Origin of the sequence: Haloarcula rubra (genome assembly GCF_019599465.1) — an archaeon.
Lineage (GTDB): Archaea > Halobacteriota > Halobacteria > Halobacteriales > Haloarculaceae > Haloarcula > Haloarcula rubra.
In genome coordinates this window covers 172,587-230,257 of sequence record NZ_RKLR01000006.1, presented here as the reverse complement: position 1 = coordinate 230,257, position 57,671 = coordinate 172,587, and the positions used below count along the sequence as shown (strand labels likewise).

The following is a 57,671-nucleotide window of genomic DNA, read 5'->3' as shown; positions in this document are numbered from 1 at the left end:
CGGTGTCCGAACCTCCGTCGTGTGTTAGACTACCTCACCCCGAAGGAACGAGTGCAATATATTAAAACTTCGCCCATATACTACGGGTAGGAAGGTACTAATCCCCCCTGTGCCGGTTCAATCGAAGACTGTTCTCGTGTCCTCCTTCGGTTATCACGTGACAGCTCGTGATGCTTCTGGTAGCGGTCATCGATCGTTCTGTGGCCGATGTCGTCGACCAACGCGAATTAAGACAGTGAACCAACAACAACAACCAATAATGATGGAATTCCTGAAGGTCGTGTTTGCTCGGCTCAGGGCGGCCTTCGAGGCCGTCGTCAACCCACTAAAGGCCGACCCGGATTCGAAGAGTTTCCGGCTTTCCAGCCCAGAGACGCATACCACGACCATCGATGGCGACGTGGGGTGGGGGCATCGTCCTCCGGTGGTTCTGCGGTGTCCACGTTGCGGTGCAAATATCGACCAGCCCGGCCCGCGAGCAGACATCGACTGTCCTCGCTGTGTCGCCGAGTTTTCTCACGAAGACTTCCCCGAATTGGAGGTAGAGTACTTTGTCTGTCCGGTGTGTGGTAACCAGATGGAACACGGCCAGCGACATCCGCAGGCATTCGACGTCCCCGAGTGGGCGACGTGTCACAACTGCCGGTATCACTGGGAGTTCAAACACTCGTACTGAGGCGACGGTCTGTGCCGGGTGCCTTTATTTATCAGCCGACCGTCTCGTCTCCATGGCTAATCTGGTGGCGACCGCCGCGGCCGGCCTCGCCGTCTTGCTGATTGGGACGGCGTTGCTCGCGATGTCGAACGGTGACCTGCGGGTGGCGGGTTTCAGCTTCCTCTGTGCGAGTCTCGTTATCTATCTGCGGGAGACCAGACTCGTCGACACCTGAGTCTCGAAGAAAAAGCTACGACAGCACGACGTCTCGCCCGTGACACTACAGTTCGTCCATTTCCATCCGCTGTGTGATGACTGGGACTGTCGCGGTCCGCACCACTTTGTCTGTCGTCCCACCGAGTATGGTGCCTATTTTTCCGCGATACGCAGAGCCCATCACGATGACGTCGAGGCCTTCCTCGTCAGCATAGGCGACGATTTCTTCACTCGGAGTACCGGACCGGAGCGCTCGCTCACACTCGACGCCGTACTCGGCGGCGACTTCGGCTATCTCGTCCAGTGTCTCATCACCGTACTGCTCGTACTCTTCACGGATGGTCTCCTCGTCGTCCCGTATCGACATCGCCCGGGGGACGCCGGGGAGGTCCATGACGTAGAGGGCGTGAACGGTCGACCCGAGTTCGGCAGCGAGTTCGATACCGTGTGTCGCCCCCTTCTTCGATTCAGCACTTCCGTCGTACGGAATTAATATGTGTTCGTACATACCCTACGGTGCAATCGTACTTCCACGACTGCGCGGAAATAATTTCCCCCGAGAAGTATCAGTATTCGGTAAATACTATCGTCGAAAAGTCGGGCGAAATGCTCACTCACACCCCGTGGAACTGCGGAGGACTAAGACACCTGTCAGACAGTTCGAGCGATGTCTTCGACCAGGTATCCCGTTTCGCGGATGGCGTCGACGATAGCGGCGGCGTGTTCCTGTCCGCTGGTCTCGACGTTGAAGACGAGGTACGCCTCGCCGACGTCTAAGTCTTCGACGGAGCGCTCGTGGCGGACGTCGTGGATGTTCGCGCCTTGGTCCGCGATAGTCCCGGAGATGTCTTCCATGACACCGGGCCGGTCGTCGATTCGGACCCGGAGGCGCATGAGTTGGCGACGCTCGGTGAGCGCGTGGATGAGCACCGTCCGGAGCTGAGTCATGTCGAGGTTTCCGCCACAGAGCAGGGGCATCACCGTCTCGTCGGTGACGTCGAGGTCGTCGCTCAGGATGGCAGCGACTGAGGCGGCGGCCGCCCCCTCGACCACTTGCTTCGCGCGTTCCATCAACAGGAGGATGGCCTGCGCGATTTGGGTGTCGGTGACGGTCACCACGTCGTCGACGTTGCGCTCGATGATGCTCAGGGTCGTCTCGGAGATGCCGCCGGTCGCGATACCGTCGGCGATGGTGTCCACCTCGTCCAACGTCACTGGCATCCCCTTGTCCAGACTCTCGTGGACCGTCTCCGCGCCGGTCGCCTGCACGCCGACGACGCGCGTCTCCGGCGAGAGGTGCTTGATGGCCGTCGAGACGCCGCTGATGAGGCCGCCGCCACCGATAGGCACGACCACGGTGTCCACGTCGGGACAGTCGTGATACATCTCGGCGCCGAGGGTGCCTTGGCCGGCGATGATGTCTGTATCGTCGTACGCGTGGACGAACGCGGCGTCCGTCTCCTCGACGGCGGCCTGCGCGTGGGCCATCGTCTCCTGGAAGTCCTTGCCGACGAGTTCGACCGTCGCGCCGTACCCTCGTGTCGCGTCGACCTTCGCCTGCGGGGCGTTGACCGGCATGAAGATGGTCGAGTCCGCCCCGCACTTCGTCGCCGCGAGGGCGACGCCCTGTGCGTGGTTACCCGCGCTGGCGGCGACGAACTCGTCGACGCCCTGTTCGACGTCCTGTGAAATCTTGTTGTACGCGCCTCTGGTCTTGAACGACCCCGTCCACTGGAGGTGTTCCATCTTCAGGTACACCTCACCGCCGACGAACTCGTCGAGCGACGAACTCCGTTCGACCGGCGTCTTCTTGACGACGGTGTCGTCGTCGAGGCGTTCACGCGCCCGTTCGATGTCTGCGTAGGTGACGGGCAGTTCCGAGGATTCTGACGTTGTCATGAGTGGTTTGTCGGTGCCGGGAGTTACCCCCGGTCGGTCGTCGAGCGATGCCGGCGGCGGCTCATCGGAGTATCTTCTCCCGGCCGGGGTCGAACAGCGGTTCGTCCCGAACCGTCGCGTCGTAGGTCTCGCCCTCGCACTGAATCTGGACCGACGTGCCTGCCTCGGCGTACTCGCTCGGTACGTACGTGTAGGCGATGGACTCGCCGATACTGTAGCCGTAGTCGCCGGCCTGCACGTAACCGATGGCTTCGCCGTCCTTCAGGACGGGACGCCCCGAGAGCATGATGTCCGACGAGTCGTCGACGGTGAGCGGCGTGATGCGGTTGTCGATGCCGTCGGCTTTCGCCGATTCGAGTGCCTCCTTGCCGATGAAGTCGGTGTCCATGTCGACGGCGAAGGGGAGACCGGCCTCGAACGGGTTCGAGTCCGTGTCGATGTCGGTGCCCCAGAGTCTGAAGCCTTTCTCCAGTCGCATCGAACTGAGAGCGCCGCCGCCCATCGGGCGGACGTCGAGGTCCTGGCCGGCCTCCCAGAGCGTCTCCCAGAGGCGCTGGCCGTACTCCGTCGGCGTCCACAGTTCCCAGCCGAGTTCACCCACGTACGAGACGCGCATGGCGATGACCGGCACCTCGCCGACGTACATCTGCTTCGCGCGGAAGTACGGGAACCCGTCGTTCGTCACGTCGGCGTCGGTACACCGCTGGAGCAGGAGCCGCGACTTCGGCCCCCAGAGCCCGATGGTGGACTTCGCGCCCTCCTCGATGTGGACCGAGACGGTCTCTGGCGCGTGCTCTTCTAACCATCCGCCGTGGATGCCCGGCGAGTTGCCACCGCCGGTGGTGACCATGTACTCCTCGTCGTCGAGTCGGACGACGGTGATGTCCGCGAGGATGCCGCCGCCTTCGTTCAGCAGCAGCGAGTAGCGGACCTGCCCGACGTCGATATCCATGTCGTTGCTACACACTCGCTGGAGGAATGCCTCGCTCCCCTCACCCTCGACCATGATGGAACTGAACGAGGTCATGTCGAACATCGACACGTTCTCGCGGGTGTGGAGGTGTTCGGCGGCCTCGATTTGCGAGCGGTTGATGCCCTGCCAGCCGTCCTGTTCGGGAATCTGGTCTTCGTACTTGTCGACGAGGTCCTCATTCGACTCGTAGTACTGCGGCGACTCCCAGCCACCGCTCTGGTAGAATTCGGCGCCCAGTTCCTTCTCCTGATGGTAGAACGGGCTGGTGCGCAGACGGCGGTGGTCGTCGGGTTGCCAGCGCGGTTCGACGATGCTGTACACCTGCTCGTACCGCTTCGCGCCGCGATCCACGAAGTAGTCCTTCTCGCCCGCGTGGGGTTCGAACCGTCGGACGTGGATGCCGCCAGTGTCGACTGGCCCGGACGGGAGCCGCGGCGTGCCGTTCTCCATCCACTCGGCGAGGATGCGGCCGTAGCCGCCGGAGTGGGTCCACCAGATAGCCAGTGCCGTCCAGAGACCGTCGACTTGCGCCGTCTCGCCGACGGCGGGCATCCCGTCGGGCGTGAACACGAAGATGCCGTTCTCGGTCATCTCGTAGTCCACGTCCTGGGTGTCCGGGAGCAGTTCGTCGAAGGCCTGCTTCGCGGACTTGTCACGGCCGCGGTGGGTCGGCTTCGTCCAGTGTTCCTCGGTGAACCCGCGGACCGACGCCTGCCGCTCCTCGGAGTTCTTGCCCATCTCCTCGGGGTCCACGGACAGGGTCTCGTGGTTGTACGACCCCATCCCCAGCGAGTCGCCGTGAGTCCGGAAGTACAGCGAGTGGTCCTGGTCGCGGCCGACCGGTCGGTGCGGCCCCTCGCTCATGTACTCCGCGATGGAGCGTTCGCCGGGTACGTCCAGTCCCGTCGTGTTGTCCCCGACGGAGGAGTCGGCGTCGGCCAGTTCTTCCATCGGTTCGGTGACGACGTACTGGTGTTCGACGGGCGCGATGGGCAGGTCCAGTCCCGCCAACTGCCCGGTCTGGTAGCCCCAGTTGTTCGTGGCGATGACACAGCGGCCACACTCGATGCGACCCTGGTCGGTCTCGACGGCCTGTATCTCGCCGCCGGAGACGTCGAGGTCGGTGACCTCGGTGTTGCCGTAGAAGTCCGCAGAGGACTCGCCGATGTACCACTGGAGCGCCGCGATGCCGTCGACGCGGCCGTCTGTCGGGGAGTAGTACCCGCCCAGAATCTCGTCCTCGTCGACCATCGGGAGGTGGTCTGTAACCTCCTCCGGGGAGAGGAGCTGTGGCTCGGGCAGTCCGTAGGACGTCGCCCACTCCTTGCGGCGTCGGAGGAAGTCCATTCGGTCCTCGCTCCGAGCGAGTTCGATTCCGCCTACCTCGTCGTACACGCCAGCGTCCGAGAGTAACCGACTCGTGTAGTGAGCTGCCTTCGTCTGAATCTTCGACGGCGACGTCTGGAACATGATGCCGGGTGCGTGGACGGACGACCCGCCCGTTACCGGCAGCGGTCCTTGGTCGATGACCGTTACGTCCTCGGCACCGAGTTCTGTCAGGTGGTACGCGACACTACACCCGACGGCACCGGCACCGATGATGACGGTATCCGCCCGTGATGGGGGAGCCTCTGTGCTCATGTATCTCGTATCGAGGTCCTTCTGTCACTCTCTTAAATACACCGGCGGGCTCGACACGGCTCTATAGGAATACCTCTGGAGACCGTCTGAATACGTCGATATCGGGATATTCAGTTACTCCGCAACGACGGCGGACACAGGCCCGAGACGGCGTGTGTCTCTCGAACCACAGCGTGACAAGAACGCGATACGATTTGATGGGCTCGTACGACCTAGGAGACGAGCGGTTCCTCGCGGACCGTCGCCTCGTAGCGCTCGCCCTCGTAGAGAATCTCTACGTCGGTGCCGGGTTCGGCGTACTCCGGCGGGAGGTAGGTGTACGCGACGCAGGCCCCCTCCGTGTACCCGTACTCCGCGCTGTGGAGGTATCCTAACACTTCGTCACCGTCGAGCACGGGCCGGTCGTCCAGCACCACGGCCTCCGGGTCGTCCAACGTCAGGCACGCAACCTCGTGGTCGATGTTGTCCCCGTTCGCGGCCGCGGCGACGGCCTCCTTGCCGATGAAGTCGGTATCTAGGTCGACGGCCCACCCGAGACCAGCCTCGTACGGGTTGTGTTCGGTGTGGAGGTCCTCGCCCCACAGGCGGAAGCCTTTCTCGATGCGTAGGGCGTCGAGCGCGCCGTTCCCGTAGGGCCGGATGTCGTATTCTTCGCCGGCTTCCAGAATGTGTTCCCAGAGGCGTTCGCCGTACTCGGAGGGCGTGTACAGCTCCCAGCCGAGTTCGCCGGCGTAGGACACGCGGAGCGCAGTCACTGGGACGTTCTTCACGAAGAACTGCTGGCTGGTGAAGAACGGGAAGGCGTCGTCCGAGAGGTCGACGTCGGTGACCTTCGACAACACCTTCCGAGCGTCCGGTCCGGTACAGACCATCGCTGCGAGGTTCGAGGTGACGTCGTTGACGAGGACGTCTTCGGGCGACTGCTCGCGGACCCACGCGACGTGGTTGTTCCCGACTTCGCGGCCCGTGGTCAGGAGCAGGTAGCGGTCCTCGTCCGTGCGCGTGACCGTGATGTCGGCCCGGACACCGCCGGCCTCGTTGCACATGAGGGTGTACTTCACGTCGCCCACGTCGAGGTCCATGTCGTTCGTACAGAGGTACTGGACGAACTCGCCGGCGTCCTCGCCGACGACCTCCATCTTGTTGAAGGCGGTCATGTCGTGCAGACCGACCTTGTTCCGGACGTGTAGCGCTTCGGCGCCCTCGATGGGTGAGTAGTACTTCCCTTCCCAGCCTTCACGCTCGGGAATCTGGTCGCCGTACTCGGCTAACAGGTCCGCGTTGGCGTCGAACCACTGCGGGGCCTCCCATCCGGCCTCGGCCCACATCTCCGCGTCCCACTCCTCGTGGGAGTGGTACATCGGCGTCCGGCGGATGTCTCGCTGGTGGTCCGTCCACACCCACTTCGGGTGCATGATGTTGTAGACGATGCGGTACTCCTCGCCGCCGATGTCGCGGGCGAAGTCCCAACTGCCCTCGTGTTCGTCGAAGCGGTTGACGTCGCAGTGCGCGAGGTCGATGGGGCCTTCGGGGAGTCGCGGGACGCCGTTCTCCATCCATTCGGCCAGTGCCTTCCCGGCCCCACCGGCGTGGGTGACCCAGATGGCTGCCGCCGTCCAGAGACCGTCGTACTCCTGTACCGGCCCCATGACGGGGAGGCCGTTGGGCGACTCGGCGAACATCCCGTTGTACTTGTGTTCGAGTTTCTTGTCCTTCGTTGCCGGGATGAGTTCGTCGCTGGCCTGTCGCGGCGCCTTGTCCGGACGGTCCGGGTGGGTCGCCGTGTTCATGTGGTAGTCGGTGAACTCGTGGACAGAGCCCTGTTCACCGTCCGGGTCGTTCCCGCCCAGCTCCTGCGGGTCCGGAACGATTGGCTCGTGGTTGTACGAGCCGATACCGTAGGCGTCACCGTGGTTCCGGTAGTACATCGCGTTGTCTTGGTCCCGGAGGATTGGCCGGTCGGGGCCGACGAGCAGGCGCTTGGCCTTCTCGCCAGAGACGTTCTCGTAGTTCTCGAACAGCGGGTGGTCCGTGATGTCGACGGCGCTCTCCGAGAGTTCGTCGAGTGACTCCGTCATCGTGTACTGGTGTTCGACGGGCGTCACCGGGAGGTGGACGTCGAGTTTCTCGCCCAACTGTCGGGCCCAGATGTTCGTCGCGACGACGACTTCGTCACAGTCGATGGTGCCGTGTTCGGTGACGACACCCTCGATGGAGTCGCCCTCCGTCACGACGTCCTCAGTACGGGTGTGCGGGACGAACTTCGCGCCGTTGTCCATCGCTTCCCGAGCGAGTGCGTCACAGGCCACGACGCCCGACACCTGCCCGTCCGTCGGCGAGTAGTACCCGCCCAGTATCTGGTCGGAGTCGACGAGCGGTAGATGGTCGGTAACCTCCTCCGGAGAGAGGAGTTGTGGGTCGTCGATACCCCACGCTTTGGCGTGTTCGACCCTGCGCTGGAGGAAGTCCATCCGCTCCTCGCTCCGGGCGACTTCGATGCCGCCGACTTCGTTGTAGGCCTGTTGTCCGTCGGCGCCTTCGAGTTCGGAGTACAGCCGACGGCTGTAATCTGCGAACTGACTGAGTACCTTCGGCTCGGCCGTCTGGAACATGATGCCGGGCGCGTGGGTCGAGGACCCGCCTGTCGTCGGCATCGGCCCTTGGTCGACGACGACCACGTCGTCGCGTCCTAGTTCCGTGAGTTGATACGCCAGATTACAACCGACGATGCCGGCACCGACGATGACGGTACCAGCTTCGGTCGGCAGGCTGTCTGTCGTCTCCATGAATCCTGACTCGAAGGTGATTCTGGCGGTCAAATATAGTTATCCCCTGTCCCCCCGGTGGTTTTCAACCAATCACTTCGCTGTCTGGTAGAGGTTTCTCGCTTCACAGTGATAGTGATGTGAAACACACGTAACGGTGACTCGAGGCCGGTGACAGTGGTAGCCGACATCCACGAGTATACGGTCTCTAACAGCCCTCTACGTCACGAACTGCGCTCCATGCCTGAAATTCCAGTACGCAAGTGGTGACAACGTTTTTCCGCCTCTCGGGTGCGGTCTCACTTGCATGGTCGACTCCATCTCGCTGGAGACAGCGACAGAACTGATAGCTGCCGCCGAATCGAAAGCCGAGGAAATCGACAATCCGATGGTCATCACCGTGGCCAACAGCGAGGGAAACCTCGTCGCACAGCACCGCATGGACGGTGCCTGGCTGGCATCGGTGAGCATCTCCCGAAACAAGGCCTACACCTCGGCCGCTCTGGAGACTCCCACGCACGAACTCGCAGAGCCGTCGGAACCGGGTAACTCCCTCTACGGCCTCCAGACGACCGACGAGGGGCGAATCGTCATCTTCGGCGGCGGGTACCCGCTCGAACGCGACGGCGACATCGTCGGCACTATCGGCGTCTCTGGGGGCGCCGTCTCACAGGACCGAACAGTAGCAGAAGCGGGCGTCGAGCGCTGGAACGAACTCACGGAGTAACGCGTTCAGTCCTCTCTGGGACCTGGCTGACGCTCTTCGACGGCGTCTAACAGATCCGTGAGTGCGTCCGCGGCCGAAGTCAGCAGGTTCTCACCCAGTTCGGCGCTCCCATTGCGGGGGTCGCCGACCACTCCGTTCTCGGTAAACTCGTCGGAGTCGAAGGCGAGGTTGACACGGCCCTGCCAGTCACCCCAGCGGTCGCTCCCGTTCTCTGCGGCCGAATCGAGGCGGTCCTCGTGGACCGTCTCCGGGTTCGCGTGCTGGAGGAGGGCCGTTTCGAGGGGGCCGCCGTGGCCCATGTCGGAACTGTGGTCTCCCACCTCGTCGAACCAAGTGAACGACACCGCGTACGCGTCGTCGTGTCTCGAAATCCGACTCGCCACTTCCCGCAGTGCGGCGATGTTACCACCGTGGCCGTTGACGAGGACAACTCGGTCCCAGCCGTGGTGGGCCAGACTTCCCACGACGTCGCGGACGTAGTCCCGGAACGTCGACTCCGACACCCAGAGTGTTCCGGTAAACGCTCGGTGCTCCTCGGCGACGCTGACTGGAATCGCAGGTGCGACCACTACCTCACCGTCGTACTCTCCGGCGGCCCGTTCGGCCACCGCCTCCGCGTTGAGCGTGTCCGTTCCGAGTGGCGCGTGCGGCCCGTGTTGCTCCGTGCTTCCGACCGGAAGCAGGGCGAGGTTCGTCTCGACGTCGTCGAGGTCCGTCCACGTCTCGGCTTCGATGTGCATACTCGCACCGTCTGTGCGAACTCGAATAAAGCCCGTACTCCCGGTGCTTTTTACACTCGCGCCGCAGTGGCGAGGTATGGAATACGAGTCTGTCACTCACGCGAAGAGCGACCGTCGTCTCGGTCGCCTCCCGTCGGGCAGCGAAGTGTCGGTGACCCTCCACAGGTACGACGGTGGTCCCGGCCCGACCGTCTACGTACAGGGGGCCCAGCACGGCATCGAACTCAACGGCCCGGCGGCACTGCGGCGTCTCCACGACCGACTGGTCGATACAGCAATCGCGGGCAGCATCGTCGTCGTCCCGGTGGTGAACCCGCTGGCGTTCGACCACCGCTCGTACATGACACCGGCGGAGTACGACGTGATGAACCCGAACCTGAACCGCGTCTGGCCGGGCGACGAGGACGGGAGTCTCCAGGAACGACTGGCCGCACGGTTGTGGGACCTCGTGACCGATGCAGACGCCGCCATCGATCTCCACACGGGGACGGCTGACATGCTCGAACACGTCCGATATCAGGACGGGGAGACCGATGCCGAGTCGCTGGCGGAGTCGTTCGGGACGGAGTACCTCGTCGTCGACAGCGACGAGACGCCGGCGGACGACGAGTTCAGTGGGACGTTTCGGACGGCGGCCGCACGCGCAGGCATCCCAGCGATAACCGTCGAACTCGCGAACAGTAGGACAGTCACCCACTCGGCCATCGACACCGGCGTCGCTGGCGTAGAAAACGTGCTCCGCGAATTGGACGTACTGCCGGACGACCCGACCCGACCACCCGACCAGACGCGACTCCGTAACGACGGAGCCACCATCACGGCCGCCGAGTCGGGCCTATTCGAACTCCGACCAGACCTCTCTGTCGGCGACCACGTGAGCGCCGGCGAGACACTGGGGACCGTCTACTCGCCGTCGACGTTCGAGCGACTCCAGACGCCCACCGCCGAGGACGGCGGCGTCGCCTACTCTCTCGCCCGAGAGGCCGTGGTCGTGGCCGGTGAGCGAATCGCCGGTCTCGCGACACCCCTGTGATTCTGTTCGGGCCCACACGCTGAACGGGCCACGGGTAAGATATCCAGCGCTGTATTCCGGGTATTTAAATAGGTTGGTTATTACTCACACATCGTTATGCTCCATAACGTGTCATAGATAAGCAATAACATGGGTCTACAAACCTCGTTCGGTGTCCTCTCCGAAATCGTCGACCAGTACGAGTCGCGTGGCCGGACCGTCAGAGACGTCGAAGCGACTGCGACCGACAGCGACGATGGGTCGCTAAACGTCTCGATGGAGGTCCCAGTATCACTGTGTGCAGCGAGCGGTGACGACGTGCACTCTGACCTGACCCCGAAGACGGCGACCTTGACCGACGGCGGTGGGTTACAGGTCGAGTTCTCATCTTCCGCTCTCGCTTCGCTCCCGCCGACGACTGCGGCTTCTATCTCGGCGAGCGAAGAGGCAGTCCGCGTCGAAGACGGTGGTATCGTTCTGGGCGTCGAACTCACTATCGACCCAGCCGAGGAAACGACGGCCGACGCAGTCGCCGTGGAAGACGGCGTCCACGACTCAGGGAAAGTGGACCAATCGACGCCGGAACAGACAGCTCTCGACGGGGGCCGCGCCGACCCGTCCGCGCCGCGCTCCGACAGCGACGATGCACAGACTGAAGACGAACGAGACGAACTCGCGGCCGTCCGTGACGACGACGTGCCACCCTACGAGGACACGGCGTACCTCGAGCGTCTCTACGAGACCTGTGAGAACTTCACGGAGATGAGCGAGCGAATCGAAATGGACGTCTCCTCGGAGACGGTTCGGCGGTACATGATAGAGGCTGACGTCCACGACCCGACTTCCTACGACACCTCGACCGGCGTCGACACGACGGACGCGGACGCCAACCCAGTGAATCCGGCGACGGACGCGGACCAGGCCGTGACGGCGGCCCCGGAGGACCCGATGGAGACGATTCCAGACGAGCAACTCGTCACCGACGGACTCGGTCTCCCAGAGAACGTCCATCTGGAGGACATCGCCGACGCGGTCGTCGATTCGGTAACCGTCTACGAAGTGCAGCGACACCTCGACCTCGGACGCCAGCAAACGCAGGAACTACTGGAGGAACTGAACTTGCTGGACCTCGTCATGCGGCAGTTGTCGGACAACCCGGAACAGACTGTCTCGTACGAGCGAGTCGCCAGTCGTATCCGGGAATGTACCCCCCGTGCGGCTTGAGTTCCTCCGGACACAACTTAAACGGGTTCGGTGAAGCACCCACAAACAAAAGTATCCCCGATACCTCTCATCGGTAAGTAATGTCCTTGCGAAGTCCTACCATGACGCCGGAGGACGGGGTCGAGAACCTCCTCACGAACGCTCGCTTCGAGTTGATGCCGTTCGACAGTTTCGACGAGGAGATAACGCATCTCCCCGACGGCGCGACTATTGCCATCACGACCTCTCCGCAACTCGGCATCGAGGCGACGCTCGAGCGGACCGAGGACGCCGTCGAGCAGGGATTCGAAGTCGTCCCGCACATCGCCGCGCGCTACGTCCGTGACCGGGAACACCTCGAGGAGATAGCCCAGCGTCTCACAGAGGCAGGCATCACTGACATCTTCGTCCCGGGCGGCGACCGAGAGGAACCGGAGGGCGAGTTCGAGTCGGCGTACGACCTCCTCTCGACACTCGACGGCATGGAGTACTCGTTCGAGGAGGTCGGCATCACCGGCTACCCGGAGGGCCACGACTTCATCGACGACGAGACGCTGGCCGAAGCCATGGAGAAGAAGGCACCGTACGCGACGTACATCGTCACGCAACTCTGCTACGACCCCGATACCGTGCTGGAATGGATCGAGAAGATTCGCGCCCGGGGCGTCGACCTCCCCGTCGAAATCGGCATCCCCGGTGTCATGAAGTATCAGCGATTGCTCCAGATATCGCAGAAGGTCGGCGTCGGTGACTCCATCAAGTTCCTCAAGAAGACGACTGGTGTCCTCGGCTTCATCAAGCAACTCGTCGGGTCACGGGGGACGTACAAGCCCGACGACCTCATCGACGGTCTGGCCCCATACGTCGACGACGACGAGTACAACATCAAGGGCGTACACATATACACGTTCAACCAGACTCCCGATACGGAGTCGTGGCGGTACGAACGCCTCGAAAAGTAAGTCGGCCGACACGCCGCATTTTGATTCCCCGCTCACGAATCGCTGCCGACGGCCGTCGACACGTCGCATAAAGATACAGACACGTTCTGTCGAGAGCCAGTTTATTGCCGCTCTGGCTCCTGCTCTTTGCCATGACGTACGAAACTGTCAGAGCGACAGACCCAGCCGTAGCCGAGGCTCTCGAAGGCGAGCGTGCCCGCCAGAACGACACGCTGGCGATGATCGCGAGCGAGAACCACGTCTCCGAGGCCGTCATGGAGGCCCAGAGCTCCGAGTTGACAAACAACTACGCCGAGGGATATCCCGGCGAACGATACTACGGTGGCTGTGAGTACGCCGACGACGTCGAACAGTTGGCCATCGACCGCGCGACGGAACTGTGGGGTGCCGACCACGTCAACGTCCAACCACACTCCGGGTCGCAGGCGAACATGGGTGTCTACCTCGCCGCGCTCGAACCGGGCGACAAGATACTCTCGCTGGACCTGACCCACGGCGGCCACCTCTCGCACGGTCACCCGGCGAACTTCGCCGGGCAGGTCTACGAGGTCGAACAGTACGAAGTCGATGCCGAGACCGGCTACGTCGACTACGAGGGACTTCGCGAGACGGCCGAGTCGTTCGACCCGGACATCATCGTCTCGGGGTACTCGGCGTACCCGCGCGAAGTCGACTTCGAGCGGATTCAGGCGACGGCAGACGCCGTAGACGCCTACCACCTCGCGGACATCGCGCATATCACCGGCCTCGTGGCCGCTGGCGTCCACGAGTCGCCCGTGGGTATCGCCGACTTCGTCACCGGCAGCACGCACAAGACCATCCGCGCAGGTCGCGGTGGTATCATCATGTGCGACGAGGAGTACGCCAGTGACATCGACAGTGCGGTGTTCCCAGGTGCACAGGGCGGCCCGGCCATGCACAACGTCGCTGGCAAGGCCGTCGGGTTCGGCGAGGCCCTCGAACCCGAGTTCGAACGTTACGCGGAACAGACCGTCGCCAACGCGAAGGCGTTGGGCGACCGACTCCAGGAACACGGACTGGACCTCGTCTCCGGCGGCACGGACAACCACCTCGTGCTGGTCGACCTGCGGCCGTCGCATCCCGACACCACGGGTAAGGAGGTAGAGGAAAGCCTCGAGGAGGCCGGTATCGTCCTCAACGCCAACACCGTCCCCGGCGAAACGCGCTCCGCGTTCAACCCGTCGGGCATCCGCGCCGGCACGCCCTGTCTCACGACGCGTGGTTTCGGTGAGGAAGCGTGTCGCGAAGTCGCTGATCTCATCTACGACGTCGTCGACGCGCCCCACGACGACGACGTCGTCGCCGAGGTCAGCCAGCGCGTCGACGAACTCACCGACGAATACACCCTCTACGACTGAGCGACCGGAGCGGGGACCTCGGTCCCAGCCACTATTTGTAGGCTAGTCTATATTTGTGGCGAGGTGCCAGTTCCAGGTGGGATGTACAGGACGCTCATTCCGGTCGACGAGAACGAGAACCGCGCGCTCCACCAGGCGAAGTACGTGGCGAGACTGTCCGACGCCGAACCGGACATCGAGGCGACAGTGCTCCACGTCGTCCCACCTGACGACCTCGAACGGGCCGACAGCGTCTCGTTCGGCACGGTGGATGCTGCCGTCGCGGCCGCCGAGCATCTGGAGACGGCGGGCATAACCGTGGACCGACGCGTAGAGGAAGGTGACGTGGCTGCAGCGATTATCGACGCTGCGGATGCGCTGGACAGCCACGAACTCGTCATGGGCGGACGGAAGCGGTCGGGGGTGGCGAAAGTCCTACTCGGAAGCACCGTCCACGACGTGTTCGTCTCGGCGGAGCGGCCGGTCACGATTACCGGCACCGGAATGGTGTTCGGCGAGGGCGAGCGCCACGTACTGGTGCCGGTCGATCAGGGTCGCGAACGGGCACTCAATCAGGCGGAGTTCGTTGCCGGGCTACCCGGGGCCGCAGAGAACGTTCGAGCGACTGTTCTCTACGTGTTCCGGCATCAGGACTACGCGGGTGCCCCGCCCCACGAGTTCGAGGAAATCGGGGCAGCCGTCGCAGCAGCAGAGTACCTCGAGGAGCGAGACATCCCCGTCGAACGGACCGCAGTGGGCGGGGAGATTGCCCGAAAGATACTCGATACCGCGAGCGACGTCGACGCGAGCAGTATCGTGATGGGCGGCCGAAAGCGGACCGGCGTGCAGAAGGTCATCATGGGAAGCATCTCACAGGACGTCCTGCTGTCCTCGGAGCGACCAGTCACGATTACAGGGTAGGTTCTAAGACGGGACAGCCGCCTCTACACTGGGTCAAGGCAAAAAAAGAGCGGAGCGGGTGGTGTGGTATGAGCGACAGGGTGGCGCCGATTAGTCGTCGCTGGACTCTGCTTCGGCTTCCTTGCGCGCGTTGAGTTTCGCCTGTTCGCGAGCGCTCGGGTTGACGGACTCCTTGAACGGCACCTTCGCGACGGTAGCGAACACCGGTTCACCTTCCTCTTCGGCGTACTCGTCGGGCAGGTGGACCTGGAACTCGAGGTCCAGTTCTTCGTCGTAGATTTCGTCGTTGAGCGGCGTGTCGGTGACTTCCTGCAGTTTGTCGGCCGGCACGAAGCCCATGGCGATGTTCGTCTCGAGGTCCGGGTTCCACCACGGCGAGGTGACGTACCCGCATTCTTCGCCCGTGTCGGGGTCGGAGATGAGCCAGAAGTCCGGGGCGTAGTCCCGAATCGGCTCGCCGGCCAGCTTCAGGCCGATGAGTTTGTGCTCGAACGGGTACTCGCCGTTCTCGATGAGTTCCTTCTGGCGCTCGAGTTCTTCTTTACCGATGTAGTCGGCGTCCTTGTCGTCGGGGACCTGATAGCCGAGGTTGACCTGGAACGGGGACGTCTCGTGGTCGAGGTCCTGACCCCACGACATGATACCGGCGGCGATCCGACGGTGGTGGCCCGGCGCGATCTGACGACCGCCGTGGTCTTTGACGCTCGCCATAACAGGGTCCCAGACACGCTCGGCGTTTTCGTGGGCGTCTCGGACGTAAATCTCGAAGCCAGCCTCACCGGAGAAACCGGTCTGGCTGATGAGGACTTCGGCTCCGTTGATCTCGGCGTCCATCAGGCCGTAGTACGGGATGTCCTTGACCTCGTCACCGACGACGTCGACCATGACGTCCTCGGATTTGGGCCCCTGAATCTGCATCGGGGCCACGTCGATCTCGTCGATTTCGACGTCGAATTCGTTGTCGACGTTGACTCCCTGGAGCCACTGCATCAGGGTCGAGTCCGAAATAGAGAACCAGAACTCGTCTTCTTCGGGACGCAGCAGAACGGGGTCGTTCAGGACGCCACCGTCCTCGTTACAGAGGATGACGTACTTCCCGTCCATCGCGTCCATGCTCGTCACGTCGCGGGTGACGACGTAGTTCGTCAGCTCCTCGGCGTCGGGGCCCTTCACGCGAATCTGGCGCTCGACGGCGACGTCCCAGAGCGTGACATCGTTGGTCAGCGCATCGTACTCCTTCATCACGCCGCCATCTTCCTCTTCGATGAGACCGCGGGGGTGATAGAGTCGGTTGTAGACGGTAGCACGCCACGCACCCTCCTCGTTGAAGGACTTGTGGAAGAACGGTGACTTGCGGACACGAGTCGAGACGAGCATCTCGATGCCGGGGTCGCCGGTCTGCCGCAAGTTCCGTGGTACTGTCCGATCCGACTGGTCGACACTAGGGTGATTGGGATGACTTTCGTTCCCGGACATGCTTGTGGACAAAGACTGGTGTCTCTCATAAAAGATGACGCTGATTACCCCTACTTTTTATATACCGGTAGCAATCTGGCACTTCTCGACGGTGATTCTCACCTATATTCACTCGTCAGGCGGTTCGCCTGAGCGCGCGTACCAGACGATATCGAACGCTTCGTGTCGCTCGCGGTCTGTCTCGTGCCAGTGGTCCCACTCGACTGCCGGAAAGGCCGTGTCACCGTCGACCGCCTCGTGTATCTCGGTCAGAATCAGTTCGTCCGCGCGCGGGAGGAACTGCTCGTAAACGGCGCCACCGCCGACGACGTACGTCGTCGACACGTCGTCGGTTTCGGCCGCTCGAAGCGCCGCTGCCGTCGAATCCACGGGCACGACGCCGTCCGGGAGACTCTCCGGCCGGTGCGTCAGGACGATGTTCCGACGGTCCGGTAGCGGCGTGCCCAGCTCTCGATAGATGGTGTCGAAGGTCCGTCGTCCCATTATGACCGGATGCCCGACGGTGGTTTCCTTGAAGTGTTGCAGGTCTGTCGGGTAGTGCCACGGAATCCCTCCTTCAGACCCGATGACCCCGTTGGCCGCGACGGCGGCGACGAGTGCGATTCGCATCTCGTCCCACAGAGAGGACGTCTGGATACAAAACCTGACTCATCGGGACGCGGCCGGAACACGTTTCGGCGTCGGCCCTAGTGGTGGCCTCTGTCGCTGAGGCTGTCAGCGTGGACCAACTCAGACAGAGCTATAAATAAAATAGTATAGTAATAAATCTAATATATGTGCACACTCTGAAGACGTACAGTGTCGTTTCTCGGACTGACGAGAACTCTCGTATCGGTCTGATTACTATGTTAGGCGCGGTGGTCCAGACTGTGCGAGTATCGATTAGTGGACACAAGACGGTCTAATGTACCTTTCTCCCTAGATAGTTTCCGGTTATGTCCGGTGCTCTCTATTTCTGTGGGATATCTTATAGTATTCGTCTACGGTTCTATTAAGTGAAGAATGGCTCTTCACATAGAAATAGTATATTGATAGTTCGCCAACTTATAAGATAAATATATAATGTCGATCTGCGGCCGGATGGTGACAGGTGACACAACGACCCGTTCGAATGACACGCTGGGGAGCGGCGTCGCAGTTCCTGGTGGTCGTCACCACGTCTCGGGCGACACACGATACCCACCGTCCCGCGCGACTTATTGGATTGTAGCCGTTAAGGCCCACATGAATGCGATTCGGACCAAACCGGGTCCAGCCGCCGCCTACGCGTTTCGGCTCGGCATCGTCGCCGGTGCCATCGTCGGACTCGCAGCGGTCGCGTTACTGTACAGTTTCGGTACGATCACGCCCGTCGTCGCCGGGTACACACTCCTCGTCCTGTTCCCAGTCTATCTAGTGTTGGTAGCCACTGCTCTCAGCAAGTGGCTCGGATACGACAAAGACGTGACGTCGCTCAGGCCCGTTTATCGGTCCAAATAGTCAGAGTAGCGTCTACGGATACAGTGACGGGGTCGGCGGCGTCACTCCTCGGTGTCGTCGTCGACGAGCGTCGCCCCGACGAGGTTCCGCATCCCACGGCGCAGTCGGCCGCTCATAGCCGTCGACGAGAGTCCAATCTCGTCGGCCACCTCGTTGAGTGAGATGTCGCGCGGTTCTCCGAAGTATCCCTCATCGTAAGCTATCGTCAGCGCGGTGCGTTGCTCCTCGGTCAGGCCGTAGGACTGTTCGCCACCCGTCTCGCTGTTGCCGTATATCTCGATGATGTCGAGGGCGATGTCGTTCTCGTTGGCGTACTCCCAGATAGTGTTCAGCGCCGCACGGTCGGGGAGCAGGAGGCGAACCAACCATCCGTGGCGCTTCGTCTCGGTGTGGACGAGGAAACCGTTGACGTCCGTGACGACGGTACTGATGAGCTTCGTCTCCGGCGAGTGTTCGATATAGTAGATTCCGGTTCGGTCGGTCCAGTCGACGAGTTCGTAGCTATCGACCGTCGGGTCCTCGTCAAGCGTCGCCTCTAACTCGTCTCTGTCGTCGTACTCGATGAGAAACGGGAACACGGTCGAACCCGGGTCGGTGTTTCCCTGTGTGATGACTCGTATATTGATCCCTTCGAGGGTCTGAAGCGTCGGGACGAGTGCGAGTCGTTCGTGTTCGATGTGTACTTTAGCTGTAATCGACATGTAACGTGCAGGACGTGTTGTGGCACCACCAGCGAGCGGACCGGACCTCGGTCGTCGTGTGGTGGTGCGTTCGGTCGTACCCTGTTCAGTGAACGTACACAACCGGCATACAATAGTGTTTAGATGTGACCGACAGCGTCGGCCTAGCCTCACGGCAGCTTCACCGCTCAGGATGATCTGAGAGTTATCCGGAATCGAAAACAGTGGTAGCTGCCTATCGTCGATACTGCCGCAGTCCGAAAACGTAGAACAGTCCGACAGTAGATCTCGTCGGCATGTCGGCGTCAGCGCGACTATTTGTTGTAACTGTCGGGGATGAGGACCACACCGTGGAAATCGAAGACGTCGGATACCACGTCCTCGATGCGGTCGAGGTGCGGGGGAAGCGTGACAGCCGGCATGTAGAACTTCTCTGTCGTGGTCGACTTCTCGTCTTGGGTTTGGATTTTGTTCATCTCGAATCTAATTACTGGTTCCCCACAGATAGGGGTTGAGGGGTATAATTCCGGGCATTTATGTCGAGAAAATTGGGAATGTTTAATTAGGTAGGTTACTGCACCGGTGACTAGAGTGTGCTGATGACGACTAAAAGATGCGCACAGGCCCAGAAGGAGGCTCAAACCTACTCAGACAGTGGCCAGGCCCCGTTCGTCTTCGTCTAGTCGGACGGAGTCGATCGACTCAGCTCTCTCTGAGGAATATCTGCCCGGTGCTCTGGACGACGACGGTGTATCCGTAGTACGAAAACGTAACACACCCCGGTGTAGTGGTGCTCTCCGTCCCCGCTTCGAACAGACTGTCCAGTGCGTCTGTGTTGATGCTCTCGTCCATCGGCGGCAACGATTCTCGCGACACGGCGGCGTACCTCGCGACCGCGTTTAGTATCGTCTCACTCACACTGCTGTTACCGTCCCACTGGTGACTGAGGTGGTGAGTCGTTCCGTCGGGGCCGTCTGTTTGTGCTACGCCCATGTGACTTGATGACGCACCTGAATATGATGGGCGTTAATGTGGAATATGCAACGTCTTTTTAAACACAAAACGTACATAGGTCAGCGTACACAATTGCAGATACTGAATCCGATACGCGAGCCACGACGCTGTCGATACTGGTCGTCGATAGTACGTTCACGACTGAGACGTGTGCCGCCTGCCGAAGTCGACAACTAGACGGGGGACGCACTCGAACAGAGAGCAAGCGATGGCGACACAATATGCCCGTCTGCCGGCGGAGGTCACGTCGGTCTGGGTCCTCGTAGTCGACGACTAGCGTCATGACCTGCCAATACACTCACTGAGGGAAGATACGATGGATACGACGAACAACAACGAGACAGGTTCGCGCGCGGCAGACGATTACTTCGAACTCAGGGTGGAGAACATCGGCGGCATCGAGGACGCAGAGTTGACGATTACCGAGGGCGTTACACTCCTCTCAGGTCGGAACGCATCGAACAAGTCGTCTCTCTTGCGGTCACTTGCAGGCGTATTGGGTGGCCCGTTGCCACCGCTTAAGAGCGATGCCGAAGTGGGCCGGGTCAGCATGACGCTGCACGGTACGGAGTTCCACGTCGAACTCGGTCGCGAAGGGAGTGACACCGTCGTCCGAAGCGCCGACCTATTCTCCAGCGCGGACGACCTGTGTGAGTTGTTCGTCGCGCTGACCGAGACGAACCCGATTCGGCAGGCGGTCCTCGCCGACGAGGACCTCTACGAGTATTTGATGCGTCCCGTGGACACCGACGCCATCGAGTCGGAGATACGCCGCTTGACCGACGAGAAACAGGCGCTCGACGACCGCCTAGCGGAACTCGACTCGATGGAGAACCGACTGCCGGGCCTTCGAACGCGAGAGAACAGTCTTCGGGAAGAACTCGCCGACGTCGAGGCGGAGCTTCAGGAGAAACGCGACGCTATCGAAACGCTCGAAGCCGAAGCCGACGGCGGAGACGGCGAAACGGAAGCCTTGCGCGAGAAACGCTCCGAGAGAAACGACCTCCGACAGCGAATCTCCAGTCAGGAGGCCGCTATCGAGGAACTCCGGTCGGAGTTGGAAACGGTCACGGAGCAGTTGGAGGCGACGGAGGGTGACGACCCCGAGACGGATGTCGCAGACCTCGACGCCGAACTCGAAACCCTTCACCAACAGAAACAACGGCTCACGTCGACAATCAACGCCCTGAGCCCCATCGTGGAGATGAACTCACAGGTGCTGGACGAGTCCGCCGACATCCCGAGTGCGATGAGGTCCGACGACATCGTTTCGGAACTGGACCCGGCCTCTCAGACCATCACCTGCTGGACGTGCGGTAGCACCGTCGAACGCGCCGAGATAGCCGACCAGGTCGAAGCCGTCAAGAGTATCGTTCAGGAGAAACGCGCCGAACGCGATGCCGTCACCGACCGCATCCAGCGCCTCTCCGAACAGAAACGTGAACTGGAACAGCGACGGGAGAGCCGCGAGGAGTTGCGCGCCCGGCGCGAGGACATCCAAGACGAAATCGAGCGCCGGGAGACGACGCTCGAATCCCTCGAATCCGACCGGCGAGCGCTCGAAACAGAAATCGAGGCCCTGCAACGGAACATCGACGACGCATCAGCGGACGACGAACAGCTAGCTACTTACTACGACGCGGTGAGCGACCTCGAGTACGAACGTGGGCAACTGGCCAGCGACTTGGAGCGCATCGAGTCGGAGATAGCCGAGGTCGAGGCAGCACTCGCCGAGCGAGCGGATATCGAGGCGGACCGAGACGCGGTGGCGACCGAGCTACAGGCCCAGCGTGACCGCATCGACGAACTCGAACGGGACCTCGTGAGCACGTTCAACGAGACGATGCAACACGTCCTCGACACGCTCGAGTACGACTCGATAGAACGTATCTGGCTGGAACGTCGCTCCTCCGGTGACCGGATAACGTCCGAAACCGAGTTCGAGATACACGTAGTCCGAGCGACCGAGGACGGCACAGCATACGACGACACAGTGGACAGCCTCAGCAAGAGCGAACGGGAAGTCATCGGCCTCATCGTCGCCTTGGCAGGCTATCTGGTCCACGACGTCGCCGAGGAAGTCCCGTTCATCGTCGTCGACGCCGTCGAGATGTTCGACGCAGAGCGCATCCACGGCCTCATGCAACACTTCGGCGAGTCCGCCGACTACGTCGTCACGGCCGTCTTGCCGGAAGAACGGGCACAACTCGACGGGCGTTACGACACCATCTCTACGCAGTCGTTCGTCGCGGACTCCTAGGTCTCCGCCGCGTCCTCGGTGCCCTGACAGGAGCAACCCCCACGTTCGAGTAGCCCGGTGAACGTGTACTCGTCGCCACACTCACCGCAGGCGACGCGGAGGCTCAGCGTCACCGAGGGTGACGGAATCGTCAGCGATCCCTGTTCGGTGAGACGGGCGATAGTCTGGTTGGTCACGGATTCGGTGCGCGAGACGAGTTTGAGGACCGTGTTCCGGGCGCTGTCGACAGAGAGCGTGCTGTCCCGGGCCGTGGTCACGTCGAGGCAATCGTTGAGGTGAGTCCGGACGGTCTGGTAGCTCACGAAGTCGCTCGTGAGCGTCTCGGGGTCCAATCCGTTGCGCTGGAGTCTGGACTTGGCGTCGATGCGTTTGCCCGGCCCGACGTCGTCGTCGGTGAGGAGGCGATAGAGGTTAGCCGCCTCACCGTCGAGGGTGTCCATCCCCGCCGCCCGCATCGCCGACCGGAGTATCGCCTCGTTACAGTAGCGTTCGAGCTCGCGGAGGCTGTCGCCGTCAGCCCAGCGCTCCCGCATCTCGTCGTCCAGTTCGGCGAGTCCCCGCTTCTCGGCGACCCGGTCGACCTTACACGTCGTGCCCGACTCCGCTGACATCGTATATCGGATAGGCCGTCGCGGTTGATTAACGATGTGTTCTGTCCGGGACTCGGTGCGCGACCGGTGTCGGGCGATTCAGTTCCCGACGTCGGCGTCCGCGTCGATGTCCTCGGTCGCCGCCTCGATTTCGTCGACGGCTGACTCGTCTTCCATCGTCGAGACGTCGCCGAGGTCTTCGTCCAACATGATGTCCCGGATGGTCCGCCGCATTATTTTCCCGGACCGCGTCTTCGGCAGTTGGTCGACGAACTCCAGTTCCCCGACGATAGCGATTGGCCCGACGTCCTCTCGGACGGCCGTACGTAGTTCGTCGGCCAGCGCTTCGTCGCCGTCGTAACTGTCTCGGAGGACGACGAACGCGGCAGCGACTTCGGTCTTCTCCGGATCGGGTTTACCGACGACAGCGGCCTCAACGACGGCCTCGTGAGCGACGAGTGCGTCCTCGATGTCGGTCGGACCGATACGGTGGCCCGCGATGGTGATGACCTCGTCCGCGCGGCCGCTGAACCAGAGGTAACCGTCCTCGTCCATCGAGACGGCGTCGCCGACCCAGTACAGATCCTCGATTTGCTGCCAGTATTCGAGTTCGTACCGGTCGTGGCCTTCCCAGAGGGTCGGCGTCATGCCGGGGAACGGTTTCTCGACGACGAGCGCGCCTTCCTCGCCGGGTTCGAGCGGTTCGCCGTCGAAGTCCACGACGTCTACCTCGATGCCGGGGAGCGCGATACCCGCAGAGCCGGGCTTGATAGGGAGCGTGTTGATGCCGTAGGGGTTGCCGATGATGGGGCCGCCTGTCTCGGTCTGCCACATGTGGTCGATGACCGGCACCTCGTCGTCCAGCACCTCCTGCTGAAGCCACTCCCACGCCGGCGGGTTGAGTGGTTCGCCGGCCGAGAAGATCGCCTCCAACGAGGAGAGGTCCGCGCGCTCGTGGAACTCGTCGTCGTAGCCGGCCAGCGCCCGAATCGCCGTGGGCGCGGTGAAAATTTTGTCGACACCGTGCCGTTCGACGAGGTCCCACCAGATACCGGCGTCGGGATAGGTCGGAGTACCCTCGTACACCACTGTCGTCGACCCGGTCAGCAGCGGCGCGTAGACGATGTAGGAGTGGCCGACGATCCAGCCGATGTCGGAGGTGGCGAACCACGTGTCCGTCTCGTCTAAGTCGAACATCCACTTCGCCATGGCGTAGACGTGGGTCTGGTAGCCGCCATGCTGGTGGACGGTCCCCTTCGGTTTGCCGGTCGTCCCCGAGGTGGGAAGGATGAACGCTGGGTCTGTCGCGTCCATCTCCACGTGTGAGGTATCTTCGTCCGCTCCCGCCGCGAGAGCGTCGTCCCAGTCCGTCTCGTAGTCGCGTAGGGTGGTCTCCTCGTCGCCTCGTGAGAGCACGATAGTGTCGTCGACGATGTCGTGGACCGACTCGTGGTCGTCGAAACAGCGGTCGACGATGGACTTCAGGTCGACAGTCCCACCCTCGCGAAAGCCCACGTCGGCCGTGAGCAGGAGTTTCGGCTCCGCGAGTTCGATACGGTCGGCGAGCGCTCCGGCGCCGAAGCCACCGAACACGACCGAATGAATCGCTCCGATGCGCGTACACGCCAGCATCGAGACGACTGCCTCGGGACTCATCGGCATGTAGATGGTGACGCGGTCACCCTTTTCGACGCCGTAGGCTCTGAGCATCCCCGCGACTTGCTCCACCTCGTGACGTAGTTCGCTGTACGTGTACACTTCGTTACCGCCCCGTTCCCCCGTCTCGAACACCATCGCCGCACGGTTTCCGCCACCGTTCTCGACGTGGTAGTCGACGGCGTTGTAGCTCATGTTGGTCCGCCCACCGGAGAACCACGCGAAGTCGGCGACGCCGTCCTCCTCGTAGACGGCGTCCCACGGTTCGAACCAGTGCAGGTCGTCGGCGACCCTGGCCCAGAGCGTCTCGGGACTCTCCTCTCCCTCTCGCAAGAGCGCGCGCAACTGTGGTGTAACGAGGTCGACGGTAGAGTTGTCTGTCGTCATGTGGCCTGTAAGTGTACGTTCAAAACATCATTATTTATAAATATTGTTTTGGGACGACGTTTCCGGCGCTCGCCGTGGCCAGACCCATGTGGACGGGAGAGGAATTTGACCCTCTAAAGAGCGAAGAGTTCACATATATAGCTGAGAGATGGGGCAACGATGCACCGCCCGCAGGCCACGCAGACTGCCCTCGACGACGAACTCCCCTCCGGCGATGAACCCTCCAGATAACCCGATTACCGTCCTCTACGTGACCGCCGACTCGGCGGTCGAAACGGCAGTCAGCGCATCTCTGGCGGAAGGCAGCGACGGAATGGAAATCACAGCGGCAGACGATGTGAGTGAAGCCCGTGAGACGCTCGAGGAGACGACCGTTGACTGCTTGGTCGTCGAGGATGCCCGTCCCGAAACCGATTCTCACCAGTTCTTGCGGGCGGTTCGAGAGGACCACCCCAACCTCCCGGTTCTCCTCTTCGGCAGCGCGAGAGACGAGTCGGACGTCGCCAATGCGTTGGCGGCCGGTGCCACCGACTACGTCCAGCGAAACGGTGAGGACGCCCAGTACGCCGTCCTCGAACACCGGATACGCGACGCTGTCGACCGACATCGGGCACGACGGTCGGCCGAGTCGAACGAGCAGCTGTTGACCCAACTGGCCGAACGGACCGACGACATTCTGTTCGCGTTCGACGGGGAGTGGCGTGAACTCCTGTTCGTCAACTCGGCGTACGAGGACATATGGGACAGATCGATCGCCCGTCTGAAGCGTGAACCGAAGTCGTTCCTCGAGTTCGTCCATCCCGAGGACCGGTCGAAAGCACGGGCGTCTATGGAGCGACTCTCGAACGGGACGGCCGACGAAGTCGAGTACAGAGTCCGGACGGAGGACGGCGAACAGCGCTGGGTCCGGGGCGAGAGCAAACCGATTCTCGACGACGACGGCGACGTGATACGGATCGTCGGCTTCGTCCGCGACATCACCGAGCACCGGGAACGGGAGCGTGACCTCCAGCAACAGCGTGACCGGTTCCGGGCCGTCTTCGAGGAAGCGTTCGACGCGATGGTGATACTGGACGACGACCGGCGGTTCCTCGACGCGAACGAAAGCGCGATCGAGTTGTTCGGCCTCTCTCGGGAGGCGCTACTCGGCCGTCCGGTGGACGAGTTCATCGACGACGGGTTCGACGAGGCGAGCGCGTGGCAGGGGTTTATCGACGACGGGTCCCGACGTGGAACCTTCCCGCTCGTCCGGTCCGACGGCGAGGAACGCATCGTGGAGTACGCCGCGACGAGCGACGTCGTGCCCGGCCAGCACCTCTCCGTGATTCGGGACATGACCGACCAGCGGGAGTACGAACAGCGACTCGAACGGCGGGAACAGCGCTACCGCAACTTGGTCGAGGACTCGCCGGCCCCAATCAATCTGTTCGACGCGGACGGCGACACCGTCTGGTGTAACGACGCGACAGTCGAGTTGCTCGGGGTGGACAGTCGCGACGAACTCGTCGGTCGCTCGGTGTTCGATTTCATCCACCCCGACGACCACGGCATCGCGGAGGCCGAGATAGAGGCGGTGATACACGACCGGGACGTCGTCGGCCCGACAGAGTTCCGACTCGTCCGCGACGACGGCGACGTCCGCCACGTTCGCGTGAAGACCACGTCCGGGTGGTGGCAGGGTGAGCGCGTCGGGCAGGCAGTGGTCATCGACGTCACCGAGCAGCACCGGTACGAGGAGCGTCTGACCACGCTACACGACCGGATGCGAGAGATGACGCGTGCCGAGGAGCGAGCGGCTATCGCGGACGTCGCGACAGAGACGTTGACCGAACTCCTCGACTTCGACGCGGCGGTGTTCTACGAGTTCGACGGCAGCCAGTCGCTCACGCCGCTCGTGCAGGCGGACGGGGAGGGGTATCTCGACGAGAGCGCCGCGTCTCGGACGGACGGCGGCGTCCTGTGGACGGCGTTCGTTGAGGACGAGGTACGCGACTGGGACAGGGAGCAGACCGAGAGAAACGACACGACACCGCCCTTCGAGTCCGGACTGGTCGTACCAATCGGCAATCACGGCGTCCTCGTCGGTGGACTGACCACTGACCAATCCGTTGCCAGTTCCGAGCGCGAAATCACTCGTCTCGTCGGAGAGGGACTCGAAGCCACGCTCGACCGGGCGGGCAAGGCGTCGACGATACAGACGCGGGACCGACAGCTCCAACAGCAGAACCGGGTGCTCGAACAGGTGAACCGGCTCAACGAGATAATCCGCGAAATCGTGCAGACGCTCGTTCGATCGTCCACACGGGCGGAGATTAGAGCGGACGTCTGCGAACAGTTCGCCACGGCGAACCAGTACACTTTCGCGTGGTGGGGGGAAAGAGACGCAGATAGCGACGCCGTGACTCCCGAGGAGTGGCAGGGGGTCGACTCGGAGTTCGTCGACGAACTCCGGTCGGGTGGGTCTTATCCACAGATTGCAAGACTCGTCGAGGCCGCGTACCACGAGAACGAGATTCAGGTCGCCGGGAACATTCTCGACGACGACGAGTGGAAGGGGCATCGGAGTGTCGCGCTCAGTTACGGATATCAGTCGATAGCGGCGGTCCCGGTGGGAGACAGCGACTACGTCGACGCCGTCCTCGTCATCCACGCGGACGCCCCCGACACGTTCGACGAGAGAGAGAGGACCGTCCTGGACGAGTTGGGCGACACGATTGGCTACGCCCTCCACAACGTCCCGGGGCCCGAAGGGATGCAAGCGACCCAGCGGACGGAGGTGGAGCTACAGATAACCACCGACCGCCTGTTCACTAACCGTCTGACGGCCGAACTCCGGGCCGAGATGGCTGTCGTCGGTATGATACGCGATGACAGTGACACGGACAGGCTGTTCTGTCGCCTGCGCGGAACCCCGGCCGACGTCGCAGAGAAACTCACGTCCTTCGAGACCGTTCGCTCGGTGCAACCGCTCTCAGTCAAGGACGGAGACGGACTATATCAGTTGCGTATCTCGACGCCGCCGCTGGTGGCGGCTCTCAGAGCGAGCGACGCCACCCTGCGGACGCTCACGGCGGAGGGCGGGACGACGACGCTGGTGACCGTGTTGTCCGAATCGGACGGCGTCCGGTCGTTTATCGAGGAGGTTCGATCGCTGTATCCCGAGACGACTCTGCTGGCCCGACGCGAGAACCCCACCCCCGTCGAACCTCGGGAGATGTTCCACGAGGAGATACTCGACGAACTGACGGACCGGCAACTGGATGCCCTCAAAACGGCGCACTTCGGCGGGTTCTACGAGTGGCCGCGAGAGACGACGAGCAGTAAACTCGCCGAAACACGCGACATCGCCGCCTCGACATACCAGTACCACCTCCGAGCGGCCGAACGAAAGATAATCTCGGCCATACTCGACGCACCCTGACAGCCCTGTCTCTAGCCACCTAGAGTGTCGGCGAGTCACAGTACCACTAGAGTCTACACTACGATTATCCTGAGCGTACCACTATCGTACCATATGAATGGAGAGCGTACATCTATCGCCGAACACCGGTGTCGTCACGAGTGGGGTGGCGACACGGCTCTGACGACGACTATTCTTGACGGGATCAGCCACGTCGTCGGCGACAAAAATTACGCAACCGAACGTCCACTGTACGACGTCATCGACCCGGACGCCCTCAACAGCGTCTTCGAACCGGCCCCCGAGTCTGATCGGGCGGCCGGGGGAGTTAGGTTCCGATTCGCGGGGTGCGACGTTCGCGTCGCTGCCGGCGGCGAGGTACTGATAGAACAGTGCGGGTCGGAGCAATCGAACAGTCCGTCTCCGACGTCATGGTAGGCAACGAACCGGGCGTTCTGGTCGTCGACGACCCGAACGTCGCCGACCTATACGCGGGATGGCTCTCATCGTCGTATCGAGTCCGGGTCGCCCACGACGCCGAGATGGCGCTCGACAGGCTCGACGACGACATCTCGGTCGTTCTGCTTGACCCTGTACGCCCAGACCACACCGACGAGGGCATCCTCGATGCGATAGCAGACTCGGATTACGACTGTCAAGTTGCCGTTGTCACCGCGGTCGAATCTGACTTCGACATCGTCGACATGCCGGCACACGAGTACGTGCTGAAACCCGTCACTGTTGAGGAGCTCCGGGCGGTCGTCCAGTCACTCTGCCGTCGGAGCGACTACGGCTGGAAACTGTCCGAACTGTTTGCACTCGTCGCCAAGCGGGCGACGCTCATGGACCGAAAGACGGACGCCGAACTGAAAGAGAGTGCGGCGTATTCCCGCCTCGTGCGGCGTATCCAGACCGTCAGTGCCGAAACAGACGAAATCTCGCACGGACTGAGCGCCCGGGATACGACGGCGTTGTTTCACCAAATCGACAAGAATGAACCGAAACGGAGGGTCGTCAATGGCTGAGGACGACGAGAGGCGGTGTACCACCGGCATCGACGGCCTCGACACCGTGCTCCACGGCGGCCTCGTGCCCGGTCGAACGTACATGGTGACCGGACGTCCGGGGACGGGAAAAACCATCCTCGGGCAGCACTTTCTCACTAGCGGGCCGAGCGAGTCGTCGTCTCTGTTCGTCAACCTAGAGGAGTCCGAATCTGACGTCCGTGCCAACGCCGAGACGTTGGGATTCGACCTCGAAGGCGTCGAGTTTCTGGATATGAGCCCCGGGTCAGAGGCCTTCACCGACGGTCAGCAGTACGAAATCTTCGCGCCCAGCGAAGTCGAAGGCCCGGACGTCGTGAGCGCCATCGACGAACGTGTTCGAGAACTAGACCCCGACCGAGTGTTCATCGACCCACTCACACAACTTCGGAACCTCTCGCCGGACACGTACCAGTTCCGAAAGCAAATAAACGGGCTGATACAGTTCTTCAGACAGCGGGGCGCGACCGTTCTGTTCACCTCACAGGCCACGCCCGAGTCGCCGGACGACGACCTCCAGTACGTCAGCGACGGGACGTTCGAGTTGACCCGAACCGAGAACGGGAGAGCCATCTCCGTCCCGAAGTTCCGTGGGTCCGGTACCGAAGACGGCCACCACTCGGTCCGCATCACCGACGAAGGCATACAGGTCTATCCCGTCTTGCACCCCGAGGTACACAGTCAGGATTTCACGTCCGAAGTCGTCTCCTCCGGCGTTCCAGAGGTTGACCAACTCCTGAACGGCGGCGTCGAGCGGGGGACCGTGACGGTACTCAGCGGGCCGACAGGTGTGGGGAAGACGACCCTCGGCACCCAGTTCATGAAGGAGGCGGCCGGGCGCGGTGAGCGGTCCGCCATCTACATGTTCGAGGAGAACAGGGCGACGCTCCTCGCCCGCTGCGAATCGGTGAACGTCCCCGCCAAGACGATGGTCGAGCGCGGAACACTGACTATCAAAGACGTGACACCGCTCGATAAGTCACCGGCCGAGTTCGCCGCGATGGTCCGCGAAGAGGTCGAACAGCGTGACGCCCGAATCGTGATGATAGACGGCATCGACGGTTACCGCCTCTCGCTCCAAGGGGACGAAGCCGACCTCGAGCGGGAGCTAAACAGCCTCGGCCGATACCTCAAGAATATGGGCGTCACGGTGATTCTGGTCGACTGCGTCGACAACGTGACCGGCCAGTTCCAGCCGACCAAGAGCAAGGTCAGCTACCTCGCCGACAACATCGTCTTCCTCCGCTATCTGGAGATGAACGGCAGATTGCGGAAAGCCATCGGAATCTTGAAAAAGCGAACCAGCGATTTCGAGCGGACCCTCCGGGAGTTCGAAATCACGCAACACGGCATCACGGTCGGGAAACCGCTCACCGGACTCCGAGGCGTTCTCAGCGGGACGCCCGAGTTCACCGACGAGGGGTCAGCAGACGGCAGATGATCGGTGGGGACTCCGAGCGAGTGCGAACGGTGGACACCGAAATCACCGCCGACACACCGACCGTACTCGTCGGGGTTCGGGCCGCCCGGGACAGACGACTGCTCGTCGAGTGGCTCTCTGGGTCGCACGACGTCGTCGTCCTCGACGGCCACGATTCACTCGACGACCCCTTCGATGCGGCTATCGTGGACGGACAGACGTACCAGACGTATCGCGACAGTCTCGACCAAGCACGCGCCGGCGAGTATCTACCGTCTCTGTTGGTGAGTCGGCGGGACGTCTCCGACCTCCCACCGTCGGTCTGGCGGTGTGTCGACGACGTCATCGAGACGCCAATCAGACAGCAGGAGTTAGAAGCACGCATCGACGGGCTACTCGCACACCGGCGTCGATTCGTCGAACTCCGACGGCGCAACGAGACGATAGCGGCTCTGCACGACGCGACCCAGCGGATGAACGACACGGCCGACCCAGAGAGAGTGTGTGCCATCGCCGTCGATGCCGCAGTAACGGTTTTGAACCGCCCTATCGCCACAATCTGGACCCCAGACGAGTCGGGGACGAATCTGTCTCCGCTCGCACAGACCGGCCCCCGTCCGACGGCCACGGAGACGGCCTCTATTTCCGCCGACGAGGGGTGCCCTCGCTGGAACGCCTTCGTCGAGGGCGAGACCAGAGAACTCGACAACTCGAAGCCGATACCCTCGACCGGTCTCGACGGGGCCGACCGGCAGCGAGAACTCGTCGTCCCCCTCGACGAGTTCGGCCTCCTGACCGTCGGGTCGACGAGGGCGAGACCGTTCGACGACAACGAGGTGTACGGTGCCGAACTGCTCGCCGCGGCGTCTGCGAGTGCGCTCGACCGTGCGGAACGCGAGCAGATGCTGGCCAAGACCTCCTCTCAGATGGAGTTCTTCAACAGCATCATCAGACACGACGTCCTGAACGCCATGCTCGTCATTCAGGCGCGCGCTGAGACGCTCTCCGAGCAACTCGAAGACGACGAGTACCGTCAGTATGCAGAGACGATAGAGAAGTGGTCCGACGACGTCGTCGGCGTCGTCCAGCGGGTCAAATCGGTCGTCGATACGTTGACCGGCGACGGGACGGTAGACGTCGAACCTATCGACCTCGGTCCGATTCTCGAAGGCGAACTGGCGTCGGTCCGTTCGGCGTATCCAGTCGTCGATGTCGAGGCGTCCGCGCCGGCGGAGACGACTGTGCTGGCGAACGAGTTGCTGTCCGAGGTCTTCGCAAACATCCTCAGAAACACCGTCGTTCACAACGACCCCGACGGCCTCAGCATCACCGTCACCGTCGAGAAGCAGGGCGACTGCGCGACAGTTAGCATCGCCGACACCGGGACCGGCATCCCCGACGACGAGAAGGACACAATCTTCAGACGCGGAGAGACCGGTCACGCGAAGTCCACGGGGTCGGGGTTCGGCCTCTTCTTCGTCGACACGATGGTCGAAGCATACGGCGGGCGGGTCCGCGTCGAAGACAACGACCCGAGCGGTGCGGTGTTCGTCGTCCGACTCCCGCTTGCGAACGAGTAAGGCCACGGCCGCCCGTTCAGACCGGCCACGACGTGACTGCTAACTCCCCCTCGGAGTCCCTCACTCGGAAACGGCAGTCTCGAGGAGGGACGTGACGGCGACTCGATGACTCCGGACCCGCCTGAACAGGAACTCCGAGAGCGCGGTCGGGGCAACGTCTCTGTTGTGAATTGTTTCCCCGACTGGCGTGCCGACGGCCACTACGAGGCGAAGGGACGTCGCTGGAACCAGCGACCGGTCGAACTCGTTGAAGCCGGTCTATCGGTCGTCGACACGTCCGAGGCAACCCTCGGCATGGTCACGGCGATAGAGGCGACGCCGAACCACTATAAAGACGACACCGGTGCCTGAACCTCACGAAGCGGAATACCACGAACACACTCGGTGATACGTGCTTAGCACTGTCGAAATCGGTGTTCTCGGACCACGTCACGGTCGGACACGTTCGTCGGGGTCGGGTGAAGCGACCGACGCGACTGCGGCCCGTCTGCGACCCCAGCGGCGAGTGAACTGGCGACATTCGCAGGCGATTTGTTGGCAGGCATGGTCGGCGAGACGGCGCCCAGTGTGAGTGTCGTCGTCCTCGCGGACGCCCGTCCATCCTGGCGAAGGAAAACGGCGTCGCTGACGTTGACAGGCCCGTAGGAGTTTCAGCTACCCGGGGAGTGGTCGTGGCCGACGGCCGCACAGAGGACGTTCAAGAGAACGAGACCTGCCACGAGCAGCGGTGCCGTGGTGACGACACCGCTCACGAGCATCCCGAGGACGACCAGTGGCAACGGTATCGTCGCCCAGAAGGCCGTGGCTCTGACGGCGGTCAGACAGGACTTGGCGACGCGCGAGGCCAGCGCTCGGAGGGTCGGGACGACGGTGGGCAACCGTGGGAGGGAGGAGTCGACGGTGGACATTGGTGCTTCGCGTATCTTCACCATGCAGAGCTATCCGCATATAAACGACAGACCGTTGTCCTCGATTCAACACTGTTTACCAGAATTAGTCGATTTTAGCCAGTTTCACGACGCCGGTGCGAACTTCCAAAACGGTCTCGAATGTATTTAGACAGTTCATAATCGGCGCTGAATCACGTTCTCCGACCACGTCTGGTATCCTCAGTCGCACAGGTATCTACCTTAACCCCACCCGGTTCGACAGGATTGGTTATCTTAGCCGACAGAAAAGTGTTAGTCACGGGGTGGCACCGACCGTCGTCGCTCAGTCCCGGACTCGCTCAGGTCTGTTCGGCTCTAGCAGTGAGAACTCGCCGCGTTACGGAGATTCGAGGAAAACCCCGTGCTTCAGCGCGGGGAGTATGTCAAAGTCCACGGAACACGCGAATCGTGTCGCGTGCAGTCGGCTCACGGATGAGCTGGGCGAACCCCAACTCCGAGAACACCTCCTTCCAGTTGCGATGGTACAGCGGGAACTCGTCGTCGACGTAGCTCACCTCGGCGTCCGACCGACCTCGCTCGGGACTGTTGCCCTCGTTCTCGGCCGTCACCAGCAGGTCGCCACAGATTCGTGCAATCTCCTCGAACACCCACACGTCGTCTGGGTGGATATGCTGGAGCGTCTCGACGGTGTAGACGACGTCGAATGCGTCGTCCGGAAACTCCTCGACCACGTCCTCGATTGCGCCCGTCTGGAACGTTCCCGTCTCGGCGAGTCGTGGATAGTTCTCTGCCATCACGTCGAAGGAGTCGGCGTTGATGTCGACGCCGGTGAGGTCCTCGTAGCCGTCGTCCAGCAGGTGCGCGAGGTGACGCCCGGAGCCACACCCGATTTCGAGTATGGCGGCATCGTCCGACACGTAGTGGCTCAACACGTCGACGAGCGTCTCGCTCACCTCGTTCGGGCCGATATCTGCGTAGTACGTCGGCGAGTACTTGCCCGAACGCTCGGCCCAGTCTCGGCGGACGTCGTCCGGTTCCATACATGGCCCCATGCAGTCGAGTGGTAAATGGGCCTCGGACTCGTTTCGGCGGGGGAACGGCGAACCGGTGAAATTCCCTAGCGACATCGTCTAGACGGTGCAAAAATCCAAATAGTTAATCTACTCACAGTTCTTCTGTGCTAGTTAATGTCAAACGAAAGCGACGTTTCCCGGACGCTTTCGACGCCGACCCGACGTGATATACTCCGGACGTTAGGCATCGGCGCCACGGCGTCGGCAGCCGGCTGTAACGGATTGTTCGGTGACGGCGGCGGCGATACGCAACCCGGGGCGACAGAGATCGAGGGAGGCACCGACGAGACGGGTGTACGAAGACCGGCCGGTGAGTTCGCCGGCGTCGCCGGGTCCGACGCGAACTCGCTGAACTGGCTGTTCACCAACGACACTACGTCCGGAGCGTTCGTCGGTCTCACACTCGACGGCGCGTGGGCCGTCGACGAAGACCAGAACGTGTTCCCGCTCTGGGCCGAGCCATCGACGGAGGACGGACAGACCTATCGAATCACGCTCCGTGACAACCTTCGCTGGAGCGGCGGGTACGGGCAGATGACCGCCGAGGACTGGGTGTACATGATACGGAACGTCTTCCAAGGGGAGGACAACTGGGCGGGTTACACGAACGCCGGCGACTGGTTCCGACAGGGCGAACCGATTCCGGTCGAGCAGATAGACGACCTGACCTTCGAGATTCGGCTCCCTGAAGTCGACCCTTCCTTCCCACTCAAACCAGTCCTGTGGGGCCAGAGATGTCTGCCGAAGGGAATTCTGGAGAAGTACGTTCCCGACAAAGACACACAGGGTCTCCAGCAGGACGAGGAGATCAACCAACTCCAGTACACCGGTAACCTCGGGCCGTACACGTTCGAAGAGTGGGAACGTGAATCGCAGTACGTCACCACACGCAACGAGGAGTATTACATCCGCGAGGCGGACGACGTCGGCGAGGAGTGGCGCAACGTCCCGTACTTCGACTCGTACACGATACGGGTCATCGCGGAGGAGTCCTCACGACTGAACGCGTTGCGCGAGGGCGAAGTGACGAGCGCCGGTATCCCTCCACAGAACGCCCGGGAGTTCCAGGACCTCGAGACGGTCGACGTCTACGTCCAGCCACAACCGTTCGTGCAGGCGATAAAGTACAATATGCGTGCCAACGGCTGGCGACTGTTCCGGAAGATACCGGTCCGGCAGGCGTTCGTCTGTGCCGTCAACAAGCAGACGCTGGCAGACAATCTGTATCGCGGGTTCGCCGATCCAGCATTTACGATGCAGCCACGCTTCTCGAAGTGGTACGTCGAAGAGGGCATCGAGGAGTATCGCTTCGGGGTCGGTGACCTCTACGGACGCGCCCCTGCCAGAAGCCGAATGCGGCGCGCCATCGAAGACACAGACTACCGGTACGACGGGGAGACACTCATCGGCCCCGACGGGTCGGCTGTGACGCTCTCGCTGTACGCCAGTTCCGCGAGCAGGACGAACCAGACGCTGGCGGAACTCGTCGCTCAAGAGGTCGAAGCCAACCTCGGCATTCGCGTCGGAATCGAGACAGTCCCCGGCAACACGTTCCAGCAGAAGTACGCGGCGAACAGTCCGCCGAGTGGGAAGGAGGTCCCGTGGAGCGCCGGCGCGTTCAACGGCGGTCCACGTGGCGTATCCGTCAGTCAGGAACCGTGGGACATGTCCGTCGTCCTCGGGTTCAACACCTACCCGCGAACGCCCAGTTCGAGTGCCACGTTCTTCAGAACGAGGGGTAACGTCAACTACTACGGCTACGTCCCCGAGTCGAACATCCCCGAACTGTATGCAGAGGCGTCTAGCACCGTCGACGAGGAACAACGGCGCGAACTGTTCGCCGAGGTGTTCGAGCAACTCGCCCGGGAACAGCCGTTCGGGTTCCTGCTCATGCCGTCGAACATCGTCGGCGCACAGGACGAACTCGTCGGGCCGACGGAGACGTTCGCGAGCGGCTGGAACTCCCAGACGTACTACTTCGAGTCATGAGGTGGTACGTCGCCCGGCGGCTGCTCTGGGCCATCGTCGCGACGTTCGTCATCCTCTCGATTACGTGGGCACTGCTGTACGTCACAGAGCAACAGGCGCTCACCAGTATCCAGTTCCAGGCCGCTGTCTCCGGTGGCGACGCGGAGGCCGCCAGAGCGGCGTACGAACAACAGCGCGGCCTCGACCGGCCGCTCTGGCGACAGTACACCGACTACATGACCAACATGGCGACGTTCAACTGGGGGTATAGCACTTCGCGAGGCCAACCGGTGACTGCGGCCATCGCCGACGCCCTGCCGTACACGATGATGTACTCCGTGCCGTGGACGATTCTCACGGTGGCGCTCGGACTCTCTATCGGCCTGTACTCGGCGACGCACCAGTACTCCCGGTTCGACTACGCCGCGACGTTCGTCGCGTTCTTCGGGTACGCGATTCCGAACTTCTGGTTCGGCATCGTCCTACTGGTGGTGTTCGGCGTCCACCTCGATATGGTCCCAATCGTCTTCGATCCGGACGCGCCGGTCTTCAGTCTAGCCAACGCCAGACAACTGGTTCTGCCAGTTTTCGTCCTGACGACCGGTTCTATCGCGAGTTTGACGCGGTACACTCGGGCAGAAGCGCTGGAGTACGTCGAGGCGACGTTCACGAAGACGGCGAAGGCGAAGGGCGTCTCGGAGCGGCGAATACTGCTGTTGCACGTGCTTCGGCCCGCGGCAGTGCCGCTCTCGACGATTCTCGTGGCGGACCTGCTCGGACTGTTCATCGCGAGTTCCTACCTCGTCGAGGTGGTGTTCGGCATCCCCGGACTGGGACAGTTGAGTTTCAAGGCCATCCAGAATCAGGACACTCCACTGGTGTTGGCGACGACGCTCGTCGGCGTGTTCATCGCCGTCATCGGCAACCTGTTGCAGGACGTCGCCTACACCGTGCTGGACCCCCGCATCGACTACGGTGACCGCTGATGAGTACCGACACACCCCGTCGCCGTTTCGAGGATATCGACTGGGAGGCGAACCACGGTATCGCCGTGGGTCGACAGACAGCAGGGTTCCTGACGACGTTGGCAGCCCTCGCGGTCGTCTTCGCGTTCGACTACGTTCGGGAAGCCCCGCTGTTCTCGCCGAACCCCCTGTTCCGCGACGGCTGGGACCTGACCCAACTGGACTGGCTGTTCGTGGTGTCGCTGTCACTGTTCGTCTTCTACGTCCTCGTCCCACTGGCGACCCATCGGCGGATGACCGCCCACTACTGGCGAGAATTCCGGAAGAACCGGGCTGCCGTGGTCAGCCTCTGGTTTCTGATAGTCGTCTTCACGCTAGGACTGGTCGGGCCACTGATAGTCAGCAAACCACAGGTCGCGCTCACACAGAGCTATCAGCCGCCAGTCGGTCTCAGTGTCGACAGCACTGTCCCGCTCAGTTGCGTCGGTGACGTCGTCGGCGGCCGCTGTCACGGGAACTGGCAGTTCCCCCTCGGGACGACGGGCGACGGCAAGGACATCCTGTCGCTGGTCGTCCTCGGGATGCGCGTCTCGATTCGAATCGGCTTGATAACGTCGTTCCTCATCATCAGCATCGGGGCGACGGTCGGCACTGTCGCCGCGTACGTCGGCGGCCTCGTCGACGAGGTGTTGATGCGGTACGTCGACATCCAGCAGGTGTTCCCCTCGTTCCTGCTGTACCTCCTGCTCATCTACCTCTTCGGCGGGAGTCTATTGATGTTCATCCTCGTGTTCGGCCTCTTCAGTTGGGGCGGGACCGCCAGACTCGTGCGAAGCGCGGCCCTCCAGCGGTCCGAAGACGAGTACGTCGAGGTGGCGCGCTGTGCCGGCGCGGGCACTGCACACGTCATCAGGCGGCACATCCTGCCGAACGTCTCCGGAACAGTCATCACGAATCTGACGCTGTTGATTCCCGGCCTCATCCTGTTCGAGGCGGGGCTGGCCTTTCTCTCGCTGGGCGACCCGACGATACCCTCGTGGGGCCAGACCATTGCCGCCGGTCGCTCGGACCTCCGGACCGCGTGGTGGATTTCCACCGTCCCCGGCGTCTTTCTGTTCCTGACGATTCTGGCCTTCAACTTCGTGGGCGACGCACTCAGGGATGCGCTCGACCCGCGCTCGGAGGTGGAGTGATGGGCCAGCGACACGAGCAACGGACTGAGAGGCAACAGGGGACGCCGCTCCTGTCCGTTCGCGACCTCACCGTCGAGTTCGACACCGACAGAGGGCCACTTCGGGCCGTCGACGGCGTCGAATTCGACGTGGAACAGGGGGAGACGGTTTGTCTCGTCGGCGAGAGCGGTAGCGGGAAGACCGTCACCGCCGAGACGATTACGAAGTTGATTCGGATGCCGCCCGGTCGTGTCGTCCGCGGTGTGGCCGAACTCGACGGCCGTGACCTGCTCTCGCTCTCCGAACGGGAACTTCGCAGGGTTCGTGGCAACCGCATCGCGCACGTGTTTCAGGACCCGCAGCACGCACTCAACCACTGTTTCACCGTCGGCTGGCAGATTCGTGAGGCGATACAGGTCCACGAGGACGTGAGCGACGCCGCGGCCAGAGAGCGGACGCTCACGTTGCTGGATCAGGTCGGGATTCCGGACGCGACGACGCGGTACGACGACTACCCGCACGAGTTCTCCGGCGGGATGAAACAGCGTATCGTCGTCGCCATGGCACTCGCGGCCAACCCGGACCTCCTCATCGCCGACGAACCGACGACGGCGCTGGACGTCACGATTCAAGCGCAGGTACTGGACCTTCTCGAAGCGGTGCAGGCCGAGTACGACATGTCGATTCTTCTCATCACGCACGACCTCGGCGTCGTGGCCGAACTGGCCGACCGGGTCGTCGTGCTGTACGCTGGGAAAGTGATGGAACGAGGGAGCGTCTACGAGGTGTTCGACGCCCCAGCCCATCCGTACACGCAGGTGTTGTTCGATTGTCTGCCAGGTCGAGGCCGGCCACTACGGAGTATCGGGGGTCGGCTTCCGGACCTCCACGACCCTCCTCCCGGCTGTCGGTTCGCCGCCCGATGCGACTACGCTCGTGACGAGTGTCACACCGGCGACCAGCCACCGCTCTACGACGTCGAAGAGACGCAGACACAGACCGCCTCCTGCGTGTACCACGGCCCGAGCGGTGACCCGGCGGTGCTCAGGGACGGTCACAGTGCTGGTGAGTCCGATGGCTGACTCACCGCTGTTCGAGGTGGAGAACCTGACGAAGCACTTCCCCATTACCGAGGGTATCCTCAGGCGACAGGTCGGGACTGTGCGGGCCGTCGACGGCATCGACCTCTCGGTACATCGGGGTGAGACAGTCGGCCTCGTCGGCGAGTCCGGGTGTGGGAAATCGACTGCGGCCCGGACGATGCTCCGTCTCGAAGAGCCCACCGCGGGGTCGATACGCTTCGAGGGCGAGGACATTACAGACCTCTCTGGGCGCGAACTCAAGGCGTTCCGCCGGAAGGCCCAGATGATATTTCAGGACCCGAGCGCCAGTTTCGACCCGCGGATGACTATCGGCGAGTCCGTCGCCGAACCGCTCGTCGTCCACGGCGTAACCGACCGCGAACTCCGGCGAGAGGTGACCGCAGACCTCCTGGAGCGAGTCGGCCTATCGGCGGAGGACGCCGACCGGTATCCACACGAGTTCTCGGGCGGGCAGAAACAACGTGTCGCGCTGGCCAGAGCGCTCGTCCTCAACCCGGACCTTCTCATCGCCGACGAACCCACGAGTGCGCTCGACGTGTCCGTACAGTCGGCGATTCTCGGATTGTTGGAGGACCTTCAGCGGGAGTTCGGCCTCGGCATCGTCGTCATCACCCACGACATGGGTATCGTCCGGGAAATCTGTGACCGAGTCGCCGTGATGTACCTCGGCGAAATCGTCGAGTACGCCCCGACAACCCGCCTGTTCGACACGCCACAGCACCCGTACACGCAGGTGCTCGTCGCCTCGATACCGACGCTGGACCCGCGAAAACGCGGCAATCGGGTCGAGTTACGTGGAGATGTGCCGTCAGCGAGCGACCCGCCGAGTGGCTGTCGCTTCCACACCCGCTGTCCGAAGGTCATCCCGCCGCCGGGGTACGACATCAACCAGCAGGCCTGGCGGGCAGTCCTCGACTTCCGCCGTCGTCTCGCCACGGACGGCGTCGACCCAGACTCTGTCCGTGAGTTCGTCGCCGCCGAGTCCGGCAGGCCCGTCGAGACAGTGACCGACGGGCAAGTTCGGGGCGCCATCCGTGCGGAGTTCGGCATCCCTGACACGCTGGGTGACCGTGACGCAGAGGACGTTCTCGACGCGGCGCTGTCAGAGGTTCTCGGCGGCGACGTCGCCGGAGCGCACGAACACCTCGACGCCGCGTTCCCGACAGTCTGTGCTCAAGAAAACCCCGAAGAAGTGTGGGTGACAGATGAGCATCGGGCCGCCTGTCACCTCGTCGAACCCGACAACGTACGGTAGTCGTAGCGACGTCTCACGGGTTTCCAACCACACGTCGACCCTTCCCATCGCGACTCTCAGGTCCGGTCAGACACTCGGAGACGTACCGGGTCCGCTGGCTGGGTCGTCATCTGGGGCATCACCTCCATCCCGTCCGCGGCGTCTATGTGATACCGGCGGCCGACTTCGGCGATGACGGCCTTCGCTTCGAGGCGAGCGAAGTGTCGGCCGATACAGATGCGTGGCCCCGCTCCGAACGGGACGAACGCGTGCCCTCGGTCCCTCGGCGAGGTACCTGCCCACCGGTCGGGGTCGAACGTGAGCGGGTCGTCGTAGAATCGAGCATCGCGGTGGAGACACCAGACGCTGAGCAACACGGTCGCCCCTTCGGGGAGGGTGTAGTCTCCGACGTCGACCGACTCGGTCGTGACTCGTGGAATCGCGTGGACCGGGGGATAGAGGCGAAGCGTCTCGTCGACGACCCGTTCGAGGTAGTCCAACTCTTGCAACTGGTCGAACGTCGGTGTGCCGTCGATGACGTCGTCGATTTCGGCGTGTAACCGTTCGGCAACCGTTGGGTGTGTCGCGAGCTGGTGCAATGCGTACGTCATCGCGAGTGCCGTCGTCTCGTGGCCAGCGAACAGCATCCCGACCACTTGGTCGAGCACCTCCGCCTCGTCGTACCCCGAATCGGGGTCGTCACGCAACTCGGCAAGTGTGGCGAGCAGGCTATCCTCTCGGGGCCTCTCGCCCGTCTCGGCCAACAGGGTCCCCGCTCGGTCACGCAACTCCGTACTGGCGCGCTCGAACTTGTGACGCGACGGCGTCGGCACCCACTCGGGGAGGGCCCACGACGTCGGCTTGAACCACAGGTTGAGGTCGCGGGCGGCAGTGGATAACTCGTCGATTTCCCCATCCGAGACTGACTGTCCGAGTACGACTTCGAACAGGTTCTCCAGAGCGACCGCCTTCATCTCCTCGTCGACACGGACAGACGTGTCGGCGGCCCACCCACCGATTCGCGACTCGGCGACCTCCGCCATCGTTTCGGCGTGGTCGGCGATACGTCGCGGACTGAAGAACGGCTCCATCGAGTGGCGCTGACGCCGCCACTGGTCACCCTCCACGGCGAGGAGGGCATCCCCGAACGCTACTTCGAAATCGTCGGGCTTAGCGAACCTCTCCGGATTAGACAACGCCGTGCCGACGTAGTCCGGGTGTGCCAGCACGTACACGTCCTTGCCGAGTAACTGCATACGGAACGCGTCGCCAGTCGAGTCGACCGACTGTCTGATGAAGCCGAAGGGGTCGCGCACGAAGGCCGCTGTATGCCCGACCATCGGCTTGCCGGGTGGCGTCGGTGGCCGGGAGCTCGTCGGGGTCATCTACTTCTGTCGAGGTCCGGGTCGGGGAAAGATGTTTTTCTCCGGTCACACTAGCGGACCGCCAACACACACTTTCGTACGGGCACCGTTCGTCGAGCCTGCCGACGGCGGCCGCCATGGAGATCCGGCCGAACGATACTTAGGGGCAGTTGCGTCTCCCAAACTGAGTCGGTTACTCCCACAGATGCAGTCCCAAGAGATACGTGCAATCGATTGGTATCGGCTGCTATGACTCGCTACGAGACGCTCCTCGAGGTGGAACTGGACGAGTGGGAGGATGGCACCGGGGTCCTGCAAGTCGTCAAGCCGGACGACGCCGACGAGGCAGAACTCCGGTTCTGTTACTACAACGACGACGGTCGGTTCACGAACCGGCCGCTGAGTCTCGTCCCCGACGAGGACGTGGTCGAACGGACCACGGAGATGGTCGAGAACCTCGGCTATGTCGCCCGTACCTTCGATCCAGAGGAGATTCGACAACTAGTCGACACTCTGGGTGAGGAACGCGTCGTCGAACTCGCGCAACTGGTCGACACACTGGGCGAGGCACGGTTATCCGAGATTCTGGCGAACTGAAAGAACTGGAACTGTCCCACACATTGCTCTCGTTACCCTGCGTTCGTCTCAGTCGTCTGCCTCGGCTTTCGACGCTCTCGGCACCGTAACATCTGTGAGACCGGCTTCTATCTGCTCACGCTGGCCTTCGAACTTCCCGGGGAGGACGAGACGCTCGCCGAGCTCGGAGAGTGGTTCGTCGTCGGTGTAGCCGGGGCCGCTGGTCGCCAGTTCGAACAACACTCCGCCGAACTCCCGGAAGTACACCGACCGGAACCAGTGGCGGTCTATCTGCTGAGTCGGTCGGAGCCCCGCGGACTGGACGGCTTCGCGCATCGTTTGCTGGTCCTCGTCGGTCGGCGTCTGGAAGGCGACGTGGTGGACTGTCCCGTGGCCTTGCCGGCCCCCTTCGATGGTCGGGAGGACGTCGACGTACTTGCCGACGGGCCCTGACGCGGCGAATCGCGTTCGCTCGTCGCCCGGCGTGTCACCTTGTGCCTGTTCTGTACCGACTTCTTCCAGTCCCATCGTCCGAAGCAGGTCTTCGGTCGGTTCCGGGTCGGCCAGCCACAGCGTCACCGAGTGGAACCCGCGGATGGCGTACTCCACCGGGACGAACTCGGACCACGGGACGGTCGGGTCGTCGTCGGGAATCTCGACTTCGACGAGTTCGACCGGCAGGCCGTCCGGGTCACGGAACGGGAGAACCGTCTCTCCGAACCGTTCGACGCGGTCGTCGTAGTCGACGTCGTACTCCTCGAACCGGTCCTCCCAGTAGTCCAGACTACCCTCTGGGACGCGGAACGCGGTCCGGGAGACCTGTCCAGAGCCGACCTTTCCCTGTGTAAGGTCTTCCCACGGGAAGAAGGTCATGCTCGTCCCCGGCGTCCCCTCGGCGTCCGCGAAGAAGAAGTGGTATGTGCCGGGGTCGTCCTGATTGATGGATCGCTTCACGAGTCGCAGGCCGAGCGTCTCGACCCAGAAGTCCATGTTCCGCTGTGGGTCGCCAGCGATGCACGTCACGTGGTGGATGCCCGGTGTGGGGGTTGGGTCTGCCATTAAACATTGTAGGCGGCGAAGCTACTTCAATACGTGCTGACGTGAGTGTTACCGGGTTGTAGCGATGGTACTGCCCGCTGTCGCCATCTGTCACTTGCGGTGCGGGCCCGAGAGTCGATCGTTTGGGAGGAAGCCACAACCGTATGACATGCTGGTACGGCGCTTAGGACCGGCACGTCGGCCCCGTCTCACCGAGCGGTTCAGAACCACAACGGACGGAAATTGACGAATGCGAAAGATTGCTTTGGCGGATAGCAATATTTTATTTCCGGAGTAGACAATTTTATCAGGCGAAGGCGGCAATGCCCCGTTGATGAAAGGTTCCAACAAGGACTGGTGGCCGAATCAGTTGAGCTTGGACATTCTCGACCAGAACGCCCGTCAGACTGGGCCGATGGACGAGGAGTTCGACTACGCGACAGAGTTTCAGGAACTCGATCTCGAGGAAGTGAAGGAGGACATCGAAGAGGTGATGACCACCTCGCAGGACTGGTGGCCGGCCGACTACGGTCACTACGGTCCGCTCTTTATTCGGATGGCGTGGCACAGCGCCGGAACGTACCGCACGAGCGACGGTCGAGGCGGCGCCGACGGCGCTCGGCAGCGCTTCGCGCCACTCAACAGTTGGCCCGACAACGCGAACCTCGACAAGGCTCGGCGACTGCTCTGGCCTGTCAAGCAGAAGTACGGCCGTAAACTCTCGTGGGCCGATCTGATCGTGCTGGCCGGGAACGTCGCGATAGAGTCGATGGGCGGCAAGACGTTCGGCTTCGCCGGCGGACGTGAGGACGCGTTCGAGCCAGACGACGCCGTCGACTGGGGCCCCGAAAACGAGATGGAGACCAACGAGCGGTTCGACGAAGCCGGAGAGATTCAGGAGGGTCTCGGTGCTTCCGTCATGGGACTCATCTACGTGAATCCCGAGGGCCCAGACGGTCAGCCCGATCCAGAGGCGTCGGCGAAGAACATCCGACAGACGTTCAGCCGGATGGCCATGAACGACGAGGAGACGGCTGCGCTCATCGCCGGCGGCCACACCTTCGGGAAGGTCCACGGCGCCGACGACCCCGAGAACCTTGGTCCAGAGCCCGAGGCCGCACCTATCGAACAACAAGGCCTCGGCTGGGAGAACGACTACGAATCTGGCAAGGGTGCCGACACCATCACCAGCGGTATCGAGGGTCCGTGGACGCAGTCGCCCATCGAGTGGGACATGGGCTACATCAACAACCTGCTCGACTACGAGTGGGAGCCAGAGAAAGGACCCGGCGGCGCGTGGCAGTGGACGCCCAAAGACGGCGAGCTAGAGGACACCGTCCCGGACGCCCACGACCCGTCGGAGCAGCGGACGCCGATGATGCTGACCACGGACATCGCTCTAAAGAAGGACCCGGACTACCGGGAGATTATCGAGCGGTTCCAGGACAATCCGATGGAGTTCGGCATCAACTTCGCCAAAGCCTGGTACAAGCTGACCCACCGCGACATGGGCCCGCCGACGCGGTTCCTCGGTCCCGAGGTTCCCGATCAGGAGATGCTGTGGCAGGACCCGATACCGGATGCAGATTACGGTCTGGTCGGCGAAGAAGCGATTGCGGACCTCAAGGCAGAGGTTCTCGAGTCCGACCTGTCCGTCTCCGAACTGGTCAAGACCGCATGGGCGTCGGCGTCGACGTACCGGGACAGCGACAAGCGCGGTGGTGCGAACGGGGCCCGGATTCGGCTCGAACCGCAGAAAAACTGGGAGGTCAACGAACCCGAGAAGCTGGCGACCGTGCTGGAGACGCTGGAGGACATTCGAGAGGAGTTCAATGCCTCGCGCTCCGACGGAACGAAAGTCTCGCTGGCCGACCTCATCGTGCTGGGCGGCAACGCGGCCGTCGAGCAGGCCGCACAGGAAGCGGGCTACGACGTCGAGATTCCGTTCGAGCCGGGTCGCACGGACGCCTCGCAGGAGCAGACCGACGTCGAATCGTTCCAGGCGCTCAAGCCGGACGCCGACGGGTTCCGTAACTACCGCAGTGAGGAGGCCGACCAACCGGCCGAAGAGTTGCTGGTGGACAAGGCCGACCTGCTGAATCTGACGCCGTCCGAGATGACGGTGCTGGTCGGCGGGATGCGAACGCTGGACGCGACATACGGAGAGGCCGACCACGGTGTCTTCACAGACCAGCCGGAGACGTTGACCAACGACTTCTTCATGAACCTGCTCGGGATGGACTCGGAGTGGGAACGAGTCGGGGACAACCGCTACGAGGTGCGCGACCGTGACACGGGCGAAGTCGAATGGACGGCGACCCGCGCCGACCTCATCTTCGGTTCGCACTCCCGCCTGCGAGCCATCGCAGAAGTGTACGGGAGCGACGACGCCGAGGAGCAGTTCGTGCAGGACTTCGTCGACACGTGGCACAAAGTGATGACCCTCGACCGCTTCGACCTCGAGTAAGCGGGCGAAAGACACGACCGTCGGGAGTGCCAACCGGTCACTGATGACCCATCAGGCCGGTCGGGAGTCCCCGACGGCGTTCGTCCGACGTTACACCAAGACGTGGATTCACGCGCTCGCTACGGCAGCGTTGACTGCGTTCGGGACGTTGACGTTCATCGATACCCGTTTCGCCGCCGTCGCCATCGCGGCGTACACCCTGCCGCCACTCGTACTGTACTTTCGTGGGACTGCCGACACGGAGGCGTCGTCGACGTCGGCGACAGCGTCGGAACGAGACACCGATTCGAAGCCGTCGACGCGGTGGTCACTCGAAACAGGTCCGACTGAGAGCCACCTCAACGACGCCACCATTGCTGGTACCACTGCCTACGCAGTCGGTGAGGGCGGCGTCGTGCTGACCAGCGACGATGCGGGCTGGTCGTCGCTGCTGTCGGACGGGCCCAGGGCACAGTCTACCTCGCTCCGAGCGGTGGATAGTGCGGGGGACGACAGTGTCTGGACGGCCGGTGCGAGCGGGACAGTGGCCCGTATCGACGTTGAGACTGGACAACACACCGACTACTCCGAACCCGCGAGTGATACGTCGAATCTCGTCGACATCGCCGCGGCCACTGGATCGGGTGGTGAAACCGTGTTTCTCGCAGACGGGTCGGGACGCATCCGTCGGGGGATGTATCACGACGGCGAGATGGCTTGGGACGACCCGGTCGTTCCCGGAAGTGGGTCGAGTATCGCCGGCCTCACCATGGTGGACGATTCGGTCGGGTGGGTCTGTGACACGAGTCAACAGGTGTTTCGCACCACTGACGGTGGCCGGACGTTCGAGCAGGTCCCTGTGGATGCTGTGTCGGGGACCATGACCGACGTGACTGCGACGGCCGAGGCAACGTGGGTAACCACCGACGACGGGCTCGTGTACCACCACGATGGCGATACGTGGACGCCTCGGAGCGTGGCCGACGGTGGACTACAGTCGATAGCAGGGTGGGACCGACGCTCGCTGTCCGGTGGCGACGACGGGACGCTCTACGAGCGCGATGCCGGTCAGGAGTGGGAGCGAGCACTCACCCCGACCAGCAGCTCGATCGACGGGGTCGCCGTGGCTGAAACGTCTGCCGTCGCCGTCGGAGCCGGTGGGACCGTCCTCGAACGACAATACTAACGGAGCCATCCGGTTCCCCCGGAGAACGGTGGGCCGAAACCTCGACCGTCATCCGATGTAGCGAGCCCAGACGACGACCACGCTCGGTGTGACGACCATCGCGGTGAGGTAGGAGTAGAAGATAGACAGGGCCGTGAGTACGCCGAACTGGCCGAGTATGGGCGTAATTGCCAACACGAGGACGCCGATACCACTGACAGTCGTGACCATGCTGCCGGTGAGTGCACCACCAGTGCCGGTGACAGTAGCCGTAAGCGCCGGGAACACAGGATTCGCCGGCGGCGTGCCGTCGGCGACACTGACAGACTCGACGCGCGCCTCGTACTCGTCGGCGAATCGGTGGACGAAGTGCGCCGAGTAGTCTATACCGAGGCCGAGCGAGATGGAGAGTATCGTCGCTGTGAGTGCGTTGAACGGGAGACCGAAGAACCGCATCGACCCAGCGAGGAGCGTAATCGTCACCAGGATGGGGGCGAGGTTGACAAGACCGAGCGACGCCCGGCCGACGAGGGCGCGATAGATGGCGAGCAGGAAGACGGCGGTCAGAGTGAGCGCGATGAGGAGACTCTGGACCGCAGAGGCGAGTATCGCGTCGGCCACGTCCTGAAAGACGACGACTCCACCGGTCGCAGTAGCTTCGAATCGGTACCGGTCCGCGACGGTCCGGGCATCCCCGACGACCGCTCCTTGTTCGGCGTCAGCCTCGGTCGTGTAGACAACCCGCGCACTGCGGAGGTCTTCGGTGATGAACTGGAGCGCCCGGTCGCGTGCCGAAGACGAGAGGAGCGCGTCGTATATCGCTTCGAGGTTATCGTCGGGAACCCCGTCGTCGTCGACGTCACTCCGGTCCACGAGACGGGCGAACGAAGCTGACTGGTCGGCATGTGACCGGACGACGCCGATGATGCTCTCGAAGTCCGCTGTGCGGTCCGTAGCGACGAACGTATCGGGTGGGTTCTGACCCGCTCGCTGGATGGACTCCAAGGCGTCGTCCTGTCGCATCGGTCCCTGAACGTAGATGACGACGGTGTCGCCCTGTGCTGTCTCGAAATTCTCTTCGAGGAAGTTCGTTCGCTCCGTGACAGTGTACTCGCCCGGTCGGAAGGGCTCGGGCAACGCTTCGAGGTAGGCGGGAGTCTCCTCCGGCGGGAGGAAATCGTCCTGTGAGAACGTCGTGTCGACGCCGGTGCCGTAGTACCCCGCCCCGAGCGATCCCAGAAGGACGAGGACGACGAAGGCGGTCGGTGCCCGTCGAGCGATTTCGACCCCCAGCGGAAGGACGCTTCCCAGCAGTGTCTCCTCCCGGCCGAGCGGCCGCTGGAACGGCATCGTGAGCCCCAGCGAGTCGACCAGTTCGTCGACGGCCACCTTCGCCGCCGGGAGGAAGATGCCGAAGATGAGGAAGGTAAAGAGGATACCGAAGGCGGCGACGATACCGAACTCGCGAATCGGTCCGAGGTCGCTGACCGTGTTGGCGCTGAAGCCGATGACAGTGGTCGTAGTGACGATAAAGAAGGCGACGAGCAACTGTCGATTCGCCAGCGCCATCGCCGGGCGGATGGCGGCCCCAGTCGCACGCTCCTCACGGTAGCGATTGATAGCGTGCAGACCGAAATCGATGCCTACGGCGAGCAACAGCGGCGGTACCGCGATGAGCAGTTGCGTGAACGGGATGCCTGCCAATCCGAGAAAACCCATCGTCCAGACGAGGGTCATAACCAGCGAAAGCAGTCCGAGCCCGAGGTCAACCGGGTTCCGGTACGCGTACAGGAGGAAGACGAAGATGAGTACGACGGCGGCCGGCACGACGATGAACAACGAGTCGAAGATGACCGAGGAGAACTCGTCGGCAACGAGTCCCGACCCGAACACGACGATATCACCACCCACGGTCTGCACCACACGTTGGCTCTGGCGCTGGATGGAGACGAGTGGACTTTCACCACCCATCCCGGCAGCCTCGTCGACGCCACCGGGGATACGGTGTTGCACGACGGCTATCGTCGCCGAGGCGGTTGCCGACTGCCGGTTGAAGTCGTCGCTCAACTGATTCCGGAAGCCCGGCTGGTCTGCTGCCGTCCGTATCGCGCGGTCGATTTCACCCGGCGAGGCGGATTCGAGCGTCCGAATCTGTGCGTCGAGCGTGGTCGCCGACGGGTCGAGCGTGATTGCCACTGTACCCGCCGCACTGCTGGTCGACGAGACGCGTAGTTCGTCGCGAGAATCCAATCGCTCGAGCGCTTCGAGCATCCGGAGTAGTTCAGGCTTCGCGAGCACGTTCCGTCCGCGATGAATCAATTGCGTACTGCCACCCGACGAGGCGAACGTCGGCCCGAAGTCCTCGTTCACTCGTTCGAGTGCGATCTGGGCCGGGCTCTCCTGTGTGAACTGTTCCGTCCCCGCCTCGGTCGAGACGGTCGCGAGACCAGGGACGAACAGCACCGTCACGAGGAGGAACGTGATGACGACAGCTCTGGGGCGGCCGACGACCAGGTCGTTTGTGCGCCGTAGCAACCTATCCTGCGGGGCCACGGCTCAGCCCCCCGTCGTCTCTATGTCGTCGTCGACCGACTGGTCCGACTGTTCCGATTCGCCACTCTCAGTCCCCTCGACATCCGCTCTGCTCTGCCGACGGCGGTAGAAGAGTACTGCGGCGGCAATGACGACCAGTATCACGAGGAGTCCGAGCAACAGGAGCCACGGAATCCCGTCACCGGCCGGCTCCTGAACCGTGACGGGGACGCGGTACGTGTCGGAGAGTTTCGTCTCCTCGTCCGGTTCCTGATACTGGAAGTCGATGGATAGCGGATAGTCTTTCGTCGTCGCACCCCCGGCCGCGCTCATCGCGAACTCTAACTCGACCGTCTCGTTTGGTTCGAGACGTCCGACGAAGGCTTGGTCGTCGTCGGTACTCAGCGGGTCGTTGACGAACACTTTCGCGTCGACCTCTGTGAGCGTGATATCGAGGTTGTTCGTGACGACCAGCGTGACGATGTCGCTCCCGCCGACGTCGAGAGTCGCGTTCCCGGCCCGAACGAGGAACGCCGGTCGCCGCGTGTCGACGGGGATAAACCCGGGCAGGGAGTCGCTCTCACGCGTCTCATCCTCGGTGTTCTGGTACTCGACGACGAACGAGACGCGCCGTTCGCCGGGTTCAGTCCCGTCGAGGACTTCGACAGGGAACGTGACCGTCGCTGTCTCCCCCGCTCCGAAGCGGCCGATAGGTGCCTCGCTCTCCTGAACCTTCAGGTTCTCGCTGCCGACGTCGAGTCTGACGAACGCGCCCGTTACGGCTCCGGGGCCGCGGTTTCGGATTCTCGCCCTGACTGTTCCTTCGTCGCCGACGCGCAGCGTCCCGGTGACGTTCCGGACCGCGAAGGCCTGTTCCCGGGCGGTCCGCACCCCGAGTAACGTCGTCTCTGCGGGTTGGCTGTGGCCGGTCCGGTCCTCGTAGTCCACGCTGAGGCGGAGCGGAAAGCGCTGACCTCCCGTGTTCTCGGGTGCACTGACTCGGAACGAGATTGTCCGTCGCTCGTCGGGTCGTAACTCGTCGACGAACCGCGACGCGTTCGCGGCGTCCCCCACGACGAGTTCGCCGCTCCGGGAGCGCAACGAGACGAGGACCTGCTGGACGCGCCTGTTACCCGCGTTTTCGAGGGTAAGCGTGACATTGCCGTCGTCGCCGGCCCGTACCGACTGCCTGACGCGCACGACTCGGAATGTGTCCCGCTCTCTGTCTACCGGCAGTCGCGACGAGAGGCGCTTGCTCTCGCGACGGTCCCCGTCGACGTCGGTGTACCGGACGACGAACTGGACCTGTCGAGGGATGGCCTCGGCGTCGGCCGGAATCCTAACCGGGAGTCTGAACTGCGCAGACTCCTCGGCCGATAGATTTCCCAACGCGTACTCCGTCTCCTGTGGCATCAGCGACTCGGTCGTGGACGTGATTTCGACGACAACGTCCTCGACTGCGGTCGGGCCGTCGTTGACGACCTGTCCAGTGAGGTCACGTTCGGCGCCGACTTCGAGGTTCCCGCGGACGTCGCTGACCGAAAACGCCTGTTCCGGGTCCGGAGTAAGTGCGATGGGAATAGAGTCCGACCGCTGTTGGTCGCCGTCCTCGTCCTCGTAGACGACCCGAACGTCGAAGGGGTAGTCTTGTGGGGCCGCGTTGGCGGGCGTAACCACCTGAAACCGTACTGTCTCTCGGTCGCCCGCGTCCCACGTTCCTACGGCGCGACTCCCGTTACGCCTACCCGCCGCACCCACCGTGAGGTCGCCGCTCACCGACTCCAACCGGACCACGGCGTCCGTCAGGTCTTCCCCACCGACGTTGCGCAGTGTGAGCGCTACCGTTCCGTCCTCCCCGACCTGGACGTCGCTGTCCACGTCGACGATTCGGAACTGGCCCCGCTCGGCGACGACGGCGTACCGTGCGGGGAGGCGCTTGCTCTCTACGACGTCGCCGTCCTGATTGCGGTACTCGACTACGAACTCGAACTGCTTGCGACCCGGCCGTGCGCTGTCGAGGACCCGAACAGGGAACTGGAAGGACGCGCGGTCTCCGCTGTCGAAGTTCCCGAGAACGTACTCCGATTCGAGCGCGACGATGTCATCGTTCGGGGGGATGACACGCAGGACCGCCGAGTCGGCGTCCTGCGGACCGTCGTTGAGCACGACGCCTTCGAGACTGCCGTCTCGGCCGACACGGAGGGGCGACGACCGCGACTCGACGTCGAACTGCTGTTCGGCCGCCGGCGTGACCCCGAACTGGACGTCGTCTGCGACCTGTTCGTCACCGTCCTCGTCGGAGTACCTCGTCGTGACCAGTATCGGATACTCGTCTGTCGCGGCATCGGTGTTGACCCGTGTCGGAAGTTCGAACGTCTGCTCCTCGCCTGCACTCCACTCGCCGACGAAGCGCGTCGTGTTCGCCGCAGTGCCGAACCTGAGCCCACGGTCCGGCGACGAGAACGTCACGCGGGCGTCCGTCAGGTCTTCTTCGCCGTCGTTGACGAGCGTGACCGTCACGGTACCGCTATCGTCAATCTGAGCGTCCGAGTCGACATCGACTACTTCGACTACGTCGACCTCTTCACGAATCGACGCCGTCGCAAACAGCGGATCGCTCGTCCGTCGCTCGCCCTCCGCGTTCGTGTAGCGCACCGCGAACTCGAACTGACGGTCCGTCGGTTCGACGGACTCCGCGACGCGATACGGGAACTCGAAGTCCTCCGACTCGCCGTCCTCGAAGTCGCCCAGAGGTACCTGCGTCTTCAGTGGGGTCACGCCCTCCTCCGGTGCCTGAACCACCAGCACCGCGTCCTCGACGTCTCTGGGGCCGTCGTTCTCGACGGTCCCCCGAAGCGTTCCGTCGTCGCCCACCCGCAGGTCGCCCTCGACGTCGTCGACCTCGAACGACTGCTCGTCGTCGGGTTCGACGCCGAACTGCACGTCGTCGGCGATTTGCTCGTCACCGTCCTCGTCGGTGTATCTCGTCGTGACCGACACTGGATACTCGTCGGTCACCGTGTCGTTCGAGAACCGTGCTTTCAGTTCGAAGGTCTGTTCCTCGCCAGCGTCCCACTCGGCGACGAACCGCGAGGTGTTCCGAGCCGTCCCGAACCGAAACCCGGCGTCCAGCGAAGAGAACGTCACGCGGGCGTCGGTCAACTCGTCGTCACCCTCGTTCTCGAGTGTCACCTCGACCGTCCCAAGTGAACCGACCTGCGCGTCAGAATCGACGTCCTCGACGGCGACGACGTCCTGCCGGTCGCGAATCTTGACGTCGGCGAACAGCGGGCCGCTCTCGCGACGGTTGCCCTCCTCCGTGGTGTACAACACCGCGAACTCGAACTGTCGCTTCGTCGGTTTCGCCGAACGCGCCACCCGGAACGGGAGTTCTACGGTCTCGTCCTCGTCGTCGTCGAACTCGCCGAGCGCGACTTCGGACTTGAGGGCGGTGACGCCCTCCGCCGTCTCCCGGACGACCAGCACCGCGTCGTCGACGTCTCTGGGCCCGTCGTTCTCGACGGTGACCTCGATGTCGCCGTCGTCGCCGGCCCGCAGTGACCCGTCCACGTCGTCTATCGAGAACCGCTGTGCTCGGTCGGGCGTGATGCCGAAGGACAGCGGGGCCGACTGCGTGGTGTTGCCCTCGGGGTCGGTGTATCGCACCCGCACTGTGAGCGGATACCGCTGTGACCGTGCCGCCTCCGTCGCCGACACCGCGAACTCGACCCGTTTCTGCTCCCCCTCGTCCCAGTCGCCGACGAACCGGCTCCCGTTCAGGCCAGTCCCGACGCGAATCTCCGGGTTCGAGGACTGCAGGACCACGGTCGCGTCCGTGAGGTCGCCGAGGTCCTCGTTCTCCAGTTTCACCGACACCGTGCCGTCCTCGCCGACCTGTAGGTCCCTGTCGACGTCGACCAGTCGGAAGCCCGAGGGCTCGGTCGTCTCTTCGCTGCCATCGTCGGTATCGTCGCCGTCGTCGCTGTCTCCGTCATCGTCGCTTTCACCGTTGCTGTAACCGTCACCTCCGTTGTCGTCGTCGTGGCACTCGTCGTCGTCACCGCACATTCCGGCCGATACCGTCGTCGACGTCGTGGAGGCCGTCGCCAGTGCCACTGGCGCCGACACCAACAGCAGGGTGAGTGCGATAGTGAGGAGTCGCCTCATCGTCTCTGGGATGTACCCTCAGCCGCGCTCCGTCTCGAAAACGGACTGTAGCGACGTCGATATGTGGAGGCCATCGACTGAGATGACCAATCGCCACTGCGCACTTTGTATTACGTTCTTTATTTGACCAGACTGTCCGTAAGCCCCGCCGTCGAACCGTGAGCTCGCCGGTAAGGCAGAATTACCGGTCCGTACGTCGAGTCCCGAACCGAGCCAGAGTACCGTTGCGACGGGGACGGAAAGCGACCATGGGGAGGCAGCAGTCGACAAGTGGTGAAGCGGCCCGTCTCGTTCGCCGGGGAAATTTCGTGTTACTCACACTGGACGCTCGGCAGTTTGGTGTCGACGACAGAGAGAAAGTTTAGCAGTGCGTGGTGTCAGCGAGTAGAGTCTGTCACGGAGACCCAAGCCGGCGATACTGTACAGGTGGGTGTGCGGTGAGACGGGGCGGTCCGAACGGGCGACGTATCATCTGCCGGGACTGCCCGGCCCGTGAGAAAACACTACGGGTACGGTCACCGTCTGTTCGATTATGCCTTCGGTGAACACGTCGACCGCCGACGACGGAGTACGGGAGTGGTGGAAGGAAGCCGTCGTCTATCAAGTCTACCCACGGAGTTTCTACGACAGCGACGGCGACGGCGTCGGTGACCTCCCGGGCATCACGGCGAAGGTCGACTACCTCGACGACCTCGGCGTCGACGTCGTCTGGTTGTGCCCGGTGTACGAGTCGCCGAACGCCGACAACGGCTACGACATCAGCGACTACCGTGCTATCATGGACGAGTTCGGGACGATGGCCGACTGGCGAGCGTTGCTCGACGCCCTCCACGAGCGAGACATGCGTTTGCTCATGGACCTCGTGGTCAACCACACCTCGGACGAGCACGAGTGGTTTCAGAAGTCTCGGCGGCGTGAGGAGGGGTACGAGGAGTACTACTACTGGCGGAACGGCGACCCGGACGAGCCGCCGAACAACTGGGGGTCGTTCATGGGTGGGTCGGCGTGGTCCTACGACGAAACCCGGGGGCAGTGGTACCTCCACCTCTTCGACGAGAAGCAACCCGACCTGAACTGGCGCAACCCCGACGTTCGTGCCGACGTCGCCTCGCTCGTCGAGTGGTGGCTGGAGAAAGGCATCGACGGGTTCCGCCTCGACGCCATCAACTACATCTCGAAGCCAGAGGGACTGCCGGACGGCGACCCCGGACGGTCCCCAGTCGGCGTCGAGCAGTTCAGTCACGGACCTCACATTCACGAGTACCTGCGGGAGTTGTACGAGCGAACGTTCGCGGACTACGACGTGATGACCGTCGCCGAGATGAACGACACGAGCGTCGAACTGGCCCGCGAGTACCTCGGCGAGAGCGGCGACGGGCTAGACATGATTTGCCACTTCGAACACATGGGTGTCGACACCGGACCCGGCGGACGGTGGGACCCCGAAGGATGGGGGGACTGGAGCCTTCCCGAGTTCAAGGAAATCGTGTCGCGGTGGCAGCGTGACCTCGGCGAAGACGGTTGGAACGCCCAGTATCTGGGCAATCACGACCAGCCTCGAATCGTCTCCCGATTCGGCGACGACCAGGAGTACCACGCGGAGAGCGCCAAACTCCTCGCGACGTTCCTCCTGACCTCCCGTGGAACCCCGTTCGTCTATCAGGGCGAGGAAATCGGGATGTCCAACGCCGAGTTCGACAGTCTGGCCGATCTCGACGACCCACAGACGATCGGCGCTATCGAGGACCTCCTCGACGCCGGTGCCATCGACGGCTACGAGGACGTCCGCGAGTTCGTGAACTACGTGAGTCGCGACCACGCCCGGACGCCGATGCAGTGGGACGACACCGAACACGCCGGTTTCACCGACGGCGACCCGTGGTTCGCAGTCAACGACGACTACACCGAGGTCAACGTCGCGGACGCAACCGCCGACGAGGACTCTATCTGGCACCACTATCGTCGCCTCGTCGCTCTCAGGCACGACCGAGACGTACTCGTCTACGGTGTCTACGAGTTACTGTGTCCCGACCACGAGCAACTGTTCGCCTACACCCGGACGCTGGACGAATCGAGGGTGCTCGTGGTTCTCAACTGGTCCGACGAGAGTACTTCGTTCGAGTCGGACGACGTCGACGTCGTCGACCCGAGTGTGCTGATTTCGAACTACGAGGATGCCTCGACTCGTGACGTGCGACGCACCTACCGTCCGTACGAGGCCGTCGTCGTCGACCTGTAGGTGCCTGGTCCCCACGGTCAGAGAGATTTTACGGGCGGTCGATGGTCCCGATGGTGGGGTTCGCTGAACGCGCCGGCTTAATAACAGGAGGGGAGCTCTGACACGGGTCGGTGACCGCCTGTTCGCCGTGACTGACTCCGGCGCCTGTAGGTCCACTCCTGAGTCGACCACTCGAACATGCCGCCCTCGGTGTTTGCAGAGGCGATATTGTTCGCTGAAGTCGACGTATCGGTACGCCGCTCTTACCGTCATCTCGGTTCCCTATGTGGCTACTGTTGACGTGGTTGGAGTCCAACGTACAATGGCGTTCTGTGTCGTGCAGTCGGTGTCGTCGGCGGCGTCGGAAGGACGCGAATCCTATGCCAACGTACATCACACTCTGGGATTACACCCAGCACGGCATCGAGAACATCGAGGATAGCCCGGAGCGCCTCGACAGCGCCATCGAACTCATCGACTCCGTAGGGGGCGAACTCCAGGCGTTCTACCTCACGATGGGAGCACACGACATCGTCACCGTCGCGGAGTTCCCGGACGACGACGCCGCGGCCAAGGCGCTCCTCCGAATCGGGCAGTCCGGTGCGGTCAGTTCAGAGACGATGAAGGCCTGGCCGGAAGACGACTACCGCGACCTTCTGGCGAACCTGCCCTGAATCCCACGGTTCGGTCCCCGTCTATCCAGTCTACCGACCCTTACCCGGCTCGAGATTTCGATACCCTGTGAATACCTAACACGGTGGCTACCGACGTTAGAGACGGACGTTCTGCACTGTCGAGAGACGTTGGTCGTGGACGGGTGAACGTCCACGGGGAAAGACAATGCCAGAGGTAACAGCAGAAGTCGAGAACGTGATTCGCGACTACGAGAGCCTGTGGAACGAGGGCAACTACGCGGAGATTCCGGCGCTCGTCGCCGACTCGTTCGTGCTCCAGGATCCGAGCTATCCTGAAACTGTCCGTGGCCGAGACTCCTTCGAGACGTACCTCCGGGAGCTACGCGAGGGATTCCCCGACTTCCACGTGGAGATAGAGGACATGGCCACGAGCGGCGGAAAGGTCATGGCCAAGTGGACGATGACGGGCACCCACGAGGGCGAGTTCGCCGAGATACCACCGACCGGGAACAGCGTCGAACTCGAAGGCATGGATACAGTCGAGATAGCGGACGGAACCGTGCAGGAACACCAGATCTACTACGACACGCAATCGCTGTTCGAACAGGTTGGCCTCACCGACGCGTGAGGCCGTACCCGTTTCAGATGTCGCTCTGCTTCGGTCTGTGAATTCGACGATCGTCGGCCTTCCGTCCGGTTCAACGAGACTGCCGGCGCGCTGCGAGCAGTACGGTAGCGACCAGTGCGAACACGGTGAGCGGCACAGTGAAGGCCGGTCCACTACCGTCTGTCGACGAGCTGGCGGGCGTCGACCGGTCTGTCGCTCCAGTCCTTGCCGACTGACCCGTTCGTTCCGAGGCTCCACTCGGTGAGAGCGGTGCGACCGTGGTTCTGGTCGGCGACTGGGTGGTTGGCGGTTCGGGCCGTTCGGTCGCTGTCTGGGTCGTGCGGGCCGTTCGTGGCGGGGACGCTGTCTGTGTCGTGCGGGCCGTTCGTGTCGGGGTCCCCGTCGCCGTAGCACGCTGTACTGACGGTTCCGAGTTCGACTCAGGCGCTCGCTGGCCAACA

46 protein-coding genes (1 of these 46 only partly in view) are annotated in these 57,671 nt (G+C 62.8%); 27 read left to right on the top strand and 19 right to left on the bottom strand.

The window, feature by feature from the left end; all coding sequences use genetic code 11:
* The first annotated feature begins 235 nt into the window (after positions 1–235).
* Together EGH21_RS15590 and EGH21_RS15585 are read left to right on the top strand one after the other, a co-directional pair.
* Positions 236–676, top strand: a complete 441-nt coding sequence (locus EGH21_RS15590) for a hypothetical protein (RefSeq protein WP_328765663.1) — start codon at positions 236–238, stop codon at positions 674–676.
* Between the two features lie 52 nt (positions 677–728).
* On the top strand, positions 729–890 hold the full coding sequence (locus EGH21_RS15585) for a hypothetical protein (protein WP_220619403.1): 162 nt from the start codon (positions 729–731) through the stop codon (positions 888–890).
* A 45-nt stretch (positions 891–935) separates the two neighbouring features.
* Here the strand turns inward: EGH21_RS15585 and EGH21_RS15580 are convergent, their stop codons facing one another.
* The 4 genes from EGH21_RS15580 to EGH21_RS15565 form a co-directional block, all read right to left on the bottom strand.
* Positions 936–1,379: a universal stress protein gene (locus EGH21_RS15580; RefSeq protein WP_220619402.1), complete on the bottom strand. Its 444-nt coding sequence runs from the start codon at positions 1,377–1,379 to the stop codon at positions 936–938.
* A gap of 143 nt (positions 1,380–1,522) precedes the next feature.
* The gene (gene ilvA / locus EGH21_RS15575; RefSeq protein WP_220619401.1) at positions 1,523–2,770 is read right to left on the bottom strand and encodes a threonine ammonia-lyase; all 1,248 of its coding nucleotides are present in this window, start codon (positions 2,768–2,770) and stop codon (positions 1,523–1,525) included.
* Between the two features lie 61 nt (positions 2,771–2,831).
* Complete coding sequence (locus EGH21_RS15570; protein ID WP_220619400.1) at positions 2,832–5,384, bottom strand: GcvT family protein; 2,553 nt, start codon at positions 5,382–5,384, stop codon at positions 2,832–2,834.
* Between the two features lie 212 nt (positions 5,385–5,596).
* Positions 5,597–8,170, bottom strand: a complete 2,574-nt coding sequence (locus EGH21_RS15565; protein ID WP_220619399.1) for a GcvT family protein — start codon at positions 8,168–8,170, stop codon at positions 5,597–5,599.
* A 286-nt stretch (positions 8,171–8,456) separates the two neighbouring features.
* On the opposite strand from EGH21_RS15565, the gene EGH21_RS15560 reads away from it, so the two are divergent.
* Positions 8,457–8,876, top strand: coding sequence for a GlcG/HbpS family heme-binding protein (locus EGH21_RS15560; RefSeq protein WP_220619398.1), 420 nt, complete (start codon positions 8,457–8,459; stop codon positions 8,874–8,876).
* Positions 8,877–8,881: 5 nt separating this feature from the next.
* Here EGH21_RS15560 and EGH21_RS15555 read toward each other — a convergent pair whose 3' ends face one another.
* A complete protein-coding gene (locus EGH21_RS15555) occupies positions 8,882–9,616 on the bottom strand; it encodes a creatininase family protein (RefSeq protein ID WP_220619397.1) in 735 nt (244 codons plus the stop codon).
* Positions 9,617–9,692: 76 nt separating this feature from the next.
* Here EGH21_RS15555 and EGH21_RS15550 point away from each other — a divergent pair, with 76 nt between their 5' ends.
* From EGH21_RS15550 to EGH21_RS15530, 5 genes are all read left to right on the top strand, one after another.
* Positions 9,693–10,649: a succinylglutamate desuccinylase/aspartoacylase family protein gene (locus EGH21_RS15550; RefSeq protein WP_220619396.1), complete on the top strand. Its 957-nt coding sequence runs from the start codon at positions 9,693–9,695 to the stop codon at positions 10,647–10,649.
* Positions 10,650–10,778: 129 nt separating this feature from the next.
* A complete protein-coding gene (locus tag EGH21_RS15545; RefSeq protein ID WP_220619395.1) occupies positions 10,779–11,852 on the top strand; it encodes a DUF8073 domain-containing protein in 1,074 nt (357 codons plus the stop codon).
* A 101-nt stretch (positions 11,853–11,953) separates the two neighbouring features.
* Entirely contained in the window at positions 11,954–12,793 is an 840-nt protein-coding gene (locus EGH21_RS15540; RefSeq protein WP_236035576.1) for a methylenetetrahydrofolate reductase, read from the top strand.
* A gap of 131 nt (positions 12,794–12,924) precedes the next feature.
* A complete protein-coding gene (gene glyA, locus EGH21_RS15535) occupies positions 12,925–14,172 on the top strand; it encodes a serine hydroxymethyltransferase (protein ID WP_220619393.1) in 1,248 nt (415 codons plus the stop codon).
* A gap of 81 nt (positions 14,173–14,253) precedes the next feature.
* The gene (locus EGH21_RS15530; protein ID WP_220619392.1) at positions 14,254–15,072 is read left to right on the top strand and encodes a universal stress protein; all 819 of its coding nucleotides are present in this window, start codon (positions 14,254–14,256) and stop codon (positions 15,070–15,072) included.
* Positions 15,073–15,162: 90 nt separating this feature from the next.
* Here the strand turns inward: EGH21_RS15530 and EGH21_RS15525 are convergent, their stop codons facing one another.
* A complete protein-coding gene (locus EGH21_RS15525; RefSeq protein ID WP_220619391.1) occupies positions 15,163–16,548 on the bottom strand; it encodes an aminomethyltransferase family protein in 1,386 nt (461 codons plus the stop codon).
* A 108-nt stretch (positions 16,549–16,656) separates the two neighbouring features.
* Entirely contained in the window at positions 16,657–17,157 is a 501-nt protein-coding gene (locus tag EGH21_RS15520) for a dihydrofolate reductase (protein ID WP_220619390.1), read from the bottom strand.
* Between the two features lie 471 nt (positions 17,158–17,628).
* Here EGH21_RS15520 and EGH21_RS24100 point away from each other — a divergent pair, with 471 nt between their 5' ends.
* The gene (locus EGH21_RS24100) at positions 17,629–18,027 is read left to right on the top strand and encodes a hypothetical protein (RefSeq protein WP_236035575.1); all 399 of its coding nucleotides are present in this window, start codon (positions 17,629–17,631) and stop codon (positions 18,025–18,027) included.
* Positions 18,028–18,068: 41 nt separating this feature from the next.
* Here EGH21_RS24100 and EGH21_RS15510 read toward each other — a convergent pair whose 3' ends face one another.
* The 3 genes from EGH21_RS15510 to ddfA form a co-directional block, all read right to left on the bottom strand.
* Complete coding sequence (locus EGH21_RS15510) at positions 18,069–18,728, bottom strand: helix-turn-helix domain-containing protein (RefSeq protein ID WP_220619389.1); 660 nt, start codon at positions 18,726–18,728, stop codon at positions 18,069–18,071.
* Positions 18,729–19,021: 293 nt separating this feature from the next.
* Positions 19,022–19,183 carry a hypothetical protein gene (locus EGH21_RS15505; protein WP_220619388.1) on the bottom strand — a complete coding sequence of 54 codons (162 nt, stop codon included), beginning with the start codon at positions 19,181–19,183 and terminating at the stop codon, positions 19,022–19,024.
* A 226-nt stretch (positions 19,184–19,409) separates the two neighbouring features.
* Positions 19,410–19,700 (bottom strand): DdfA family disk-determining factor, encoded by a 291-nt coding sequence (gene ddfA, locus EGH21_RS15500; protein ID WP_220619387.1) that lies wholly within the window; start codon positions 19,698–19,700, stop codon positions 19,410–19,412.
* Positions 19,701–20,037: 337 nt separating this feature from the next.
* On the opposite strand from ddfA, the gene EGH21_RS15495 reads away from it, so the two are divergent.
* Positions 20,038–21,981, top strand: a complete 1,944-nt coding sequence (locus tag EGH21_RS15495; protein WP_220619386.1) for an archaea-specific SMC-related protein — start codon at positions 20,038–20,040, stop codon at positions 21,979–21,981.
* Here the strand turns inward: EGH21_RS15495 and rdfA are convergent.
* Together rdfA and acs are read right to left on the bottom strand one after the other, a co-directional pair.
* Positions 21,978–22,592 (bottom strand): rod-determining factor RdfA, encoded by a 615-nt coding sequence (gene rdfA, locus EGH21_RS15490; RefSeq protein WP_220619385.1) that lies wholly within the window; start codon positions 22,590–22,592, stop codon positions 21,978–21,980. The two genes, EGH21_RS15495 and rdfA, sit on opposite strands and share 4 nt — an antisense overlap.
* Positions 22,593–22,670: 78 nt before the next feature.
* The gene (acs, locus tag EGH21_RS15485) at positions 22,671–24,614 is read right to left on the bottom strand and encodes an acetate--CoA ligase (protein WP_220619384.1); all 1,944 of its coding nucleotides are present in this window, start codon (positions 24,612–24,614) and stop codon (positions 22,671–22,673) included.
* A gap of 214 nt (positions 24,615–24,828) precedes the next feature.
* On the opposite strand from acs, the gene EGH21_RS15480 reads away from it, so the two are divergent.
* From EGH21_RS15480 to EGH21_RS15455, 6 genes are all read left to right on the top strand, one after another.
* Positions 24,829–28,035, top strand: a complete 3,207-nt coding sequence (locus EGH21_RS15480; protein WP_220619383.1) for a PAS domain S-box protein — start codon at positions 24,829–24,831, stop codon at positions 28,033–28,035.
* A 93-nt stretch (positions 28,036–28,128) separates the two neighbouring features.
* Positions 28,129–28,452, top strand: a complete 324-nt coding sequence (locus EGH21_RS24725; RefSeq protein WP_220619382.1) for a HalOD1 output domain-containing protein — start codon at positions 28,129–28,131, stop codon at positions 28,450–28,452.
* Positions 28,407–29,039, top strand: coding sequence for a response regulator transcription factor (locus EGH21_RS24570; protein WP_220619381.1), 633 nt, complete (start codon positions 28,407–28,409; stop codon positions 29,037–29,039). The genes EGH21_RS24725 and EGH21_RS24570 overlap by 46 nt, the downstream gene beginning before the upstream one ends.
* On the top strand, positions 29,032–30,498 hold the full coding sequence (locus EGH21_RS15465) for a DUF7125 family protein (protein ID WP_220619380.1): 1,467 nt from the start codon (positions 29,032–29,034) through the stop codon (positions 30,496–30,498). The genes EGH21_RS24570 and EGH21_RS15465 overlap by 8 nt, the downstream gene beginning before the upstream one ends.
* Before the next feature lie 29 nt (positions 30,499–30,527).
* Entirely contained in the window at positions 30,528–32,057 is a 1,530-nt protein-coding gene (locus EGH21_RS15460; RefSeq protein WP_220619379.1) for a sensor histidine kinase, read from the top strand.
* Positions 32,058–32,162: 105 nt separating this feature from the next.
* Positions 32,163–32,408 carry a hypothetical protein gene (locus EGH21_RS15455; RefSeq protein WP_220619378.1) on the top strand — a complete coding sequence of 82 codons (246 nt, stop codon included), beginning with the start codon at positions 32,163–32,165 and terminating at the stop codon, positions 32,406–32,408.
* A 299-nt stretch (positions 32,409–32,707) separates the two neighbouring features.
* Here the strand turns inward: EGH21_RS15455 and EGH21_RS15450 are convergent, their stop codons facing one another.
* On the bottom strand, positions 32,708–32,965 hold the full coding sequence (locus EGH21_RS15450; protein WP_220619377.1) for a DUF8028 family protein: 258 nt from the start codon (positions 32,963–32,965) through the stop codon (positions 32,708–32,710).
* 404 nt (positions 32,966–33,369) lie between these two features.
* Positions 33,370–33,987 (bottom strand): class I SAM-dependent methyltransferase, encoded by a 618-nt coding sequence (locus EGH21_RS15445; protein WP_220619376.1) that lies wholly within the window; start codon positions 33,985–33,987, stop codon positions 33,370–33,372.
* Positions 33,988–34,134: 147 nt separating this feature from the next.
* On the opposite strand from EGH21_RS15445, the gene EGH21_RS15440 reads away from it, so the two are divergent.
* Genes EGH21_RS15440 through EGH21_RS15420 form a run of 5 tightly spaced genes read left to right on the top strand, consistent with a single transcriptional unit; the run spans position 34,135 to position 40,483 of the window.
* On the top strand, positions 34,135–36,009 hold the full coding sequence (locus EGH21_RS15440) for an ABC transporter substrate-binding protein (RefSeq protein WP_220619375.1): 1,875 nt from the start codon (positions 34,135–34,137) through the stop codon (positions 36,007–36,009).
* Entirely contained in the window at positions 36,006–36,974 is a 969-nt protein-coding gene (locus tag EGH21_RS15435) for an ABC transporter permease (protein ID WP_220619374.1), read from the top strand. Before EGH21_RS15440 ends, EGH21_RS15435 begins: the two co-directional genes overlap by 4 nt.
* On the top strand, positions 36,974–38,146 hold the full coding sequence (locus EGH21_RS15430; protein WP_220619373.1) for an ABC transporter permease: 1,173 nt from the start codon (positions 36,974–36,976) through the stop codon (positions 38,144–38,146). The genes EGH21_RS15435 and EGH21_RS15430 overlap by 1 nt, the downstream gene beginning before the upstream one ends.
* Positions 38,146–39,207, top strand: a complete 1,062-nt coding sequence (locus EGH21_RS15425; RefSeq protein ID WP_220619372.1) for an ABC transporter ATP-binding protein — start codon at positions 38,146–38,148, stop codon at positions 39,205–39,207. The genes EGH21_RS15430 and EGH21_RS15425 overlap by 1 nt, the downstream gene beginning before the upstream one ends.
* Positions 39,200–40,483 (top strand): ABC transporter ATP-binding protein, encoded by a 1,284-nt coding sequence (locus EGH21_RS15420; protein WP_220619371.1) that lies wholly within the window; start codon positions 39,200–39,202, stop codon positions 40,481–40,483. Before EGH21_RS15425 ends, EGH21_RS15420 begins: the two co-directional genes overlap by 8 nt.
* A 56-nt stretch (positions 40,484–40,539) precedes the next feature.
* Here EGH21_RS15420 and EGH21_RS15415 read toward each other — a convergent pair whose 3' ends face one another.
* Entirely contained in the window at positions 40,540–41,847 is a 1,308-nt protein-coding gene (locus EGH21_RS15415) for a cytochrome P450 (protein WP_220619370.1), read from the bottom strand.
* Between the two features lie 228 nt (positions 41,848–42,075).
* On the opposite strand from EGH21_RS15415, the gene EGH21_RS15410 reads away from it, so the two are divergent.
* Positions 42,076–42,423, top strand: coding sequence for a DUF8109 family protein (locus EGH21_RS15410; RefSeq protein WP_220619369.1), 348 nt, complete (start codon positions 42,076–42,078; stop codon positions 42,421–42,423).
* Between the two features lie 48 nt (positions 42,424–42,471).
* Here EGH21_RS15410 and EGH21_RS15405 read toward each other — a convergent pair whose 3' ends face one another.
* Positions 42,472–43,461 (bottom strand): ring-cleaving dioxygenase, encoded by a 990-nt coding sequence (locus EGH21_RS15405; RefSeq protein ID WP_220619368.1) that lies wholly within the window; start codon positions 43,459–43,461, stop codon positions 42,472–42,474.
* A 313-nt stretch (positions 43,462–43,774) separates the two neighbouring features.
* Here EGH21_RS15405 and katG point away from each other — a divergent pair, with 313 nt between their 5' ends.
* Both katG and EGH21_RS15395 read left to right on the top strand, forming a co-directional pair.
* Positions 43,775–45,907: a catalase/peroxidase HPI gene (gene katG, locus EGH21_RS15400; RefSeq protein ID WP_220619367.1), complete on the top strand. Its 2,133-nt coding sequence runs from the start codon at positions 43,775–43,777 to the stop codon at positions 45,905–45,907.
* Positions 45,908–45,950: 43 nt separating this feature from the next.
* On the top strand, positions 45,951–47,072 hold the full coding sequence (locus EGH21_RS15395; protein ID WP_220619366.1) for a hypothetical protein: 1,122 nt from the start codon (positions 45,951–45,953) through the stop codon (positions 47,070–47,072).
* A 48-nt stretch (positions 47,073–47,120) separates the two neighbouring features.
* Here EGH21_RS15395 and EGH21_RS15390 read toward each other — a convergent pair whose 3' ends face one another.
* On the bottom strand, positions 47,121–49,604 hold the full coding sequence (locus EGH21_RS15390) for an efflux RND transporter permease subunit (RefSeq protein WP_220619365.1): 2,484 nt from the start codon (positions 49,602–49,604) through the stop codon (positions 47,121–47,123).
* A 3-nt stretch (positions 49,605–49,607) separates the two neighbouring features.
* Entirely contained in the window at positions 49,608–53,750 is a 4,143-nt protein-coding gene (locus EGH21_RS15385) for a COG1361 S-layer family protein (RefSeq protein ID WP_220619364.1), read from the bottom strand.
* 532 nt (positions 53,751–54,282) lie between these two features.
* On the opposite strand from EGH21_RS15385, the gene EGH21_RS15380 reads away from it, so the two are divergent.
* The 3 genes from EGH21_RS15380 (at position 54,283) to EGH21_RS15370 (ending at position 57,231) form a co-directional block, all read left to right on the top strand.
* Positions 54,283–55,989 (top strand): glycoside hydrolase family 13 protein, encoded by a 1,707-nt coding sequence (locus EGH21_RS15380; protein ID WP_220619363.1) that lies wholly within the window; start codon positions 54,283–54,285, stop codon positions 55,987–55,989.
* A gap of 359 nt (positions 55,990–56,348) precedes the next feature.
* Positions 56,349–56,642: a GYD domain-containing protein gene (locus EGH21_RS15375; RefSeq protein WP_220619362.1), complete on the top strand. Its 294-nt coding sequence runs from the start codon at positions 56,349–56,351 to the stop codon at positions 56,640–56,642.
* Between the two features lie 166 nt (positions 56,643–56,808).
* Entirely contained in the window at positions 56,809–57,231 is a 423-nt protein-coding gene (locus tag EGH21_RS15370) for an ester cyclase (RefSeq protein ID WP_220619361.1), read from the top strand.
* 70 nt (positions 57,232–57,301) lie between these two features.
* On the opposite strand, the gene EGH21_RS15365 is transcribed toward EGH21_RS15370, so the two are convergent.
* A protein-coding gene (locus EGH21_RS15365) for a S8 family serine peptidase (protein WP_220619360.1) crosses the window boundary here: on the bottom strand, positions 57,302–57,671 show its final stretch. The gene runs 2,354 nt beyond the window's last position; only the last 370 of its 2,724 coding nucleotides appear in the window; its start codon lies off the right edge, out of view — the gene reads right to left on this strand; it ends in the stop codon at positions 57,302–57,304.

Excerpts from the sequence above, each read along its gene's own strand:
- EGH21_RS15585 (WP_220619403.1), top strand. The coding sequence starts at position 729 with ATGGCTAATCTGGTGGCGACCGCCGCGGCCGGCCTCGCCGTCTTGCTG.
- EGH21_RS15580 (WP_220619402.1), bottom strand. The coding sequence starts at position 1,379 with ATGTACGAACACATATTAATTCCGTACGACGGAAGTGCTGAATCGAAG.
- ilvA (WP_220619401.1), bottom strand. The coding sequence starts at position 2,770 with ATGACAACGTCAGAATCCTCGGAACTGCCCGTCACCTACGCAGACATC.
- EGH21_RS15570 (WP_220619400.1), bottom strand. The coding sequence starts at position 5,384 with ATGAGCACAGAGGCTCCCCCATCACGGGCGGATACCGTCATCATCGGT.
- EGH21_RS15565 (WP_220619399.1), bottom strand. The coding sequence starts at position 8,170 with ATGGAGACGACAGACAGCCTGCCGACCGAAGCTGGTACCGTCATCGTC.
- EGH21_RS15560 (WP_220619398.1), top strand. The coding sequence starts at position 8,457 with ATGGTCGACTCCATCTCGCTGGAGACAGCGACAGAACTGATAGCTGCC.
- EGH21_RS15555 (WP_220619397.1), bottom strand. The coding sequence starts at position 9,616 with ATGCACATCGAAGCCGAGACGTGGACGGACCTCGACGACGTCGAGACG.
- EGH21_RS15550 (WP_220619396.1), top strand. The coding sequence starts at position 9,693 with ATGGAATACGAGTCTGTCACTCACGCGAAGAGCGACCGTCGTCTCGGT.
- EGH21_RS15545 (WP_220619395.1), top strand. The coding sequence starts at position 10,779 with ATGGGTCTACAAACCTCGTTCGGTGTCCTCTCCGAAATCGTCGACCAG.
- EGH21_RS15540 (WP_236035576.1), top strand. The coding sequence starts at position 11,954 with ATGACGCCGGAGGACGGGGTCGAGAACCTCCTCACGAACGCTCGCTTC.
- glyA (WP_220619393.1), top strand. The coding sequence starts at position 12,925 with ATGACGTACGAAACTGTCAGAGCGACAGACCCAGCCGTAGCCGAGGCT.
- EGH21_RS15530 (WP_220619392.1), top strand. The coding sequence starts at position 14,254 with ATGTACAGGACGCTCATTCCGGTCGACGAGAACGAGAACCGCGCGCTC.
- EGH21_RS15525 (WP_220619391.1), bottom strand. The coding sequence starts at position 16,548 with ATGTCCGGGAACGAAAGTCATCCCAATCACCCTAGTGTCGACCAGTCG.
- EGH21_RS15520 (WP_220619390.1), bottom strand. The coding sequence starts at position 17,157 with ATGCGAATCGCACTCGTCGCCGCCGTCGCGGCCAACGGGGTCATCGGG.
- EGH21_RS24100 (WP_236035575.1), top strand. The coding sequence starts at position 17,629 with ATGGTGACAGGTGACACAACGACCCGTTCGAATGACACGCTGGGGAGC.
- EGH21_RS15510 (WP_220619389.1), bottom strand. The coding sequence starts at position 18,728 with ATGTCGATTACAGCTAAAGTACACATCGAACACGAACGACTCGCACTC.
- EGH21_RS15505 (WP_220619388.1), bottom strand. The coding sequence starts at position 19,183 with ATGAACAAAATCCAAACCCAAGACGAGAAGTCGACCACGACAGAGAAG.
- ddfA (WP_220619387.1), bottom strand. The coding sequence starts at position 19,700 with ATGGGCGTAGCACAAACAGACGGCCCCGACGGAACGACTCACCACCTC.
- EGH21_RS15495 (WP_220619386.1), top strand. The coding sequence starts at position 20,038 with ATGGATACGACGAACAACAACGAGACAGGTTCGCGCGCGGCAGACGAT.
- rdfA (WP_220619385.1), bottom strand. The coding sequence starts at position 22,592 with ATGTCAGCGGAGTCGGGCACGACGTGTAAGGTCGACCGGGTCGCCGAG.
- acs (WP_220619384.1), bottom strand. The coding sequence starts at position 24,614 with ATGACGACAGACAACTCTACCGTCGACCTCGTTACACCACAGTTGCGC.
- EGH21_RS15480 (WP_220619383.1), top strand. The coding sequence starts at position 24,829 with ATGAACCCTCCAGATAACCCGATTACCGTCCTCTACGTGACCGCCGAC.
- EGH21_RS24725 (WP_220619382.1), top strand. The coding sequence starts at position 28,129 with ATGAATGGAGAGCGTACATCTATCGCCGAACACCGGTGTCGTCACGAG.
- EGH21_RS15465 (WP_220619380.1), top strand. The coding sequence starts at position 29,032 with ATGGCTGAGGACGACGAGAGGCGGTGTACCACCGGCATCGACGGCCTC.
- EGH21_RS15455 (WP_220619378.1), top strand. The coding sequence starts at position 32,163 with ATGACTCCGGACCCGCCTGAACAGGAACTCCGAGAGCGCGGTCGGGGC.
- EGH21_RS15450 (WP_220619377.1), bottom strand. The coding sequence starts at position 32,965 with ATGTCCACCGTCGACTCCTCCCTCCCACGGTTGCCCACCGTCGTCCCG.
- EGH21_RS15445 (WP_220619376.1), bottom strand. The coding sequence starts at position 33,987 with ATGGAACCGGACGACGTCCGCCGAGACTGGGCCGAGCGTTCGGGCAAG.
- EGH21_RS15440 (WP_220619375.1), top strand. The coding sequence starts at position 34,135 with ATGTCAAACGAAAGCGACGTTTCCCGGACGCTTTCGACGCCGACCCGA.
- EGH21_RS15435 (WP_220619374.1), top strand. The coding sequence starts at position 36,006 with ATGAGGTGGTACGTCGCCCGGCGGCTGCTCTGGGCCATCGTCGCGACG.
- EGH21_RS15430 (WP_220619373.1), top strand. The coding sequence starts at position 36,974 with ATGAGTACCGACACACCCCGTCGCCGTTTCGAGGATATCGACTGGGAG.
- EGH21_RS15425 (WP_220619372.1), top strand. The coding sequence starts at position 38,146 with ATGGGCCAGCGACACGAGCAACGGACTGAGAGGCAACAGGGGACGCCG.
- EGH21_RS15420 (WP_220619371.1), top strand. The coding sequence starts at position 39,200 with ATGGCTGACTCACCGCTGTTCGAGGTGGAGAACCTGACGAAGCACTTC.
- EGH21_RS15415 (WP_220619370.1), bottom strand. The coding sequence starts at position 41,847 with ATGACCCCGACGAGCTCCCGGCCACCGACGCCACCCGGCAAGCCGATG.
- EGH21_RS15410 (WP_220619369.1), top strand. The coding sequence starts at position 42,076 with ATGACTCGCTACGAGACGCTCCTCGAGGTGGAACTGGACGAGTGGGAG.
- EGH21_RS15405 (WP_220619368.1), bottom strand. The coding sequence starts at position 43,461 with ATGGCAGACCCAACCCCCACACCGGGCATCCACCACGTGACGTGCATC.
- katG (WP_220619367.1), top strand. The coding sequence starts at position 43,775 with ATGAAAGGTTCCAACAAGGACTGGTGGCCGAATCAGTTGAGCTTGGAC.
- EGH21_RS15395 (WP_220619366.1), top strand. The coding sequence starts at position 45,951 with ATGACCCATCAGGCCGGTCGGGAGTCCCCGACGGCGTTCGTCCGACGT.
- EGH21_RS15385 (WP_220619364.1), bottom strand. The coding sequence starts at position 53,750 with ATGAGGCGACTCCTCACTATCGCACTCACCCTGCTGTTGGTGTCGGCG.
- EGH21_RS15380 (WP_220619363.1), top strand. The coding sequence starts at position 54,283 with ATGCCTTCGGTGAACACGTCGACCGCCGACGACGGAGTACGGGAGTGG.
- EGH21_RS15375 (WP_220619362.1), top strand. The coding sequence starts at position 56,349 with ATGCCAACGTACATCACACTCTGGGATTACACCCAGCACGGCATCGAG.
- EGH21_RS15370 (WP_220619361.1), top strand. The coding sequence starts at position 56,809 with ATGCCAGAGGTAACAGCAGAAGTCGAGAACGTGATTCGCGACTACGAG.